Below are 57,671 nucleotides of genomic sequence, written 5' to 3' on the forward strand. Positions count from 1 at the left end.
TTGGAACACTTAGACGAAATATGGTCGAGTGTCTTAGCCCAAGTCGAGAAAAGAATCTCCAAACCCAGTTTTGAAACTTGGCTCAAATCAACGAAGCTCTTGTCTTATAAAGAAGATACTGTGACTATTTCAGCTCCCAATTCATTTGCGCGCGACTGGCTCGAAAACCATTACGTGCATTTGATTACCGGCATTTTGACAGATCTTACAGGAGACGAGGCGCTCATTAAATTTGTAGTGCCGAAAGATCAAGATATGGATGATTTTCAGCTTCCCGCTCCCCGTGTAAAACCCGGGCAGGCAGAGCAACAAGAGTTTTTGCCGGGCATGCTAAACCCGAAATACACCTTTGACACATTCGTCATCGGTTCCGGCAACCGCTTTGCGCACGCCGCATCGCTGGCTGTAGCTGAAGCGCCGGCAAAAGCTTATAATCCGCTTTTCATTTATGGAGGCGTAGGACTTGGCAAGACCCACCTTATGCATGCAATCGGACATTATGTAATCGAACACAACCCGGACGCCAAAGTCGTTTATTTGTCGTCCGAAAAATTCACCAACGAGTTCATCAACTCGATCCGTGACAACCAGACCGTCGATTTCCGCAATAAATACCGCAATGTCGATATCCTGCTCATTGACGATATTCAATTTTTAGCCGGAAAAGAACAAACTCAGGAAGAGTTCTTCCATACATTCAACACGCTGCACGAAGAATCCAAGCAGATCATCATTTCCAGCGACCGGCCGCCAAAAGAAATCCCGACGCTCGAAGATCGCTTGAGATCACGCTTTGAATGGGGTTTGATCACGGATATCACGCCGCCGGACTTGGAAACGCGCATCGCCATTTTGCGCAAAAAAGCCAAAGCGGACGGCCTGGACATCCCGAATGACGTGATGACCTACATCGCAAATTCGATCGATTCCAACATCCGCGAACTTGAAGGCGCATTGATCCGCGTCGTCGCTTATTCCTCCCTCATCAACCGGGACATGAGCGCAGAGCTGGCTGCTGAAGCATTAAAAGACATCATGCCGAACTCCAAGCCGAAAGTGATCACCATTTTGGATATCCAAAACGCAGTCGGCGAACAGTTCAATGTGAAATTAGACGATTTCAAAACAAAGCGCCGCACGAAGGATATTGCCTATCCTCGGCAGATCGCGATGTATTTGGCACGCGAAATGACCGATTTTTCATTGCCGAAAATCGGCGAGGAATTCGGTGGCCGCGATCATACGACGGTCATCCATGCACATGAAAAAATCAACACGCTGCTGAAAGAAAATCAGCAGCTCCAGCAAGACGTTAAAGAAATTCGATCCGCACTCGGCAAATAAGACTGTGGATAACCCCTGTTTTTCTTAAGCAGTTTATGCACAGTTTGTCTACATGTGGATAAGCTGCTTTTATTGCTCATTTCAGGCTTATCCACATATTCACAGCCCCTACTACTATTACTGTTTTTAAGTACTAATAACTAAAATATATATATAAGCGAGGTTCGAGAATGAAATTCGAGATAAAACGTGAGCGATTAGTCGATGGTTTAAACGATGTAATGAAAGCAGTCAGTTCAAAAACAACGATTCCGATTTTGACTGGAATCAAAATGGATGTATCTACAGAAGGAATGCGCTTAACAGGAAGTGACTCCGATATTACGATCCAAACTTTCATCCCAGCAGAAGAGGATGGACAACAGCTGATCGATGTCACTGAAGGAGGAAGCATCGTCCTTCAGGCAAAAGTATTCGGAGAGATCGTCCGTAAATTGCCGACCAACGAAGTCGAAATCGAAATCACAGGCAATTTCCAGACGCATATCCGTTCAGGGAAATCCGAATTCCATCTGATTGGACTCGAAGCAATGGATTATCCACAATTGCCCGATATCCAAGACGACCGCATCTTCACGATTCCAGCGGATCTGTTGAAAACAATCAATAGAGAAACTGTATTTGCTGTATCCAGTTCAGAAACACGGCCGGTATTGACTGGTGTGCACTGGGAAGTCAAAGACGGGGAGCTAGTTTGCGTCGCAACCGACAGCCACCGCCTGGCACGCCGCAAAACGAAACTTGAAACTTTGCCGGAAGGGGAGTATAGCGTCGTCATTCCAGGCAAAAGCTTGAACGAATTGAACAAAATCCTCGATGACACGTCAGATCCAGTCGAAATCGTCATGACCAATCAGCAAGTATTGTTCAAATCGAAGCACATTTTGTTCTTCTCCCGTCTATTGGAAGGGAACTACCCGGATACATCACGCCTAATCCCGTCTGAATACAAAACGACGGTCACAGTAAACGGCCGTTCATTGCTTCAAGCGATCGACCGTGCATCACTATTGGCTCGTGAAGAACGCAATAACGTCGTGCGCTTCTCCACAAACGAAGGCAGCGAAGTGGAAGTCTCCTCAAATTCCCCGGAAGTCGGGAAAGTCGAAGAGCAATTGCAGGCACAAAGCGTCGATGGTGAAGAGCTGAAGATTTCCTTCAGTGCGAAGTTCATGATGGATGCCTTGAAAGCAATCGACGGACAAGACGTCGTCATCCAATTCACAGGAGCGATGCGCCCGTTCATTTTAAAATCGGCTTTGGATGACTCAATTCTTCAACTGATTCTTCCTGTCCGGACATATTAATTGGAACCAAAACCTTCAGGATAGCCTTTAATGGCTATCCTTTTTACTTATAGGGGTAAATAGGGTAAAATAAAGGGATAGACTATGAATCGAAGGATGAGTGCATTTTGAAGGAAATCGGTATTGAGACAGAATTTATTACACTAGGGCAATTGCTGAAAATGACTGACACAATCAGTTCAGGCGGAATGGCCAAATGGTTTTTGAGTGAACATGAAGTATTAGTGAACGGAGAGGTAGAAGACCGCAGAGGGCGGAAGCTACGTCCTGAAGATACCGTGAACATACCGGGGACGGGGGAATTCCGTATCGTTGTCGCCGAAGGCATGAGCTTCGATGCGGATTGACAACCTCGAGTTAGTCAATTACCGCAACTATGAAACGCTGAAGCTGGACTTCTCGCCGGAGATCAACGTCTTCATCGGCGAAAATGCACAAGGCAAAACGAACATCATGGAGTCACTTTATGTTTTATCGATGGCCAAATCCCATCGGACGAGCAATGATAAAGAATTGATACGCTGGAATGCGGAATATGGTAAAATTAAAGCTGATGTGCTCCGGAAATATGGCAAACTGCCGCTTGAAATCGTCTTTTCCAAAAAAGGCAAAAAAGCGAAAGTGAACCACCTGGAGCAGAGGCGGCTGAGCGATTATATCGGACAATTGAATGTCGTCATGTTCGCTCCTGAGGACTTGCATTTAGTCAAAGGCAGCCCTCAAGTCAGGCGCCGCTTCATCGATATGGAAATCGGCCAGATTTCACCGGTCTATCTCCACGATCTTGTCAATTACCAAAAGCTGTTGAAACAGCGCAACCATATATTGAAGCAGCATTACGGCAAACAGGCGATCAATGACGTCATGTTCGAGGTTTATACAGAACAATTCATCGAAGCTGCTGTAAAAATTATACAAAAAAGGTTCCAATTCATGGAATTGCTGCAAAAATGGGCCGAACCGATTCATCACGGCATTTCCCGTGGGCTTGAAAAACTGGAAATCCGCTATCAGCCGATTAGTGGTTTGAAACCCGAATGGACGCCTGCTGAAATGGCGTCCTTTTTAGAGCAGAAGCTGCAGGAAGTGAAAAAACGGGAACTCGACCGCGGCGTAACACTGGTCGGCCCACACCGCGACGATCTGCAGTTCATGGTCAATGGCTATGATGTCCAGACTTACGGCTCTCAAGGGCAGCAGCGCACCACAGCCCTGTCTTTGAAACTCGCGGAAATCGAACTGATCAAGCAGGAAGTCGGCGAAGCGCCGGTTCTTTTGCTTGATGACGTGCTTTCCGAACTGGACGATTACCGCCAATCACATTTACTCAACACCATCCGCGGATCCGTGCAGACTTTTGTCACGACCACCAGTGTTGAAGGCATCCAGCACGAGACCATTCAAAGCGCCCGCCTTTTCGAAGTATCGAAAGGAACCGTCAAGGAGTGAGCATCCATGTATGTCCAGATCGGGGCCACCCAATTGATAGCCGTCACGGAAATCCTTGCGGTGGTCCATCATGAACACTATGGCCACTCAGCTTTTACGCGGCTTTTAGTACCGCCTGAAGCAGTGAAATCCTATGTCGTCACCGATGATTTCGTCTACGGGTCGCCTTATCGGCCCCAGGCACTTTTAAATAAAATTCAGCAAAACAGGTTATAACCGGTCAATGGAAATAATGAGTTGTCAAGAAAGAGCAGGTGAACGGAATGGCTATGGAAGATACGAATCTTGAGCAATCTTATGGCGCCAATCAGATTCAAGTATTGGAAGGCTTAGAAGCGGTCCGGAAACGGCCGGGTATGTATATCGGTTCTACGGGATCGAGAGGACTGCACCATTTAGTATGGGAAATCGTGGATAACAGCATCGATGAAGCCCTTGCCGGCTATTGCGATGAAATCCGCGTCACAATCGAAAAAGACAATTGGATCCGCGTGGAAGATAACGGCCGCGGGATTCCAGTCGATATGCAGGAAAAAATGGGCCGTCCGGCTGTTGAAGTCATCATGACGGTCCTTCACGCCGGCGGTAAATTCGGCGGCGGCGGCTATAAAGTGTCCGGTGGCCTCCACGGCGTCGGCGCATCTGTCGTCAACGCTTTATCCGAGACGACGGAAGTTTATGTACACCGGGACGGCAAGCGCCATTTCATTCAATTTGAGCGCGGCGCAGTCAAAAAAGAACTCGGCGTCATCGGCGAAGCCGACAAAACCGGAACGACCATCCGCTTTAAAGCGGACGGGGAAATCTTTAAAGAAACAACGGAATATGAATTTGATATTCTTGATCATCGCCTCCGAGAACTCGCTTATTTGAACCGCGGCTTGAAAATCGTGGTCGCTGATGAGCGTGAAGGCTTAGAGCAGGAAAAGAAATACCACTATGAAGGCGGTATCAAATCCTACGTCGAGCATTTGAACAAATCGAAAGACCCGCTTCACGAAGAAGCGATTTTCGTCGAGTCGGAGCGGGACGGTATCAATGTCGAAGTCGCCATGCAATACAACGGCGGATTTGCTGCGAATATTTTTTCATTCGCGAACAATATCAGCACCCATGAAGGCGGGACGCACGAATCCGGCTTCAAGACGGCATTGACGCGCGTCATTAACGATTACGGCCGCAAAAAAGGGATTTTGAAAGATGCCGAAGCCAATCTGACTGGTGAAGATGTGCGGGAAGGGCTGACGGCAATCATTTCCGTTAAGCACCCTGATCCCCAGTTTGAAGGGCAGACAAAGACGAAACTCGGTAATACCGAAGTTTCAACCATCGTCAATAATCTGTTCTCTGGCGGTTTCGAACGGTTCTTATTGGAAAATCCATCAACGGCTAAAAAAATCCTCGAAAAAGGCATCATGGCTTCCCATGCTCGATTAGCAGCGAAAAAAGCACGTGAATTTACACGCCGCAAATCGGTTCTTGAAGTATCAAGCTTGCCGGGGAAATTGGCCGATTGTTCTTCACGCGATCCGAAAGTCAGCGAAATCTATATTGTAGAGGGAGATTCAGCAGGTGGATCCGCAAAATCCGGACGCGACCGTCATTTCCAAGCAATCTTGCCGCTGCGCGGGAAAATCCTCAATGTAGAAAAAGCGCGGCTCGATAAAATTCTCGTCAATACGGAAATCCGCAACATCATTACAGCACTTGGTACAGGAATCGGTGAAGAGTTCAATTTGGACAAAGCCCGTTACCACAAAATCGTCATCATGACTGATGCCGACGTTGACGGCGCCCACATCCGGACTTTGTTATTGACGTTCCTGTTCCGTTACATGCGCCCGCTAATTGAAGCTGGCTATATCTACATTGCACAACCGCCATTGTTCCAGATCAAGCAAGGCAAGCATGTTGATTATGTGTATTCCGATGCTCAGCTGAAAAATGCGCTCGCCGAACTTCCAGCATCACCAAAGCCGCACGTCCAGCGCTATAAAGGGCTTGGCGAGATGAATGCTACACAATTGTGGGATACGACAATGGATCCGGATTTCCGGACATTGCTGCAAGTGACGCTTGAAGATGCGATGACAGCGGATGAAACTTTCCATATGCTAATGGGGGATGACGTCGAACCGCGCCGCAACTTTATCGAAGAAAATGCTAGTTATGTTAAGAATTTGGATGTTTAACGCACCAAGAGTTGAGAGGGGGCTGCGGATATGGCGGAACGGTCAGGCAGCGGAATAGAAGAAATCAATATCAGCACGGAGATGCGCACTTCATTTCTCGATTATGCAATGAGTGTCATCGTCTCACGTGCGTTACCGGATGTCCGGGACGGTCTGAAGCCGGTGCATCGGCGTATTTTATACGCAATGCACGACCTCGGCATTACAGCGGACAAAGGCTATAAAAAATCAGCGCGTATCGTCGGTGATGTAATCGGTAAATACCACCCGCATGGTGATAGCGCGGTTTATGAAACAATGGTACGGATGGCGCAGGATTTCAGCTATCGTTATATGCTTGTAGATGGACATGGGAACTTTGGGTCTGTCGATGGCGATGCAGCAGCAGCCATGCGTTATACAGAATCCAAGATGTCGAAAATTTCCATGGAAATTTTGCGTGATTTGAACAAGAACACTATTGATTACCAAGAAAACTACGACGGCCAAGAAAAAGAGCCAGTCGTTTTACCAAGTAGGTTCCCGAATTTGCTTGTCAATGGAACTTCCGGGATAGCGGTCGGTATGGCTACGAATATTCCTCCCCATAACCTTGGGGAAACAATTGATGCAGTAATGGCATTAGCAGACAATCCGGCCATTACGACAGAAGAATTGCTTGAATACATCCCTGGCCCCGATTTCCCGACCGGCGGCATCATCCTCGGGCGTAGCGGCATCCGTCGCGCCTACGAAACCGGCAAAGGTTCGGTGTTGATCCGTGCAGTCGTTGAAATCGAAACAAAACCGAACGGCAAAGAAGTAATCCTCATCCACGAACTTCCTTATCAAGTCAATAAAGCGCGTCTGATCGAGAAAATCGCAGAATTGGTGCGCGACAAAAAAATAGACGGCATCACCGATTTGCGCGACGAATCCGACCGCAACGGGATGCGCGTCGTGATTGAAGTGCGAAGAGACGCAAGTGCCAATGTCCTATTGAACAATTTGTACAAACAGACAGCGATGCAGACAAGCTTCGGCATCAATATGCTTGCGCTCGTCGATGGCCAGCCGAAAGTTCTTGGCTTGAAAGACGTCCTTTATCATTACCTGGAGCACCAGAAAGTCATTATCCGCCGCCGCACAGAATTTGATCTACAAAAAGCGGAAGACCGTGCGCATATCCTTGAAGGCTTGCGCATCGCACTAGATCATATTGATGCCATCATCGCTTTGATCCGTGGGTCTCAAACGACTGAAGAAGCCCGCAACGGTTTGATGAATGATTTCAATTTATCCGAACGCCAATCCCAAGCCATCTTGGACATGCGCCTTCAACGTTTGACCGGTCTCGAACGGGACAAGATCGAAGAGGAATACCAAGGGCTCATCGCACTCATCAATGAGCTGCGTGCAATTCTTGCGGATGAATCGAAGATCCTCGAGATCATCCGTGAAGAAATCCTTGAAATCAAAGAGCGATTCAATGATCCCCGCAGAACGGAGATCACTGTCGGCGGCTCTGAGATGATCGAAGATGAAGACCTCATCCCACGTGAAGCTTCAGTATTGACGCTCACGCACAACGGCTATATCAAACGTTTGCCTGCCAATACGTACCGCAGCCAGAAGCGTGGCGGACGCGGCGTACAAGGAATGGGAACCAACGATGACGATTTCGTTGAACATCTTCTATATACATCGACACATGACACAATCCTGTTCTTCACAAGCGAAGGAAAAGTTTACCGCAAGAAAGGCTATCAGGTTCCTGAGTACGGCCGGACTGCGAAAGGCTTGCCGCTCGTCAACTTGCTGGAGATCGGCAAGAACGAAAAAGTGACAGCAGTGATCCGTGTCGAAGAATTCAAAGAAGATGATTTCTTCTTCTTCACTACACGCGGCGGCCTGAGCAAGCGGACGCCTGTGAGCAACTATGCCAATATCCGGCAAAACGGGTTAATTGCCATCAATTTGCGTGAAGACGATGAATTGATCTCAGTCAAGATGACTGACGGCAACAAAGAAATTGTTATCGGAACCCGTGATGGTGCATTGATCCGATTCCCAGAGACGGATATCCGCAGTATGGGACGTGCAGCAAGCGGGGTACGGGGCATCCGTCTACGTGAAGGCGATCAAGTCGTCGGGATGGAGACATTAGAGACGGATGATAAGATCCTGGTCATCACGGAAAATGGTTATGGCAAGCGAACAAAAGAATCCGAATACCGCGTCCAATCTAGAGGCGGTATGGGAATCAAGACCTGCCACATTACAGAAAAGAACGGGCCGCTCGTAGCTGTCCGCGCCGTGAATGGAACAGAAGACATCATGCTGATTACACAACACGGCGTGCTGATCCGCATGGATGTAGAAGATATTTCAACGACTGGAAGAAACACGCAAGGAGTCCGATTGATCCGTCTTGGCGACGAAGAGATTGTGGCTACCGTCACCAAAGTGAAAAAAGATTTGGATGATGCAGAAGCAGCAGAAGTTGATGAAGAGACAGAACCAGTTTCAGAAGATAACGTAGAAGCACTCATCGAAGAAAGTGTAGAAGCAGATGTCTACACAGAGGATGAGGTTGTTGAAGATGAAACGGCGGATAGTATAGAAGAAGATCCAGAAGAAGAGTAATTTTGAAAGAGCTTGCCGAACCATCGGCAAGCTCTTTTCTTTCTATTAAGAAAGAAAATTTCAGAAAGGAAAAGTTTTTTCTTAAAACTGTTGACGTGAATAGTAAGGCGTGATATATTTATCAAGTCGCCAAAACAAGGCGCACAACATGAACCTTGAAAACTGAACAGCAAAACGTCAACGAAAGACGTCACGAGCGCTTTGGCGCGCGAACGGCTTTTGCGATGGTCGCCCTTGGGCGATCGGAGCAATCAGCCATTCCGAACTTTGGTGTTCGTGACTTACTTACTGATCAGCTTCGGCAGATCAAGCGAATCGCGCGTCTTTTAGACGGCGATACGCCAGCAGTATTGAGCAATCAACTACTCTATAATGGAGAGTTTGATCCTGGCTCAGGACGAACGCTGGCGGCGTGCCTAATACATGCAAGTCGAGCGGAGATGTTGGAGCTTGCTCCAACATCTTAGCGGCGGACGGGTGAGTAACACGTGGGCAACCTGCCCTGCAGATCGGGATAACTCCGGGAAACCGGTGCTAATACCGAATAGTTTGCGGCCTCTCATGAGGCCACACGGAAAGACGGTTTCGGCTGTCACTGCAGGATGGGCCCGCGGCGCATTAGCTAGTTGGTGAGGTAACGGCTCACCAAGGCCACGATGCGTAGCCGACCTGAGAGGGTGATCGGCCACACTGGGACTGAGACACGGCCCAGACTCCTACGGGAGGCAGCAGTAGGGAATCTTCCGCAATGGACGAAAGTCTGACGGAGCAACGCCGCGTGAGTGAAGAAGGTTTTCGGATCGTAAAACTCTGTTGTGAGGGAAGAACAAGTACCAACTAACTACTGGTACCTTGACGGTACCTCACCAGAAAGCCACGGCTAACTACGTGCCAGCAGCCGCGGTAATACGTAGGTGGCAAGCGTTGTCCGGAATTATTGGGCGTAAAGCGCGCGCAGGCGGTCCTTTAAGTCTGATGTGAAAGCCCACGGCTCAACCGTGGAGGGTCATTGGAAACTGGGGGACTTGAGTGCAGAAGAGGAAAGTGGAATTCCACGTGTAGCGGTGAAATGCGTAGAGATGTGGAGGAACACCAGTGGCGAAGGCGACTTTCTGGTCTGTAACTGACGCTGAGGCGCGAAAGCGTGGGGAGCAAACAGGATTAGATACCCTGGTAGTCCACGCCGTAAACGATGAGTGCTAAGTGTTAGGGGGTTTCCGCCCCTTAGTGCTGCAGCTAACGCATTAAGCACTCCGCCTGGGGAGTACGGCCGCAAGGCTGAAACTCAAAGGAATTGACGGGGGCCCGCACAAGCGGTGGAGCATGTGGTTTAATTCGAAGCAACGCGAAGAACCTTACCAGGTCTTGACATCCCGCTGACCGCCTAGGAGACTAGGCTTTCCCTTCGGGGACAGCGGTGACAGGTGGTGCATGGTTGTCGTCAGCTCGTGTCGTGAGATGTTGGGTTAAGTCCCGCAACGAGCGCAACCCTTGATCTTAGTTGCCAGCATTCAGTTGGGCACTCTAAGGTGACTGCCGGTGACAAACCGGAGGAAGGTGGGGATGACGTCAAATCATCATGCCCCTTATGACCTGGGCTACACACGTGCTACAATGGACGGTACAAAGGGCTGCAAACCCGCGAGGGGGAGCCAATCCCAGAAAACCGTTCTCAGTTCGGATTGCAGGCTGCAACTCGCCTGCATGAAGCCGGAATCGCTAGTAATCGCGGATCAGCATGCCGCGGTGAATACGTTCCCGGGCCTTGTACACACCGCCCGTCACACCACGAGAGTTTGTAACACCCGAAGTCGGTGGGGTAACCCTTACGGGAGCCAGCCGCCGAAGGTGGGACAGATGATTGGGGTGAAGTCGTAACAAGGTAGCCGTATCGGAAGGTGCGGCTGGATCACCTCCTTTCTAAGGATTATATCGGAACCGATTCTTATGGATCGGGTTGACGTTTTGCGTTCAGTTTTGAAGGTTCACTCCTTGCGGAGCACTTTCAAACTTGTTCTTTGAAAACTGGATAGATCGACATTGATTAAGAAACAAGCATCAAGTAGCGTGATCGCTTTGCGATCAACTTATTTTTTTGACCATTCAGTGGTTAAGTTAATAAGGGCGCACGGTGGATGCCTTGGCACTAGGAGCCGAAGAAGGACGGCACTAACACCGATATGCCTCGGGGAGCTGTAAGTGAGCTGTGATCCGGGGATTTCCGAATGGGGAAACCCACTGTTCGTAATGGAGCAGTATCCATGTGTGAATACATAGCACATGAGAAGGCAGACTCAGGGAACTGAAACATCTAAGTACCTGAAGGAAGAGAAAGCAAATGCGATTCCCCAAGTAGCGGCGAGCGAAACGGGATCAGCCCAAACCAGAAGGCTTGCCTTCTGGGGTTGTAGGACACTCTATACGGAGTTACAAAGGAACGGATTAAGCGAAGCGACCTGGAACGGTCCGCAAGACAGGGTAATAGCCCCGTAGCTGAAAGTTCGTTCCCTCCAGAGTGGATCCTGAGTACGGCGGAACACGAGAAATTCCGTCGGAATCCGGGAGGACCATCTCCCAAGGCTAAATACTCCCTAGTGACCGATAGTGAACCAGTACCGTGAGGGAAAGGTGAAAAGCACCCCGGAAGGGGAGTGAAATAGATCCTGAAACCGTGTGCCTACAAGTAGTTAGAGCCCGTTAATGGGTGATAGCGTGCCTTTTGTAGAATGAACCGGCGAGTTACGATTGCATGCAAGGTTAAGGTGAGAAGCCGGAGCCGCAGCGAAAGCGAGTCTGAATAGGGCGAATGAGTATGCAGTTGTAGACCCGAAACCAGGTGATCTACCCATGTCCAGGGTGAAGGTAAGGTAACACTTACTGGAGGCCCGAACCCACGCACGTTGAAAAGTGCGGGGATGAGGTGTGGGTAGCGGAGAAATTCCAATCGAACCTGGAGATAGCTGGTTCTCTCCGAAATAGCTTTAGGGCTAGCCTCAAGAAGAGAATCCTGGAGGTAGAGCACTGTTTGGACTAGGGGCCCATCCCGGGTTACCGAATTCAGACAAACTCCGAATGCCAGTGATTTATGCTTGGGAGTCAGACTGCGAGTGATAAGATCCGTAGTCAAGAGGGAAACAGCCCAGACCACCAGCTAAGGTCCCCAAATATCCGTTAAGTGGAAAAGGATGTGGCGTTGCTTAGACAACCAGGATGTTGGCTTAGAAGCAGCCATCATTTAAAGAGTGCGTAATAGCTCACTGGTCGAGTGACACTGCGCCGAAAATGTACCGGGGCTAAACGGATTACCGAAGCTGTGGATGGACATCGTAGATGTCCGTGGTAGGAGAGCGTTCTAAGGGCGTTGAAGTCAGACCGGAAGGACTGGTGGAGCGCTTAGAAGTGAGAATGCCGGTATGAGTAACGAAAGACGGGTGAGAATCCCGTCCACCGAATGCCTAAGGTTTCCTGAGGAAGGCTCGTCCGCTCAGGGTTAGTCGGGACCTAAGTCGAGGCCGATAGGCGTAGACGATGGACAACAGGTTGATATTCCTGTACCACCTCCCCGCCGTTTGAGTAATGGGGGGACGCAGAAGGATAGGGTGAGCGTGCCGTTGGTTGTGCACGTCCAAGTTGTGAGATGAGAAACGAGGCAAATCCCGTTTCTATGTACATCAAGCAGTGATGGCAAGAGGTTTAACCTCAGAGTCCCTGATTTCACACTGCCAAGAAAAGCCTCTAGCGAGGCGGGAGGTGCCCGTACCGCAAACCGACACAGGTAGGCGAGAAGAGAATTCTAAGGTGAGCGAGTGAACTCTCGTTAAGGAACTCGGCAAAATGACCCCGTAACTTCGGGAGAAGGGGTGCTCTGGTAGGGTGTTACAGCCCGAGAGAGCCGCAGTGAATAGGCCCAGGCGACTGTTTAGCAAAAACACAGGTCTCTGCAAAACCGTAAGGTGACGTATAGGGGCTGACGCCTGCCCGGTGCTGGAAGGTTAAGGGGAGTGCTTAGCGCAAGCGAAGGTGCGAACCGAAGCCCCAGTAAACGGCGGCCGTAACTATAACGGTCCTAAGGTAGCGAAATTCCTTGTCGGGTAAGTTCCGACCCGCACGAAAGGCGTAACGATCTGGGCACTGTCTCAACGAGAGACTCGGTGAAATTATAGTACCTGTGAAGATGCAGGTTACCCGCGACAGGACGGAAAGACCCCGTGGAGCTTTACTGTAGCCTGATATTGAATTTTGGTGCAACTTGTACAGGATAGGTAGGAGCCAGAGAACCCGGAGCGCCAGCTTCGGGGGAGGCGTCGGTGGGATACTACCCTGGTTGTATTGAACTTCTAACCCACAAGCCTTAGCGGCTTGGGAGACAGTGTCAGGCGGGCAGTTTGACTGGGGCGGTCGCCTCCTAAAGAGTAACGGAGGCGCTCAAAGGTTCCCTCAGAATGGTTGGAAATCATTCGCAGAGTGTAAAGGCACAAGGGAGCTTGACTGCGAGACGGACAGGTCGAGCAGGGTCGAAAGACGGACTTAGTGATCCGGTGGTTCCGCATGGAAGGGCCATCGCTCAACGGATAAAAGCTACCCCGGGGATAACAGGCTTATCTCCCCCAAGAGTCCACATCGACGGGGAGGTTTGGCACCTCGATGTCGGCTCATCGCATCCTGGGGCTGTAGTCGGTCCCAAGGGTTGGGCTGTTCGCCCATTAAAGCGGTACGCGAGCTGGGTTCAGAACGTCGTGAGACAGTTCGGTCCCTATCCGTCGCGGGCGCAGGAAATTTGAGAGGAGCTGTCCTTAGTACGAGAGGACCGGGATGGACACACCGCTGGTGTACCAGTTGTTCTGCCAAGAGCATCGCTGGGTAGCTATGTGTGGCCGGGATAAGTGCTGAAAGCATCTAAGCACGAAGCCCCCCTCAAGATGAGATTTCCCATTGCGCAAGCAAGTAAGATCCCTCAAAGACGATGAGGTAGATAGGTTCGGGGTGGAAGCGTGGCGACACGTGCAGCTGACGAATACTAATCGATCGAGGACTTAACCAACAAACTGAAACGTGAGTTTCCCACAATGTCGATTTATCCAGTTTTGAGCGAACAAGCTCAAAGAGTCCAGTGATGATGGCAAAGAGGCCACACCCGTTCCCATCCCGAACACGGAAGTTAAGCTCTTTTGCGCCGATGGTAGTTGGGGGTTTCCCCCTGTGAGAGTAGGACGTCGCTGGGCAAGTAGAAAGGCCGTTACCGGTTCATTCCGGTAGCGGTCTTTTTTGTATGAAAATTTTTCTTATTTCTTGTGAAGATAGTTTTTCAAAGGTAGGCTAAAGATAAGGAGAGGTGGAATGAAGATGAGTAATTTATATACTTATGAAGTAAAGCAAGCGGATGGCAACATGGAACAGCTAGAAAATTTTAAAGGAAAACCATTGGTTATTGTCAACACAGCAAGCAAATGTGGGTTAACTCCGCAATTTGAGGGTTTACAGCGTCTGTATGAAAAATATAAAGATCAAGGCTTAGAAATTCTCGGGTTCCCTAGCGGCCAATTCAACGATCAGGAATTCCACACACAAAAGGAAACACTGGAATTTTGCCGTAAGAATTATGGAGTTAGCTTTCCGATTTTTTCTAAAATAGATGTAAATGGTGAACTCGCTGATCCACTCTTTAAGTATTTGACTTCGTGGGGCAAAAGCGACGTAAGCGGAGAGATTAAATGGAACTTTACTAAGTTTCTCATTGATCGCCAAGGAAATATTGTTCAACGTTACGAACCACAGGTTGAACCGGAGCAAATGGAGAAAGATATACAGAAAATTTTATGATCCATTAGTCGGAATAGTTTTACTTTTATCAGTTTCTTGACACCCCCTGAAACCGCTGATAACCTTACAATAATATTTAAAAGGAAGCAGGAGGCGTGTCAATTATGTGGGAATCGAAATTTCTTAAAGAAGGGTTAACCTTCGATGATGTATTGCTAGTGCCAGCTCATTCAGAAGTGTTGCCGAAAGATATTGATTTGTCAGTGGAGCTAACGCCGAAAATCAAGTTGAACATTCCAATTATTAGCGCGGGAATGGACACTGTGACGGAAGCAAAAATGGCTATTTCAATGGCACGACAAGGCGGCCTAGGAGTCATTCATAAAAATATGAGCATCGAAGAGCAGGCTGAACAAGTAGTGACTGTTAAACGTTCGGAAAATGGCGTTATTACAGATCCTTTCTACCTGACTCCTCAGCACCAGGTTTACGATGCTGAACATTTGATGGGAAAATACCGTATTTCGGGTGTGCCTATTGTTCAAAGTGAAGAAGATCTTACTTTGGTGGGCATTATCACCAACCGCGACCTCCGCTTTATCCAGGACTATTCTTTAGAGATTAAAGATGTCATGACGAAAGAGAAGTTGGTGACGGCCCCGGTCGGCACGACGCTAGAAGATGCTGAAAAAATTCTTCAGCAATACAAAATCGAGAAGTTGCCAATTGTGGATCAGAACGGCATGCTAAAAGGCCTTATTACTATCAAGGACATCGAGAAAGTAATCGAGTTCCCAATTGCTGCAAAAGACGAGCAGGGACGTTTGCTTGCCGGTGCTGCTGTCGGCGTTACATCGGATACGATGAAACGCGTCGAACAATTGGTGAAAGCTCATGTCGATGTTGTGGTCATCGATACAGCCCACGGTCATTCAGCAGGCGTATTGAACATGGTCAGCCAGATTCGAGACACCTATCCTGAATTGACGATCGTTGCTGGAAATGTCGCTACTGCAAGTGGAACGAAAGCTTTGATTGAAGCGGGTGCTGATATCGTTAAAGTGGGTATCGGACCAGGCTCAATTTGTACAACACGCGTTGTTGCCGGTGTAGGAGTTCCACAAATTACAGCGGTTTACGATTGTGCTACTGAAGCCCGCAAACATGGCAAAGCGATTATCGCAGATGGCGGCATTAAGTTCTCAGGCGATATCATTAAAGCACTGGCAGCAGGCGGACATGTTGTTATGCTGGGCAGCTTGCTCGCAGGAACAACAGAAAGCCCAGGGGATACTGAAATCTTCCAGGGACGCCGCTTCAAGACTTATCGCGGCATGGGTTCAATCGCTTCTATGGAAAAAGGTTCGAAAGACCGCTATTTCCAAGATGAAGCGAAAAAGTTGGTACCGGAAGGAATTGAAGGGCGCTTGCCTTATAAAGGCCCTCTAACTGATACGATTCACCAATTGCTTGGAGGCATTCGTGCTGGCATGGGCTATTGTGGAACAAAAGATTTGCGGTCACTTCGTGAAGACGCACAGTTTATCCGCATGACCGGTGCTGGGTTGATCGAGAGCCATCCGCATGACGTACAAATTACAAAAGAATCACCGAATTACTCTATGTAAGATGAGACACCTCCCTAGGGATTCCTAGGGAGGTGTTTTTTCGTTTTGCTTCCAGAGAATATGATAAAATAGCAAAAGGAATGAAATGATGGAGGACAAGCGAGTGAAAAGTTTAGTGAAATGGGTTCATGTATTGATGATAATAGCTGTGGCTCTCATGATCGTGATGCCGAATCGCGTACAGGCGGAAGAAACTGTTCCTGTATTGGCAGATGCGGCGATTGTTGTAGATGCAGAGACCGGACAGATTTTATACGGGCAAAATGATGAAGCCGTACTTGGTATCGCTTCTATGAGTAAAATGATGAGTGAATACCTTTTATTTGAAGCGATCGAGGAAGGTATCGTCAGTTGGGACGATGAATATGAAGTGACGGATTATAGCCACCGGATTTCGCAAGATTTGCGCTTGAGCAATGTTCCACTGCGCCGGGATGGTTCCTATACGATGAAGGAGTTATATGAAGCAATGGCGATTTATTCGGCGAATGCGGCAACCATTGGCATTGCAGAAACGATTGCGGGTACTGAGAAAGCGTTTGTCCAGATGATGAACGACAAGGCGAAGGAAATGGGCATTGAAGACGCGCACTTCGTCAATTCTACAGGGCTTAATAATTCATTTCTATTGGGTATGCATCCTGAGGGGACGGGAGAAGACGAAGAAAATACGATGTCCGCCCGTTCAGTTGCTATACTGACTAAAGCCTTGCTAGATGATTATCCGGAAATTCTTGATACTGCTAAAATTCCGGAATTGATGTTCCGCGAAGGTACGCCTGACCAAATCCGCATGGTCAATTGGAATACGATGCTTCCGGGCATGGACCACGAATATGAAGGAATGGATGGATTGAAGACCGGTACGACGGATTTTGCTGGCCATTCTTTTGCAGGGACTGCCAAACGTGACGGGGTCCGGTTGATTGCGGTAGTCATGAAAGCGGTCGATGCGAAAGGGGAAGGTTCCTATCAGGCTCGTTTTGACGCAACGCGTGCATTATTGGATCACGGCTTTGAATTTCAAGAAACGGAAATCATGAAAGCTGGCCAACAATTTATGGGGCAGGAATCCCTTCCTGTCGCAAAAGGTGAAAAAGAGCAAGTAGCGATAGCGGTTAACGAACCGGTCCGCTTGATGGTCCCGTCTGCTCAGCAAGAGGCGTACCGCACCGAGCTTGAATTGACAGAAGGAGCCCCGATTGAGGCAGCTGTAGAGGAAGGGCAACTTGTAGGTAAGGTAAGGGTTTTGGATTCTGAAGGCAATGAAGTAGAATATCTGAAAGATGAAAAGCCTGCTGCGGACGTAGAAGCGATAGAAACAGTCGAGCGCGCCAATTGGTTTGCGCTGTCCATGAAAGGCGCAGTGGATTTCATTAAAGGTTTATTTTAAGAAAAACCAGCTCATCCCTTAGGGAGTGAGCTGGTTTTTTGTATGCTCCAGCATTTCATCAATTGGCCGATGCCCTGCTGGATTTCGCTTTCATCTAAACCTCCAAAACCGAGGACGATTTTTGGTGAAGTTGATTTTTGCTTAAGCAGGTCGTAATTCTGCATCGCGAATACACGGATTCCTACATCACTTGCCAAGGAAACTAAGTTTTGTTCCGTGCGTTCGGTATCGATGGTCAAAACGACGTGCATGCCTGCTTGCTCACCGGAAACAGTCACTATTGGTTGGTAAGGGACAAGTGCTTGCGTCAGGCATTCGAGCTTTTTCCGGTATAGTTTGCGCATGCGGTTTAAATGCCTTGAAAAATGGCCTTTTTGCATGAATGTCGCGACGATTTGTTGGTCGATGCGTGGCACGGTGGACGTGTAATGCAAAAAGGTCTTGCGGTAGGCGTTCAACAGCCTTGGCGGCAACACGAGATAGGCGATGCGCAACGAAGGCATGATGGATTTCGAAAAGGTACTGATATAGATGACCCGCCCTCCGACGTCCATGCTTTGCAGGGCAGGAATCGGCTGGCTCGTGTAGCGGAATTCGCTGTCGTAATCGTCTTCGATGATATAGCGTTCAGGACTTGCGGCCGCCCAGTTCAATAGCTGTGCACGGCGTGTGGCGCTTAAAATTGAGCCAGTCGGGAACTGGTGGGACGGGGTGACGTAGGCGATGTCGACGCCGGTTTTGTCGAGTTCCTGCACATCGATGCCGTCTTCATCGACGGCAATCGGGAAGGCCTGTCTGTCATCGTGTTCGAAAATGCTATGGGTTAAGGCGTATCCCGGATTTTCAAAGCCGAAGCTCAAGTTTTTATCGAAGAGACGGATCAACAGCGGCATCAATTGTTCGGTCCCAGAGCCAACGATGATTTGTTCGGATTCGCATACGACACCGCGGGATTGGTATAAATAACGGGCGATTTCAGCGCGCAGCGACTCGTCTCCCTGTGGGTGGCCAGCGAGCAGGAGTTCATGGTTTTCTTCATCGATCACTTCGCGTGCCGTTTTGCGCCATGTCGGGAACGGAAATGAACGGGTATCGATGCGCGCTGGGTTAAAGTCATATACATAAGTGGGTTTTGGCACGTCGCGGATAGACGTTTCTTCTTGAGGCAGATCCAAATAAGCCAGTTCTTCCACCGGCATCGTGAAAAAGCCTTTACGGGGGCGTGGTTCAATAAAGCCTTCTGCGACTAATTGGGAATAGGCCAGTTCGACGGTGGTCTGACTGATCTGCAGATAATCCGCCAGTTTGCGCTTGCTCGGAAGCTTGGTGTCGACCGCAATTTTACCCGCCGTGATGGCGGTGCGTATTTCTCGATAAAGCTGCTTATATAGTGGGATGGTTGATTGTTTTTGCAATTGGAACATGAGCATATCCATCGGGGTTCCTCCAACTGACCTTTTAATTTAACGTAAACTGAGTCTTTTTATATGGTCACAGCTTATTATACTGGAAACAACCAACAAAAGGGAGGAATTTTCAGATGAGTGAAAAAGGCACAGATCGAGTGAAGCGCGGTATGGCAGAAATGCAAAAAGGCGGCGTCATTATGGACGTAGTTAATGCAGAACAGGCGAAAATTGCAGAAGCGGCAGGGGCGACGGCTGTCATGGCGCTAGAGCGCGTCCCATCCGATATCCGCAAAGAAGGCGGCGTTGCCCGTATGGCGGACCCGCGCATCACGGAAGAAGTGATGAATGCGGTGTCGATTCCGGTCATGGCGAAAGCGCGTATCGGCCATATTACAGAAGCGCGCGTGCTAGAAGCGATGGGCGTCGACTATATCGACGAAAGCGAAGTACTGACACCAGCGGATGAGGAATTTCACTTGCTGAAAAATGATTATACGGTGCCGTTCGTCTGTGGCTGCCGCAATATCGGGGAAGCGGCACGGCGCATCGGAGAAGGGGCGTCAATGCTGCGCACTAAAGGCGAGCCTGGCACAGGGAATATCGTCGAAGCGGTGCGCCATTTGCGCCAAGTGAATGCCGAAGTGCGCAATATCGTTGCGATGGGCGAAGACGAATTGATGACAGCTGCGAGAGACTTAGGTGCATCTTATGAGTTTTTGAAAGAAGTGAAATTGCTCGGCCGTTTGCCGGTCGTCAACTTTGCAGCAGGGGGCATCGCGACACCAGCGGATGCGGCGCTCATGATGGAACTTGGGGCGGATGGCGTTTTTGTCGGATCCGGCATCTTTAAGTCCGACCAGCCAGAGCGTTTTGCGCGTGCCATCGTCGAAGCGACGGCTCATTATCAGGATTATGCGTTGATTGCGAAACTGTCGAAAGATCTTGGGCCGGCAATGAAAGGCTTGGAAATGGCGACAATCGGTGCGGCGGACCGCATGCAGGAAAGAAGCTGGTAACGATGAAAATCGGTGTATTGGCACTGCAAGGAGCGGTGCGTGAACATGTACAGGCGATTCAGGCATGCGGCGCGGAAGCTGTCGTGGTGAAGAAAGCAGCCGAGCTGGCAGACCTTGATGGGTTGGTGCTGCCAGGAGGCGAAAGCACGGCGATGCGCCGCTTGATCGACCGTGCGGAGTTGCTGGAGCCATTGAAACAATTTGCTCAGGCCGATAAGCCGATGTTCGGCACTTGTGCAGGGCTCGTGCTGCTAGCAAAAGAAATTGACGGGCAGGAAGCTGCGCATCTCGGTGTCATGGACATGACCGTTGCGCGCAATTCCTTCGGCAGGCAAGTGGACAGCTTTGAAGCGGATCTGGACATTGTGGGAATTGAAGCACCGTTCCCGGCAGTATTTATCCGTGCGCCGCATATCGTACGTGCTGGTGAGGGTGTGGAAGTTTTGTGCGAATACGAGGGGCGCATTGTGTTGGCGCGGAGCGGGCCGTTTCTTAGCTGTTCATTCCATCCGGAACTGACCGGCGATCACCGCTTGATGCAGCTGTTTTTGGACATGATCGAAAACAGGGAACTCTTGCCAACCGAAGCGCACTATAGTAAAATATGAATAATTTCAAAGAAGAAACGTTGATGGGAATAGTAAAACGCAGTTTTTCTGTAAGAGAGCCGGTGGTTGGTGCAAACCGGCGTGAAACGCGTTTGAATCCACCCCGGAGTTGCATGGCGATGAGCCAGTGCCGGTTTTAATGCCGTTATGTGATGAAGAGGATTGGCCTTTTTGCCGATCAATCAGGGTGGCAACGCGGGTAGCTCTCGTCCCTTTACCAGGGGACGGGGGCTATTTTTGCGTTGTTTTTCTTATTTGACGAATACTTAAGGAGGAATTTCTATGTTGGATATCCGTTTTGTACGGGAAAATTTTGAACAAGTGAAAACAAAGCTCGGAAAGCGCGGGGAAGACATTTCCGTACTTGATGATTTTCAAGGGCTTGACCAAAAGCGCCGGGAACTTATTGTTCAGACCGAGAAATTGAAAGCGGAGCGTAACGAAGCGTCCCAGCAGATCGCTGTCATGAAGCGCAACAAGGAAAATGCCGACGAGGCGATCGCGAAAACACGTGAAGTCGGCGATCAGATCAAAGCGATTGACGATGAGCTGCGCGAAGTGGAAGAAAAACTCGACTACATCATGATGCGCGTGCCGAACATTCCGCACGACAGCGTGCCGTTCGGCGATTCTGAAGACGATAATGAAGAAATTCGTACATGGGGCGAAAAGCCAGAGTTTGGCTTTGAAGCGAAGCCGCATTGGGACATCGCGACCGATTTGAACATCGTCGATTTCGAGCGAGCCGCGAAAGTGACGGGCAGCCGTTTCGTGTTCTACCGCGGGCTTGGCGCACGCCTTGAGCGTGCACTCATCAATTTCATGATGGACCTTCACCAGGAGGAGCATGGCTACGAGGAAATGCTGCCGCCATATATGGTCAACCGCGAAAGCTTGACGGGCACCGGGCAATTGCCGAAGTTCGAGGAAGATGCGTTCTTGATCGAGAAGGAAGATTATTTCCTCATCCCGACGTCTGAAGTGCCGGTGACGAATTTCTACCGTGATGACATTTTAACAGCGGATATGCTGCCGCAAGCCTTCGCATCTTATAGCATGAATTTCCGCTCTGAAGCAGGTTCTGCAGGACGCGATACGCGCGGGTTGATCCGTCAGCACCAATTCAATAAAGTCGAACTGGTGCGCTTTGTGAAACCGGAAGATTCTTATGACGAACTTGAGAAACTGACGGGACATGCGGAGAAAGTGTTACAGCTGTTGGGGCTTCCTTACCGCGTCTTGAAGATGTGTACGGCGGACCTTGGCTTTACTGCAGCGAAGAAATACGATATTGAAGTATGGATTCCGACGCAAGAGACGTACCGTGAAATTTCTTCTTGCTCAAACTTCGAAGATTTCCAGGCGCGCCGCGCGAATATCAAGTTCCGCCGCGAAGCGAAAGGCAAGCCGGAGTTTGTCCATACGCTGAACGGCAGCGGACTCGCTGTCGGACGCACAGTGGCAGCATTGCTTGAGAACTACCAGCAGGAAGATGGTTCTGTTGCCATCCCTGAAGTGTTGCAGCCTTATATGGGCGGCAAAACGACGATCCGCTAAACGAGAAGACCCGAATGCATTTCGGGTCTTTTTTTCGCGGGAAAGGGTAGACAACTAGAAACAAGGAAAGGAGCGGTTGATATGCAAGATGTGGATTTTTGCTTTATCGAAACGAATGACATTCGCCTTCACACAGCAGTAGCCGGGCCGGAAGATGGGGACCTCGTTGTTTTATTGCATGGCTTCCCGGAATTTTCATATGGAGTCCACCACCAGATGGAGGCACTTGCTGCGCGGGGCTATCGCGTTGTGGCACCGGACCAGCGGGGATATAATTTGAGTGATAAGCCAGGAAAAATTGAAGACTATACCATTGACAAACTGCGCGATGATATTGGCGGCTTGATTGGAGCGTTTGGTGAAACATCGGCATATGTCATTGGCCACGACTGGGGAGGGGCGGTGGCATGGCATCTGGCAGCGACCAAACCACAGTATGTCAAAAAGCTCGTCGTCATTAATATGCCGCATCCGGCCGCAATGCCACGTGTCATGATGAAAAATCCGCTGCAATGGGTGAAAAGTTCGTACATGGCCTTTTTCCAGCTGGCGGAAGTACCGGAGAAACTGATGGCTACGAGTGATTACAGAATGATGCAACAGGCGATGGAAACGACTGCAGAACCAGATGCTTTTTCGCGGGAAGAGCTGGAAGCCTATCGGGAAGCTTGGCGTCAGCCAGGAGCGTTGACAGGCATGCTCAATTGGTACCGCGCCATTCGCAAAGGTAGTTTCCAGCAAATTCCGGACAAAGAAATCGAAATTCCCGTACGCATTTTGTGGGGCATGGGAGATCAATTTCTATCACCCATGCTTGCCAAAGAAAGCCTGAAATTTTGTGCGCAGGGAGAACTTGTATGGATCGGGGAGGCGACGCATTGGGTGCATCACGAGCAACCAACTATCGTCAATCACTTGATTGAGGAATTTCTCGCATGAAAAAACGGAAAACCCTAGGACTGGGTTTTCCGTTTCTCTTTGTTCCGTTTTCGCAAATCGCGGAAAAACTGAGTGAGCAAGCCGCCGCACTCATCCGCCATGACGTTTTCCGTCACTTCGCATTGGTGGTTGAAGCGCTCGTCGTTCAGCAGTCTATACAGCGAATCGACGCAGCCAGCCTTGCTATCGCGAGCGCCGTAGACGATATGCGGGATGCGCGACTGCAAAATGGCGCCGGCGCACATCGGGCAAGGCTCTAACGTTACGTAAAGCTTTGTGTCTTCAAGGCGCCAATTGTCGAGTGCTTCACAGGCTTGCTGGATTGCGAGCAATTCGGCGTGTGTCACCGCATTGCGCGTCGTTTCACGCAAATTATGGGCACGCGCGATGACGCGGTCGCCTTGAATGATAACGGCGCCGATCGGTACCTCGCCTTTTTGGGCTGCTTTTTGGGCTTCTTCAATCGCCAGCCCCATAAAATAATGGTCTTTTTCTATTCCGTTCATGATTCATCGCTCCTCGACTTTCAGTGTATCATCTTTTCATCCTGACAAAGCACTACAAAGCCGTGCACAATTTGGAACGCCATTTGGCTCTACTTTTACCTTTAGGGATATGGTAAAATAAATGGCATTGCATTTTACTTGAATCGAAGAAGGGGGACTTCTTGTGCCGGTGCCATTTATCACCGTAGAAGGTCCGATCGGAGTGGGGAAAACCTCACTGACGAAAGCACTTTCGGAGCAACATCAGTTTCAATTGCTGAAGGAAATCGTGGATGAAAATCCGTTTTTGAATAAATTTTACGAAGATATCGAGGAATGGAGCTTCCAGACGGAAATGTTCTTCCTATGCAATCGTTATAAGCAATTGAGCGATATCCAAAAGAAATTCATCTCCAATCAGGAGCCGGTCGTGGCGGATTATCATATTTTCAAAAACTTGATCTTCGCCAAACGGACGCTGCCTGAAGAAGAATACGCGAAATACGAAGCGATCTATAAAATCCTGACGGCCGATATGCCGAAACCGAACATGGTCATTTATTTGCACGCGAGCCTCGATACCTTGATGAAGCGCATTAAATTGCGCGGCCGTGAATTCGAACAGATGATCACCCCGGATTACATGGAGCAATTGTCTGCAGACTACCATGAATTCATCGAACGTTTCGAGCGCGAGCATCCAGAAATCCCCGTGCTGCGCTTTAACGGAGACGAACTTGATTTTGTGCAAAACCGTTCCGACCTCGAAGTGATTCTCACTCATGTGGAAGGCACGCTTGAAAAAAGGAGCTTATCAATATGAATGAAAATTTACGAGACAAGTACGGCATCCCAAAAGATGCCGTCATCACCATCGCCGGAACGGTCGGCGTTGGCAAATCGACAATGACCAAAGCACTTGCAGATTCACTGCAATTCCGCACATCTTTTGAAAACGTGGATGGCAACCCGTATCTTGATTTGTTTTACGATGATTTCGAGAAGTGGAGTTTCCACTTGCAGATCTATTTCCTTGCAGAGCGCTTCAAGGAGCAAAAGCGCATGTTCGAATACGGCGGCGGCTTTATCCAAGACCGCTCGATTTATGAAGACACTGGCATTTTCGCGAAAATGCACCAGGAAAAAGGCACGATGAATGCAGTAGATTACGAGACCTATACCAACCTATTCGATGCGATGGTCATGACGCCCTATTTCCCGCATCCGGATCTGTTGATTTATCTCGAAGGATCGATTGAAGACATCCTCGGGCGCATTCAAGAACGCGGCCGTGCGATGGAACAGCAGACCCCCGTTGAATACTGGCTGGAAATGCACGAACGCTACGAGCGCTGGATCGATTCGTTCAACGCGTGCCCCGTGCTGCGCCTCAACATCAATGACTACGATTTGATGAACGACCCCGATTGCTCGGAGCAAATCGTGGAACGTATCGGAAAGTTCATGCAGCAGACCGCTGTGTTGAAACGCTAGAAAAGCGGAGACAATTGTCTCCGCTTGTTTTATTTCCCGGGAAATAAGCCAATAAAAAACCCACAGGAAGGATCCTGTGGGCTATATCGTAATATTCGGACATATTGATGGGAAGAAAAATTCGTTGCTTACACAACGAATCAACCTCATATCTACATGCGCGTAGTTATTCAAAAAATGGAGGAGGAAGAGGGATTCGAACCCCCGCGGGATTTGACTCCCCTGTCGGTTTTCAAGACCGATCCCTTCAGCCAAACTTGGGTATTCCTCCGTGTTGGACAAGATATAATTTATCACGGATTTAAAAACCCGTCAACAGTTTTGAAAGAAAAAATTATGTTTTTTACAGAAAGCAATGGAAAGGCCGGTTCATGGAGATAATCGCCGCCTGTTTTACGCGCTATTAACTTTATGTTTGATTTTTCCTCCAGCACTCCGTATACTAGTAAATGCCGTGCTAGGTGGGAAGGTAGCGGTGTCCTGTAACCTGCAATCCGCTCTAGCAGGACTGAATTCCTTTCTGAGGCTGTTTGTATGCAAGGTCTGCCTCATGCACGTAGTGTTGACATCTGGGTCCTGCGCAATGGAAACCCATGAACCATGTCAGGTCCGGAAGGAAGCAGCATTAAGTGGTACTTTCTATGTGCCGCGGGGTTGCCTAGATCGAGCCAACGACATGAGTAACGCTTGTGTACAGCAGTCGAAGAAAGGTGCACGGCTTAACCTAAATGATCCAAACCTGTCCGCAGCTTGCGGGCAGGTTTTTTTCTGTCCGGAATGTGTGGCGCCCGGTGAAATGATTCGGGAACACGCCCTCTTTATGGTATAATAAAAGGACGGAACAAAGACTTTTTAAAAGGGGAGAACAAGGTGGCGTATCAAGCTTTTTACCGTGTGTACAGACCGCGGACTTTCTCGGAAATGACCGGCCAGACACATGTCAAACAAACCCTTCAGAATGCTCTCCTTTATGATAAAACGACCCACGCGTATTTATTCTCAGGACCTCGGGGTACCGGGAAGACGAGTGCGGCGAAGATTTTCGCCAAAGCATTGAACTGTGAACAAGCCCCGGCAGCGGAACCGTGCAATGAATGCTCTTCTTGCCGGAGCATCGACGAAGGTTCGAATACAGATGTCATCGAATTCGATGCGGCTTCCAATTCACGGGTCGAGGAAATGCGGGAAATTATCGAGAAAGTGCGTTTTTCTCCAGCTAACTCCCGTTTCAAAGTATATATCATTGATGAAGTGCATATGTTATCGAACAGCGCATTCAATGCGTTATTGAAAACTTTGGAAGAACCGCCGGAACATGTCGTCTTCATTTTGGCGACAACAGAGCCGCATAAATTGCCGCTGACGATTATTTCGCGCTGCCAGCGGTTTGATTTTAAATCGCATACGCAAGTGGACATCGTCGCGCGGATGATCACAGTCTTGGAAGATGCCAAGATTCCTTATAATGAACAAGTACTGAAGATCATTGCCCAGGCAGCAGCGGGCGGCATGCGCGATGCGCTCAGCCTGCTCGACCAAGTGGTATCGTTCAGTGGAGATGAAATGACCATTGAAGATGCGCTTCTGGTTACGGGCTCCATCAGCCAGGATATGTTTTACGGCATTGCCGAAGCGCTGCTGAAGAAAGACGTCGGCCAAGCGTTGACCTTGCTTGAGCAATTGGCGCGCGACGGCAAAGACCCGGTGCGCTTAGTGGAGGACTTCATTACCTTCTTCCGCGACCTATTGCTGATCCAAACAGCGCCGGGGCTGCGCGATATGCTGGAGCTTGCCGCTTTCGAACCGCGTTTCGAAGAGCTGGCGGAACAGTTTGAAGCGTCGACGCTCTATAACTGGATTGATATTTTAACAAAGACCCAGCAAGAGATGCGCTTCTCGAATCATACGAAAATCTATATGGAAACGGCCCTCTTGAAGATGGTGCAGGCAGACGCACCCGTCCAAACCATAGGTGCAGGGGCGCCGTCTCCTGAACTCGAAGCAAAAGTCACGAGCCTCGAACAATTGGTGCGCGAATTGCAGCAGCAATTGAAAGATGGCGGTGGAGCAGCCAATGCGGCGCCTCAAGCCGAGCAGAAAAAGCGTCAGCGTTCGCAAAGTGCCTTTAAAATTCCAACTGGCCGCATTCAGGAAGTGCTGAAGAATGCAACGAAACCAGATATCCAGGCGATCAAAACCAATTGGGCGACCGTGATGGGGCAACTGCAGCGCTCGCATTCGGCATTGCTCAACGATGCCGAGCCGGTAGCGGCATCCCCAGATGCTTTTGTGTTAAAATTCAAGTATGATATTCATTGCCAGATGGCTTCTGAAAATCAGACTTTTGCCGCAGCGTTCAGCCAGTTGCTTGAGCAGTATACGGGCAAGGCCTACACGCCGGTTTACGTGCCGGATGCCAATTGGCTGAAAATCCGTGAAGAGTTTATCCGCAACGGCGGCTTGAAAAATGAAGGCGACGCGCAGGAACCGGAAGGGCAGGAAGAGAATCCGTTTTCCGGGGACGGCGCAAGCCTTGAAGAAGATCCATTCGTCTCTGAGGCGGAGCGGCTCTTCGGCAAAGATTTTGTCGAAGTCCATGATGATTAACGAATACAAAATTTGAGGAGGAACCAATTATGCGTGGTGGAGGAAATATGCAAGGCATGATGAAACAAATGCAGAAAATGCAAAAACAAATGGCGGAAGCTCAAGAAGAGCTCGGTACATTGAAATTTGAAGGAACAGCAGGCGGTGGAATGGTTAAAGTAACAGTTTCTGGCCATAAGGAAGTTCTTGATATCGCATTGGACCCAGCAGTTGTGGATCCGGAAGATGTTGAGATGCTGCAAGATACATTGATCGTTGCAACAAACGAAGCGTTTAAAAAAGCGGACGAGCATGCGAATTCCACAATGGGGAAATTCACGAAAGGTATGAATATCCCCGGCATGTTCTAGGAGGTAAGCGATAATGCACTACCCAGAACCTATTTCCAAACTGATGGAAAGCTTCATGAAGTTGCCAGGAATCGGGCCGAAAACAGCGGCCCGGCTGGCATTTTTTGTGCTCGGAATGAAAGAAGACACCGTGCTTGATTTCGCGAAAGCATTGGTCGATGCCAAACGTAATTTGAGCTTTTGCTCAGTTTGTGGCCATATTACCGATGTTGACCCATGTCAGATTTGCCAAGACACAAGCCGCGACCGGTCGATGATCTGCGTGGTCCAAGATCCAAAAGATGTCATTGCGATGGAGAAGATGCGTGATTACACAGGTCTTTATCACGTATTACAAGGTGCTATCTCACCAATGGATGGCATCGGGCCGGAAGACATCAATGTTCCATCGCTGTTGACCCGTCTTCAAGATGAAGAAGTGAAAGAGCTGATTTTGGCAACTAACCCGACGATTGAAGGGGAAGCGACCGCGATGTATATTTCCAGGCTAGTGCGTCCCTCTGGTATCCGGACGACGCGCATTGCCCATGGACTTCCTGTCGGAGGCGACTTAGAGTATGCGGATGAAGTCACACTTTCGAAAGCACTTGAAGGTCGGCGTGAACTTTCCTAAGCTTCGAATAAATGGAAAATATTCTGACAAATAATGATTCTTGTATAGTTATTCTTTTTGATTTAAATGAAGCTTATATAGAAGAAAGTCATTTATCCCCTTTGTTTAAATAGGGATGAATGGCTTCTTTTTCTTTAAGGAATAGTGGAGGAAATAAAGAAAGGTTTTTAAATATAATTTAATTTACCAAAAGTGTTGACTTTCTAAAGGCTGTGCTTTAGTATATTAAGAGTCGTCAGGAACGACAGCAAACATGAACCTTGAAAACTGAACAGCAAAACGTCAATAATACAGCCGCGAGTGATCGCGGCAAACGTACTGATCAGCGTATGCAGATCAAAGCGAATCGCGCGTCTTTTAGACGGCGATACGCCAGCAGTATTGAGCAATCAACTACTCTATAATGGAGAGTTTGATCCTGGCTCAGGACGAACGCTGGCGGCGTGCCTAATACATGCAAGTCGAGCGGAGATGTTGGAGCTTGCTCCAACATTTTAGCGGCGGACGGGTGAGTAACACGTGGGCAACCTGCCCTGCAGATCGGGATAACTCCGGGAAACCGGTGCTAATACCGAATAGTTTGCGGCCTCTCATGAGGCCACACGGAAAGACGGTTTCGGCTGTCACTGCAGGATGGGCCCGCGGCGCATTAGCTAGTTGGTGGGGTAACGGCTCACCAAGGCCACGATGCGTAGCCGACCTGAGAGGGTGATCGGCCACACTGGGACTGAGACACGGCCCAGACTCCTACGGGAGGCAGCAGTAGGGAATCTTCCGCAATGGACGAAAGTCTGACGGAGCAACGCCGCGTGAGTGAAGAAGGTTTTCGGATCGTAAAACTCTGTTGTGAGAGAAGAACAAGTACCAACTAACTACTGGTACCTTGACGGTACCTCACCAGAAAGCCACGGCTAACTACGTGCCAGCAGCCGCGGTAATACGTAGGTGGCAAGCGTTGTCCGGAATTATTGGGCGTAAAGCGCGCGCAGGCGGTCCTTTAAGTCTGATGTGAAAGCCCACGGCTCAACCGTGGAGGGTCATTGGAAACTGGGGGACTTGAGTGCAGAAGAGGAAAGTGGAATTCCACGTGTAGCGGTGAAATGCGTAGAGATGTGGAGGAACACCAGTGGCGAAGGCGACTTTCTGGTCTGTAACTGACGCTGAGGCGCGAAAGCGTGGGGAGCAAACAGGATTAGATACCCTGGTAGTCCACGCCGTAAACGATGAGTGCTAAGTGTTAGGGGGTTTCCGCCCCTTAGTGCTGCAGCTAACGCATTAAGCACTCCGCCTGGGGAGTACGGCCGCAAGGCTGAAACTCAAAGGAATTGACGGGGGCCCGCACAAGCGGTGGAGCATGTGGTTTAATTCGAAGCAACGCGAAGAACCTTACCAGGTCTTGACATCCCGCTGACCGCCTAGGAGACTAGGCTTTCCCTTCGGGGACAGCGGTGACAGGTGGTGCATGGTTGTCGTCAGCTCGTGTCGTGAGATGTTGGGTTAAGTCCCGCAACGAGCGCAACCCTTGATCTTAGTTGCCAGCATTCAGTTGGGCACTCTAAGGTGACTGCCGGTGACAAACCGGAGGAAGGTGGGGATGACGTCAAATCATCATGCCCCTTATGACCTGGGCTACACACGTGCTACAATGGACGGTACAAAGGGCTGCAAACCCGCGAGGGGGAGCCAATCCCAGAAAACCGTTCTCAGTTCGGATTGCAGGCTGCAACTCGCCTGCATGAAGCCGGAATCGCTAGTAATCGCGGATCAGCATGCCGCGGTGAATACGTTCCCGGGCCTTGTACACACCGCCCGTCACACCACGAGAGTTTGTAACACCCGAAGTCGGTGGGGTAACCCTTACGGGAGCCAGCCGCCGAAGGTGGGACAGATGATTGGGGTGAAGTCGTAACAAGGTAGCCGTATCGGAAGGTGCGGCTGGATCACCTCCTTTCTAAGGATTATATCGGAACCGATTCTTAACGGATCGGGTTGACGTTTTGCGTTCAGTTTTGAAGGTTCACTCCTTGCGGAGCACTTTCAAACTTGTTCTTTGAAAACTGGATAGATCGACATTGATTAAGAAACAAGCATCAAGTAGCGTGATCGCTTTGCGATCAACTTATTTTTTTTGACCATTCAGTGGTTAAGTTAATAAGGGCGCACGGTGGATGCCTTGGCACTAGGAGCCGAAGAAGGACGGCACTAACACCGATATGCCTCGGGGAGCTGTAAGTGAGCTGTGATCCGGGGATTTCCGAATGGGGAAACCCACTGTTCGTAATGGAGCAGTATCCATGTGTGAATACATAGCACATGAGAAGGCAGACTCAGGGAACTGAAACATCTAAGTACCTGAAGGAAGAGAAAGCAAATGCGATTCCCCAAGTAGCGGCGAGCGAAACGGGATCAGCCCAAACCAGAAGGCTTGCCTTCTGGGGTTGTAGGACACTCTATACGGAGTTACAAAGGAATGGATTAAGCGAAGCGACCTGGAACGGTCCGCAAGACAGGGTAATAGCCCCGTAGCTGAAAGTTCATTCCCTCCAGAGTGGATCCTGAGTACGGCGGAACACGAGAAATTCCGTCGGAATCCGGGAGGACCATCTCCCAAGGCTAAATACTCCCTAGTGACCGATAGTGAACCAGTACCGTGAGGGAAAGGTGAAAAGCACCCCGGAAGGGGAGTGAAATAGATCCTGAAACCGTGTGCCTACAAGTAGTTAGAGCCCGTTAATGGGTGATAGCGTGCCTTTTGTAGAATGAACCGGCGAGTTACGATTGCATGCAAGGTTAAGGTGAGAAGCCGGAGCCGCAGCGAAAGCGAGTCTGAATAGGGCGAATGAGTATGCAGTTGTAGACCCGAAACCAGGTGATCTACCCATGTCCAGGGTGAAGGTAAGGTAACACTTACTGGAGGCCCGAACCCACGCACGTTGAAAAGTGCGGGGATGAGGTGTGGGTAGCGGAGAAATTCCAATCGAACCTGGAGATAGCTGGTTCTCTCCGAAATAGCTTTAGGGCTAGCCTCAAGAAGAGAATCCTGGAGGTAGAGCACTGTTTGGACTAGGGGCCCATCCCGGGTTACCGAATTCAGACAAACTCCGAATGCCAGTGATTTATGCTTGGGAGTCAGACTGCGAGTGATAAGATCCGTAGTCAAGAGGGAAACAGCCCAGACCACCAGCTAAGGTCCCCAAATATCCGTTAAGTGGAAAAGGATGTGGCGTTGCTTAGACAACCAGGATGTTGGCTTAGAAGCAGCCATCATTTAAAGAGTGCGTAATAGCTCACTGGTCGAGTGACACTGCGCCGAAAATGTACCGGGGCTAAACGGATTACCGAAGCTGTGGATGGACATCGTAGATGTCCGTGGTAGGAGAGCGTTCTAAGGGCGTTGAAGTCAGACCGGAAGGACTGGTGGAGCGCTTAGAAGTGAGAATGCCGGTATGAGTAACGAAAGACGGGTGAGAATCCCGTCCACCGAATGCCTAAGGTTTCCTGAGGAAGGCTCGTCCGCTCAGGGTTAGTCGGGACCTAAGTCGAGGCCGATAGGCGTAGACGATGGACAACAGGTTGATATTCCTGTACCACCTCCCCGCCGTTTGAGTAATGGGGGGACGCAGAAGGATAGGGTGAGCGTGCCGTTGGTTGTGCACGTCCAAGTTGTGAGATGAGAAACGAGGCAAATCCCGTTTCTATGTACATCAAGCAGTGATGGCAAGAGGTTTACCTCAGAGTCCCTGATTTCACACTGCCAAGAAAAGCCTCTAGCGAGGCGGGAGGTGCCCGTACCGCAAACCGACACAGGTAGGCGAGAAGAGAATTCTAAGGTGAGCGAGTGAACTCTCGTTAAGGAACTCGGCAAAATGACCCCGTAACTTCGGGAGAAGGGGTGCTCTGGTAGGGTGTTACAGCCCGAGAGAGCCGCAGTGAATAGGCCCAGGCGACTGTTTAGCAAAAACACAGGTCTCTGCAAAACCGTAAGGTGACGTATAGGGGCTGACGCCTGCCCGGTGCTGGAAGGTTAAGGGGAGTGCTTAGCGCAAGCGAAGGTGCGAACCGAAGCCCCAGTAAACGGCGGCCGTAACTATAACGGTCCTAAGGTAGCGAAATTCCTTGTCGGGTAAGTTCCGACCCGCACGAAAGGCGTAACGATCTGGGCACTGTCTCAACGAGAGACTCGGTGAAATTATAGTACCTGTGAAGATGCAGGTTACCCGCGACAGGACGGAAAGACCCCGTGGAGCTTTACTGTAGCCTGATATTGAATTTTGGTGCAACTTGTACAGGATAGGTAGGAGCCAGAGAACCCGGAGCGCCAGCTTCGGGGGAGGCGTCGGTGGGATACTACCCTGGTTGTATTGAACTTCTAACCCACAAGCCTTAGCGGCTTGGGAGACAGTGTCAGGCGGGCAGTTTGACTGGGGCGGTCGCCTCCTAAAGAGTAACGGAGGCGCTCAAAGGTTCCCTCAGAATGGTTGGAAATCATTCGCAGAGTGTAAAGGCACAAGGGAGCTTGACTGCGAGACGGACAGGTCGAGCAGGGTCGAAAGACGGACTTAGTGATCCGGTGGTTCCGCATGGAAGGGCCATCGCTCAACGGATAAAAGCTACCCCGGGGATAACAGGCTTATCTCCCCCAAGAGTCCACATCGACGGGGAGGTTTGGCACCTCGATGTCGGCTCATCGCATCCTGGGGCTGTAGTCGGTCCCAAGGGTTGGGCTGTTCGCCCATTAAAGCGGTACGCGAGCTGGGTTCAGAACGTCGTGAGACAGTTCGGTCCCTATCCGTCGCGGGCGCAGGAAATTTGAGAGGAGCTGTCCTTAGTACGAGAGGACCGGGATGGACACACCGCTGGTGTACCAGTTGTTCTGCCAAGAGCATCGCTGGGTAGCTATGTGTGGCCGGGATAAGTGCTGAAAGCATCTAAGCACGAAGCCCCCCTCAAGATGAGATTTCCCATTGCGCAAGCAAGTAAGATCCCTCAAAGACGATGAGGTAGATAGGTTCGGGGTGGAAGCGTGGCGACACGTGCAGCTGACGAATACTAATCGATCGAGGACTTAACCAACAAACTGAAACGTGAGTTTCCCCCAATGTCGATTTATCCAGTTTTGAGCGAACAAGCTCAACAGAGTCCAGTGATGATGGCAAAGAGGCCACACCCGTTCCCATCCCGAACACGGAAGTTAAGCTCTTTTGCGCCGATGGTAGTTGGGGGTTTCCCCCTGTGAGAGTAGGACGTCGCTGGGCAAGTAGAAAGGCCGTTACCGGTTCATTCCGGTAGCGGTCTTTTTTGTATTGTTTTTGTAAAAACACAGCCCGGCTTTTCGAAAAGATGTGGCGTCCGGTATAATGGAATAAACTATGAATGAAAACGTGAGGATGCAAAGATTATGACTCAAAGACGTCCAGTGGTGGATGCATTATTGGAATTTCAGAGAAGACGGCCGATTTCATTTCATGTTCCTGGCCATAAAAACGGCCTGCTATCGGGTTTGCCGAAAGAATTAAAAGCGGCACTTGCCTATGATATGACAGAGTTGGAGGGCCTTGACGATTTACACGCCCCCAATGCGGCAATCAAGGAAGCAGAAGATTTACTGGCAGATGCGTATGGTTCGAAAAAAAGCTACTTTCTGGTGAACGGTTCAACTGCAGGAAACCTTGCGATGATTCATGCGGTCTGCGGAGAAGGCGATCCAGTAATTGTGCAGCGCAATTCGCATAAATCGATTTTCCATGCGCTTGAACTGGCCCATGTAAAACCAGTTTACGTAGCGCCTGAATGGGATGAGTCATCCAAAAGCGCTGCAGCTGTCGCCCTTTCTTCAATAGTGGCTGCCATAGATGAATATCCGGAAGCGAAAGCGGTCGTTTTGACATATCCAAGTTATTACGGTGTAGCTTCTGCTGAGCTAGAGGCAATTATTGAATTTTGCCATGAACGTAGGGTCCCCGTGCTGGTCGATGAAGCGCATGGGGCGCATTTAGCAGCGGGCGAGCCATTCCCGGTGAGTGCATTGGCTTATGGAGCCGATGTGGTGGTTCAGTCTGCACATAAAACTTTGCCAGCTATGACGATGGGTTCGTATCTTCATATAGCAGGAGAATTGGTGGAGGAAAGAATGATCAGGAAGTATTTGCGGATTTTTCAATCGAGCAGTCCTTCCTATCCCATTATGGCGTCTCTTGACGATGCGAGGGCATATATCCAAAATTATTCTGTTCATGATAAGCGCGATTTTCTCGAAAAACGCCTTTATTTTATTTCCAGTATCAGACGGATACCTTCTCTTGAAGTAGTGGAGACGGACGACCCGCTGAAATTATTGCTGCGGGTCGAAAATAGAGGGGGCTTTCAGCTGAAAGAGGCCTTGGAACAGACGGGTGTTTATGTGGAATTGGCGGACCTTTTTCAGGTGCTGTTAATCTTGCCGCTGTCAAAACCTTGGCATGCTTATCCGTATGCCGAAATACGCAGCCGCATCAAAGAAGCTGTGCAAAGTATGCGGTTATTGGAGAAACGTGCTCCAGGCTTTCGCCCTGGCTATCCAAAAGCTGTGACAACTCCTGAGCTGTCGTTTGAGGAAGTGGATTTATCGGTGCAGGAATGGGTGCCTTATACGAGGGCAATCGGCCGTATCTCGTCGGCTATGGTGACGCCTTATCCACCTGGCATTCCGCTGGTAACGGCAGGGGAGAAGTGGACTGTCGAAAAAGTGGAGGAGCTTTCGGATTATCTAGCGGCTGGTGCGGAGATACAAGGGGAACATCGTTTGTCGGAAAAGCTGGTTTCAGTTATCCCGTGGTGAGTAGAACGAACGCTTGGGTGGTATACAATAGCATATGCGAAAGCGAATGTGGGGGTAATAGTATGGAACAGGAAAAGTACGCAATCATCGATATTGGCTCGAATACCATCCGATTGGTTATTTATACGCGGGATAAGAGCGGGCGTTTTTCAGAAAGTGAGAACGTTAAGGCGGTTGCCCGTCTGCGCAATTATTTAACGGATGATAATACGCTCTCAGAAGAAGGCATACAAGTATTGATCGATACCTTGAAGAGCTTCCAGGAAGTGACTCGCCACCATCAGCTCGAAGCGATTAAATGCGTTGCGACGGCTGCTGTGCGGCAGGCCAAGAACCAGGAAGCCATTATACAGCGCGTTGGCGAGGAGACGGATTTTACGATGCGCATCCTATCGGAATACGAAGAAGCGCATTATGGTTATTTGGCCGTGGTCAATTCGATGTCGTATAAAAGCGGCATTACGGTCGATATCGGCGGTGGCAGTACGGAACTGACTTTATTCGAAGGCCGTGAACTCATTCATTTCCACAGTTTTCCGTTTGGTGCCTTATCGCTGAAGAAGCAGTTTATCGAAGGGGACACCCCAAAAAACAGTGAACTGAAAGCATTGCGGGAGTTTCTCGAAACTCAGTTTTTGACACTCGACTGGATTGAAGCGAAGAAATTGCCGTTGATCGGAATTGGAGGCAGTGCGCGGAACTTGGCACAGATTCACCAAGAGAAAATCGACTATCCACTCTCCGGTGTCCATCAATACACTATGAAGCGGAAAGAAGTAGAAGAGATAAATAAATGGCTGGGATCGATGAAATTTGACGATTTGCAGCGAGTGGAAGGATTGTCGAGTGACCGGGCAGATATCATCCTTCCGGCGGTGGAAGTGTTCAATTGCCTGATGGAATTGATCGGTTCTGAGCTTTTTGCCTTGAGCCGAAAAGGGTTGCGGGATGGCGTATTTTATGAGGAAATGACCAAAGATTTCGAGATGCCGGTGTTTCCGAACGTCATTGAGGAAAGTTTCTACGATTTGGCGATCGACTACGACATTAATTTGACGCATGCCATCCATGTGACCAATAGCTCGCTGATGATTGTACGGGAATTGGAAGAGCAGGGGCTTCTCGAATTGACGGAGAAGGATCATCAATGGGTTCGCCTCGGCAGTTCGATGTACAATCTTGGTTCGTACATCGACTCTGAATCGAGCAACCAGCATACCTTCTACCTGCTGGCGAACCGGACCATCGATGGTCTTTTGCATAAAGAACGCATCATTGTCGCCTTGCTTGCTTCCTATAAAAACAAGAACCTATTCAAACGCAATGCAGCTCTCTATGAAGACTGGTTTACGGAAGATGAGTTGGATAAATTCAATATCATTGGAGCAGTCATTAAATTCGCTTATAGTTTGAATGCGACGAAACGCGATATTGTCGAAGACATCCAGTTGGAATCGAAAAAAGAAGAGCTCATTTTCTCTATCCAATGCCGTGAAGACTGGAAACCGGAGCAATACCAGGTCGAGAAGCAGAAAAAGCATTTGGAGAAGCTGTTAAAGAAAACGATCACTGTCCACTTTCATGAATGAATGAAACCTGAGGGGGAGTTTTGCCGTGGGAAAGAAAAAGGAAGACATGATCCAATTGAACAATCCTTCTTATTACAATAACCGCGAACTGAGTTGGCTGGCATTCAATGAACGGGTGTTGCAAGAAGCGCTTGACCCGCGCAATCCGCTGCTCGAAAAGCTTAAGTTTCTGGCGATTTTCAGTTCCAATTTGGATGAGTTTTTTATGGTCCGTGTGGCGGGATTACAGGATCAAGTAAAGGTGGGCTTTAATAAGCCTGAGAACAAAGCCGGGATGACGCCAAAGCAGCAATTGCATAAGATTGCCTTGAAGAATCATCAATTGGTGAATTTGCAATACGACACCTTGCGTAAAATATTATATCCCAAGCTTCAGAAAGAACATGTCCATTTCCTGAAAGTAAGGGAATTGAACGATTCGCAGCGAGAGGCTTTAGAGGTTTATTTCGATGAGCATATTTTTCCTGTATTGACCCCGATGGCGATTGATGCGTACCGCCCATTTCCAATGCTATTGAATAAAAGCATCAATTTGGCGGTAGTATTGGAAGACACGGCAAAAGAAGTGGATTCTGAACAACGGACTCGAACAGCTATTGTGCAATTGCCTGCAATGCTTGAGCGGTTTGTTCAATTGCCGGAAAACGGCGGATTGCGCAAGTTATTGCTGCTCGAAGACGTCATCGGTTTCTTTATCGGCAAGTTGTTTCATGGCTATGAAGTCAAATCGACGACTGCCTTCCGCATCACCAGAAATGCGGATATGACGATACACGAAGAAGGCGCGCGCGATTTGCTCAAAGAAATTGAAGAAGAGTTGAGAAAGCGCAAATGGGGGGCTGCCGTTCGTCTTGAAGTGCAAAAAGACGGATTGGATCCCGTTATTTTGGACTATTTGATGGATGAGTTGGAAGTGCATCCGAAAGACGTCTATGAAATTGATGGATTTCTGGACTTGACGGTATTTTTCGGTTTTTACAAAAAGATGGCCCCGATATGGGAGCATTTGGTCTATGAAGGGAAGATTTCGCAATTGCCGGTAGGGATGGAGAACGGCAAGGCGATTTTTGCAAAAATCGCCGACGAAGATGTTTTTTTGCATCATCCTTATGAATCGTTCGAGCCGGTAGTTGAGTTTATTTCGGAAGCGGCGGATGACCCTGATGTGCTCGCAATCAAACAGACTTTATACCGTGTCAGCGGGGATTCGCCGGTGATCAATGCCTTGAAGCGGGCAGCGGAAAACGGCAAGCAAGTGACCGTGCTTGTCGAATTGAAGGCGCGTTTCGATGAGGAAAATAATGTGCACTGGGCGAAAGAACTGGAAAAAGCGGGCTGTCACGTCATTTATGGGATGACCCATTTAAAGACCCATAGCAAAATCACTCTTGTGGTACGCAAAAAACAAGGGCGTATCGAGCGTTTTGTCCACCTTGGGACCGGCAATTACAACGATCAGACGGCAAAAATCTATACCGATATGAGCCTGTTCACCTCGAAAAAGGAAATCGGCATCGATGCGACGAATTTCTTCAATTATTTGAGCGGGTACACGGAGAAGCCAGAATTCCATTATCTATCGGTGGCGCCATTTTCGATCAGGAAAGACATTCTTCATTTGATCGATTCCGAAATCCGTTACGAGAAGAAGTACGGCAATGGCCATATTGTGGCTAAAATGAACTCGTTGACCGATAAAAGTATCATCATGAAGCTGTATGAAGCGTCGCGTGCCGGGGTCAAGATCGATTTGATCGTCCGGGGGATTTGCTGCTTGCGACCGGGGATTCCGGGAGTGAGCGACAATATTCGCGTGCGCAGCATTGTCGGGCGCCTGCTTGAACATAGCCGCGTTTATTATTTTCATCAGAACGGCAAAGAAAAAACCTTTTTGTCCTCTGCGGACATGATGACGAGAAATTTGAACAACCGCATTGAAATCCTTTTTCCGATTCTCGATAAGCGGGTGAAAGGGCAAGTGTGGGACATTCTCGAGCTCGGGCTGAGGGACAATGTCAAAGCCCGTCAACAGGACGAGGAAGGCAATTATGGCTATGTCCGGCGAATCGAAGGGCAAGCGGTGATTGATAGCCAAATGGAACTGTTCGAGCGCGCATACCAAGTGGCGGAAGACGAGGAATAAGGTCAAAAGGAAGTTGTGAAACAGCTTGTTTTTGCGTTATAGTGGGTAAGGTTTTAGTTAAAAGACAAGGGAACAGGTGAAAATATGAGTTATTTTATTACGCTAGAAGGCGGCGAAGGATCGGGCAAGACAACGGCGCTGGCGAAGCTGGCAGAACGCTTGACGGTTGATGGATTTGAAGTGGTGACAACGCGTGAACCGGGGGGCATTGAAATTGCGGAGAAAATACGCGAAGTCATCCTGGACCGGACGCATACGGCGATGGATGCCCGGACAGAAGCGCTATTATACGCAGCAGCAAGGCGCCAGCATTTGGTGGAACGTGTGCTGCCGGCGCTTCAGGCAGGGAAAATCGTGTTATGCGACCGTTTTGTCGATAGTAGCCTCGCTTACCAGGGCCATGCACGCGGGCTTGGCCTGGACGATGTACTGGCGATCAATGAATTCGCTATCGAAGGGCATATGCCTGAATTGACTCTATATTTCGATGTCAATCCGAAAACGGGGCTTGCGCGCATCGACCTCGATCAAGGACGTGAATTCAATCGCCTGGACGAGGAGTCACTGGCGTTTCATTACAAAGTGAGGGAAGGCTATTTGCTATTGCTCGGCCGTTACCCGGAACGCATGCAGCTGATCAATGCGGAAAATGAGTTAGATGAAGTGGTGGCGGATGCGTATGAAGCATTGCAGCGCTTCTTGGCTGAAAAACAATAATGGATTGCCGGCAGCCCTGTTCGTTAAGGGCTTTTTTTTCATGGACGGAATCAACGGCTTTGTGCATATAGTCATGAATTTTTCGCATTGCCTAAAGGAAAGATGTGACGGCACGTTCGCCGTTCGTGTTATACTAATACATAGAGAAGCAACCAAAAAAGGAGTGAGTGCTGATGAAACTCGTCGTTGCAGTGGTACAGGATCAAGACAGTAACCGCTTATCCAATGCGTTGACGAAAAATGATTTCCGGGCTACCAAGCTTGCCAGTACGGGAGGGTTCTTGCGCTCAGGAAATACCACCTTTTTGATCGGGGTCGACGATAGCCGCGTCCCGAAATTGATGGATTTGATCCGCGACAATTGCCGTGCGCGCGAACAGATGGTGGCGCCGGTTTCCCCGATGGGCGGAAATGCGGATTCCTATATACCGTATCCGGTCGAAGTGGAAGTGGGCGGGGCAACGATTTTCGTCTTGCCGATCGAACAGTTCCAGCAATTTTAAGCAGCAGCAGCTGTGTCGTCCGCACTACCCGTGATCCATCTGGAACACGGGATTTTTTACAAAGTTTGAAGGTGGAATCATGCACAAAACCATAGAAGAATTGCAGGACATGCAGCCGGTCGTAGTGAAACGGCTGCAAGGGGCGTATGCCAATGACCGTCTGGCCCATGCGTATCTACTCGAAGGGCCATCGGGTTCCGGGAAAAAGGAACTGACACATTTTTTTGTCAAATTATTATTATGTGAAACACCGATTGATAATGTTCCATGTGAAACATGCCGCAGCTGCAAATTGTATGAAAGCGGCAATCATCCGAATATTTTATTCATAGAACCGGATGGGCAGAACATCAAAATCGATCAGATCCGTGACTTGATTTATACGATGAACAAGACAGCGCTCAACAGCGGGCGTAAAATCTATGTCATCGAACAGGCAGATCGGATGAATAACTCATCTGCCAATGCCTTGCTGAAGTTTTTGGAAGAACCGGAAGCGAATGTGACCGCGCTATTATTGACGGAGCGCTTGAATGCCATCATGAGCACAATCCGTTCCCGCTGCCAACTGTTGTCATTCCAGCCACTGTCCCGGCCGAAATTGATGGAACGCTTGATGGCAAATGGTATGACAGGATCGATGGCTGCGACAGTGAGCATGTTGACGCAAAGCGAACAGGAAGCGAAGCGGCTGAGCGAAGAAGAGCAATTTGCCGACGAGCGGAAACTAGTGTTGAAGCTAGTTGAGACAGTAGGAGGCAATGTCCACGAGGCATTACTTTTGATTCAATCTGATTGGTTGCCGTTGTTCAAGGAAAAAGAAGATGCCGAAAGAGGGCTCGACATGTTATTATTTGCATATCGGGACATCGCGACAGTGAAAGCGGGTCTTGAGACTGCACGCACATATCCGGACATGGAAGAAACTTGGAAGCAGATGGCGCTTCAACGTTCGTTCGATGTATTGTCCAGGCAGTTGCAGGCAGTGTTACAAGCCAAACAGCAATTGCCGCGCAATATGAACCGGACACTGTTGATGGAGCAATTAATGCTGAATCTGCAGGAGGGGTAGACAATTGTATAAAGTAATAGGAGTCCGCTTCAAGAAAGCGGGTAAAATATATTATTTCGATCCAGGCGAAGCACTGATCGAAAAAGACGATTATGTCATTGTGGAAACAGCGCGGGGCATCGAGTATGGCAAAGTGGTCGTCCCAGTAAAAGAAGTCGGCGAAAACGATGTCGTTCTGCCGCTGAAGCAAGTGGTTCGCGCCGCCACTGAACGCGACCGCTTGCAAGTGGAAGAAAACCGTTCGGAAGCGGAGCGCGCGTTTGAAGTCGGAACGGAAAAAATCGAGTCCCACCGTTTGGATATGAAGTTGGTCGATGTGGAATACACATTCGACCGCAATAAAGTCATTTTCTATTTCACCGCAGAAGGCCGCGTCGATTTCCGTAACCTGGTGAAAGACTTGGCATCGATTTTCCGTACGCGCATTGAACTGCGCCAGATCGGCGTGCGCGATGAGGCGAAAATGCTCGGCGGTATCGGGCCATGCGGGCGCATGCTATGTTGTTCGACTTTCCTCGGCGATTTTGAGCCAGTGTCGATCAAGATGGCGAAAGACCAGAACTTGTCGCTGAATCCGTCAAAAATCTCAGGGCTTTGCGGGCGTTTGATGTGCTGCTTGAAATATGAGAACGACGAATACGAACAAGCGAAAAAGGAAATGCCGGATATTGGTGCGCGTGTCGAAACACCAGATGGCACTGGCCGCGTCGTCAGCTTGAACTTGCTTGAGAGAGTATTGAAAATCCGCCTGGCAGAACAAGACCAGACGCTGGAATATACATTGGATGAAATCATGAACCAAGGGACGAGAGCGTGAGGTGGTGGTATCAGTGAAAGAAAAGAACTTTTTGGATACAGTCATGGATTTTGAACAGCAATTGGAATCGATGCAAGAGCAGTTCCGTGATTTGAAAACAGTGGTAGCGCGGACGATGGAAGAGCATCATGCGCTGCAATTGGAAAATCATCATTTGCGTGCCCGCCTCGATGAACTGAACGAAAAAGTGCCGGAACCGGAAAAAGTCGACCCGGTCAAATTGAAGAAAGCCGTGATGGATATCGGGGAAGGCTACGACAACTTGGCACGCCTGTACCATGAAGGCTACCACGTCTGCAACGTCCATTTCGGCAGCTCCAGAAAAGGCGACGACTGCCTGTTTTGTTTATCTTTCCTAAATAAGCAAAACTAACAAAGAAAAGCGAGGCCGCCTGCTCAGGTCCGACAGGCATAAGACAAGTTCCCGAAGCGGCGCTTTTTGCCGCACAGGGAAATGGGCTTATGACCCGAGGAGCTAGGCGTTCGAGCTGGACCACAAGAAAAGCGTAGGCAGCCGAATGGAAGCTAAGCTAAGAGCGCGACGTCCTGTCGCAACGCTTAGCTGTCCCACATCCTGTGGCCCTCCGACAAGCACAAGATGGTTTGCTGAAGCGGCGTACTTTGCCGCATAAGCAAACTGGCTTGTGACCTCGAGGGTCTGGCTGTCGAAGCCTAGACATAAAGGAGAAAAGCCGAAACGGCCGTTCTGGCAGGGCAGGCACAATCATGAACTAGAACCAACAGGCTTCCGACACTTCGTGTGGCGGCAGCCTTTTATTATGGCAGGAGTGAACGATATGTTAACAGATGACGAACGGCTGGATTATTTGCTGGCGGAAAACTTGCGCATTATCCAGAGCCCTTCGGTATTTTCCTTTTCCTTGGACGCGGTGCTATTGGCGCGTTTTGCCTATGTGCCGAAAAAGCGAGGCCGAATTGTCGATTTGTGTACGGGCAATGGGGCGATTCCGTTATTTTTGAGCGCCCGCACCGAATCGACGATCACGGGCGTCGAATTGCAGCCGCGGCTGGCTGGGATGGCGCGGCGCAGCATTGAATTCAATGGCCTCGACGGACAGATCGACATTATCGAAGGCGACGTGAAAGAAATCCCTGCGCAGCTCGGCTACGAGAAATTTGATACGGTAACATGTAATCCGCCGTATTTCCCGGCGCATGATATGAGCGATAAAAACTTAAGCGAACACATGGCGATTGCGCGCCACGAACTGCACCTGACATTGGACGAAGCGGTGCGGTCTGCGAGCCAGCTGTTGAAGCAAGGCGGCAAGGCGGCGTTTGTCCACCGCGCAGGCCGCTTGATCGACATCATGGCGGCGATGCGCAACAACCGGTTGGAGCCAAAACGAATCCGTCTTGTCTACCCGAAAGCGGGAAAAGAAGCGAATACTTTATTGATTGAAGGCATCAAAGACGGCAAGCCGGATTTGAAAGTATTGCCACCTTTGATCGTTTACGGAGACGACGGCGAATACACGGAAGAAGTGCGAGGTTTGCTGTATGGAAGTGAACAATGAGCATTATTTCTACGTGCTTGAATGCGGAGATGGGTCGTATTATGCGGGATATACAAATGATTTAGAGAAACGCTTGGCCAAGCATGAAAGCGGGAAAGGCGCGAAATATACGCGGTCCCGCGGCCCGTTGACGCTCCTTTACCACGAGTCATTCGAAACAAAGCCGGAAGCGATGAAAGCGGAATACGCCTTCAAACAATTGAGCAAGGCGGAAAAAATCGCCTATATTCAGGACGGAAAGGCGGAACGGACATGAAATCACAGAAAAGTTTCAGTGGCGAACAAACGACGCTTTATTTAGTGGCGACGCCGATCGGCAATTTGGAAGACATGACGGTGCGTGCGCTGCGGCTGTTAAAAGAAGTGGACGTCATTGCGGCGGAAGATACGCGCAACACCAAGAAGCTTTGCAATTATTTTTCCATCGACACGCCGTTAGTCAGCTATCATGAACACAATCAGGACAGCGGGGGAGAGAAAATCCTGCGCTATTTGGCAGAAGGCAAATCGGTGGCCTTGGTCAGCGATGCCGGCATGCCGTGCATTTCCGATCCTGGGGAAGACATTGTGAAAAAAGCGGTCGATGCGGGTTATCCGGTCGTTCCGGTACCGGGTGCGAATGCGGCACTCAGCTCATTGATCGCTTCTGGCCTCACGCCGCAGCCGTTTTTATTTTACGGGTTCCTATCGCGCAATAAGAAAGCGCGTCAGGCGGAACTTGAGAAATTGAGCCAAAAAGAAGAAACACTGTTGTTTTACGAGGCGCCGCATCGCTTGAAAGATAGCTTGAAAAGCCTGACGATGGTGTTTGGCGGCGATCGTCGGATTGTGTTGGCCAGGGAAGTGACCAAAAAATTCGAGGAGTTTTTGCGCGGAAGTTTAGAAGAAGCAGTCACTTGGTCGGAATCAAATGAAATCCGCGGCGAATTCTGCTTGGTGGTTGAAGGCAACTCGGAGCCTGATGTGCTGGAAGTGGATGAGTGGTGGAAAGAACTGACATACGAACAACATGTCACTCAGTTGATGGAACAAAAACAAATTTCTTCAAAAGAAGCGATTAAGGAAGCGGCAAAAGCGCGCGGCCTGCCGAAGCGGGACGTGTACGAAGCATTCCATAAAGATTGAAACGAACCCATAAAAAAAAGCCGGTGTGCATAGGCACGCCGGTTTTTTATTTCTTCAAATTGCTTTGGATTTCTTTGACAAGCTGTTCCGCGCCTTCTGGGCTGAGGATCAATTTGCCGCCAACCAATTGCATGTTCTCATCGGAAACTTCACCAGTTACCGCACATGTCATATTTGGCATATATTTTTTCAAGATAATTTTGTCGTCGTCGACATAAATCTCCAACGCGTCTTTCTCTGCAATTCCAAGCGTACGACGCAATTCAATCGGAATAACTACGCGGCCCAGTTCATCCACTTTACGTACAATACCAGTCGATTTCATAATCATTAGCCCCTTTCAATTTTAGCGGCAGAATTCGTCAAAATTCGACATTTACCACTTCTTGTCATAAATCATACCAAGTAATGTCAATTAGGTCAATAAAAAACTATGGATTTCATAATAAATTTTGGGTTATTGAGGCAAATACCCGTTATTTCGTTATTTTTTTGCCATTTATTTTCCTGCCACCCTATTTTGGGAGGAAGCTCCAATTCTGGAACTCGGCTTTTCCTTGCGGGAGGAAACATTGTACAAAATTCGTGACTTCGTTAAAATAAAGGATATACAAAAAAACTGGAGGAATTTTTCGTGACTGCCAAGAACAAGACATTTTACCTGACGACTCCCATTTACTATCCGAGCGGAAAATTCCATATCGGGACGGCTTACACGACCGTTGCATCCGACGCCATGGCCCGTTATAAACGCCTGCGCGGCTTCGATGTCCGTTTTTTGACGGGCATGGATGAGCACGGCCAAAAAATCGAAGAAAAAGCCCGAGAAGCCGGCAAAGAACCGCAAGTCTTTGTCGATGACATGGCTGAGGCGGCGAAAAAAGTATGGGAAGTCATGGACATTAGCTATGACGACTTTATCCGTACGACAGAAGCCCGCCACAAGGAAGGGGTAGAGAAAATCTTCCAAACTTTCCTCGACAATGGTGACATCTACAAGGGGGAATACGAAGGCTGGTATTGCACGCCTTGCGAATCCTTCTTCACTGAATCGCAGCTTGAAGATGGCAATTGCCCGGATTGCGGCCGCCCAGTGCACAAAGTGAAAGAAGAATCGTATTTCTTCAATATGAAAAAGTACGCAGATCGCTTGCTTGATTATTACGACAAGCACGTCGAGTTCATCGAGCCGGAATCGCGCAAAAATGAAATGGTCAATAATTTCATTAAGCCCGGCCTTGAAGATTTGTCTGTTTCCCGGACTTCATTCGACTGGGGCATCCCGGTTCCTGGAGATCCGAAGCATGTCATCTATGTATGGGTCGATGCGTTGTCGAATTACATCACGTCACTCGGCTATGGCTCGAATGACGAAACTGATTTCAATAAATACTGGCCAGCGGATGTGCATGTGGTCGGGAAAGATATCGTGCGTTTCCATACGATCTATTGGCCGATCTTCCTCATGGCGCTTGACTTGCCGTTGCCGAAGAAAGTATTCGCACACGGCTTCATCATGATGAAAGACGGCAAAATGTCGAAATCGAAAGGCAATGTCGTTTATCCGGAAATGCTCGTGGAGCGCTACGGGCTGGATGCGGCGCGTTATTTCCTTTTGCGTGAACTGCCATTCGGATCCGACGGCGTGTTCTCTCCGGAATCCTTCGTCGAGCGCACCAATTACGACTTGGCGAATGACCTTGGGAACTTGTTGAACCGCACCGTTTCGATGATCAATAAATATTTCGACGGTGAAGTGCCGCAAGTCGAGGGCTTCAAGACCGATTTCGATGAGACTTTGCAGACGATCGCGAAAAACACAGTCGCTGTTTACGAAGAACATATGGAAAAAATGCAGTTCAGCTTGGTGTTAAGCGAAGTGTGGACATTGATTTCGCGCACCAATAAATATATCGATGAAACGCAGCCATGGGTATTGGCGAAAGATGATGGCGACCGCACACAACTCGCGTCGGTCATGGCGCATCTCGCCGAGAGCTTGCGCATGACGGCCGTTATGCTGCAGCCATTCTTGCCGAATGCACCGAAGCAGATCATCGAGCAGCTCGGCCTTACGCCGGAGTTCCTCGAATGGCAGACATTAGAATCATTCGGCGCGATTCCTGCAGGTACGACCGTCGTGAAAAAAGGCACGCCGATTTTCCCGCGTCTTGAAGTAGAACCGGAAGTGGCGTATATCCGCGATCAAATGCGGGGAGGGGCCGCTCCGAAAGAAGAGCCGGCCCAAACCGTTCCTGAAAAGCCGGACGTCCCTGAAATTACGATTGAGGATTTCATGAAAGTGGATTTGCGCGTGGCCACGGTTACGGCATGCGAACCGGTGAAGAAGACCGATAAGCTATTGAAGCTTCAAGTGGACATGGGCTATGAAACACGCCAAGTCGTTTCCGGCATCGCAGAGCATTATAAGCCGGATGAACTCGTCGGCCAAAAAGTCATCATTGTCGCCAACTTGAAACCAGTTAAGCTGCGCGGTGAATTATCGCAAGGCATGATTCTTGCCGGGCAGCAAAACGGTTACTTGACGATCGCTTCTGTAGACCAAAAGTTACCGAACGGCACACAAGTTAAGTAAATATTCATGTGACAGCCTACTCAGTTGAGTAGGCTGTTTTTTTGTGTTAAAGGACTTAATAACCATGAAAAAAGCTAAAAACAATGGAATGTCTTTAAAACATCATGTTTTGTAATCCAAATGTAATATGGCTGTGAAGAAAGAAATGGCCTCAACCCGTACAATGTAACCTATGTAAAGGAGACTGATGAAGATGTTTATCGATACCCATGTCCATTTAAACGCCGATCAATACGACGAAGATTTGAAGGAAGTCATCGATCGCGCGCTAAACAGCAAGGTGGAGAAAATGGTCGTCATCGGTTTTGACCGGAAAACGATCAAACGCGCCATTGAATTGGCCGAGCAATATGACTTTATCTATGCCGTTGTCGGCTGGCATCCTGTTGATGCGATCGATTGCACAGATGAAGACCTCGAATGGATCGAACAATTGGCCGCTCACGAAAAAGTAGTCGGCATCGGCGAAACGGGCCTTGATTACCATTGGGATAAATCCCCGAGAGATATCCAACAACAAGTATTCCGCAAGCAGATCCAGCTCGCGAAACGCGTCAATTTGCCGATTATCATTCATAATCGCGAAGCCACGGAAGACGTGCTCACGATCTTGCGCGAAGAAGACGCACAACAAGTCGGAGGCGTCATGCATTGCTTCGGCGGCAGCGTGGAAACGGCACAAGAGAGCATCAAGATGAATTTCATGATTTCACTCGGCGGGCCGGTAACGTTCAAAAACGCCAAAAAGCCGAAAGAAGTAGCAGCTGAAATCCCGCTGGAGTATTTGATGATCGAGACCGACGCCCCTTATCTTGCACCACATCCTTACCGCGGCAAACGCAACGAACCTTCCTACGTGCCGCTAGTGGCGGAAGAGATTGCCCGCTTGAAAGAGTTGCCGGTCGAAACGGTCGCTGAAGCAACAACGGAAAATGCAAAACGATTCTATAAATTGTCATAAATGCTGGTTAATTGAAAAAACATATGCGTTGACATGCAAGTGGGGCGCACCTATAATCACTCAGGTGTATAAAGGAGGAGTTATTTTTGACAAAAGAGGCAAATAATACCAACAATAATAAATCATTTAAAAGGAAGTCGGTAGCGGTCAGCATCGCGACGATTCTCTTGTTCGCAGCAGTATTGGCTTTCGCGATTTTCGAAGGCACTAAAAATACGGTGACGATTACAGCGAACGGGGAAACAGAAGAAATTCGCACACATGCTGAAACAGTGGGCGATATATTGAACGAGCAGGCGATTGAAGTCGGGAAAGACGATTTCCTCAGCCACTCAGCCGATACGAAGATCGAAGGCGACGCCGCGATCGAATGGGATGAAGCAGAACAATACGCAGTAACCGTTGACGGAGAAACCCGTTCAGCGTGGACGACTGAGAACACCGTCTCCGCTATTTTGGAAAAAGCGGAAATTGAAGTGACAAAGCATGACAAAGTAAGCCCTGCACTCGATGAAACCGTCGATGAAGAAACAGTGATCGACGTAGAGAAAGCGTATGAAGTCACCATCGTGGATGGCGGAAAAGACAAAAAAGTCTGGTCCACTTCGACTACGGTCGCTGACTTTTTAAAACAGCATAGTATTGAGCTAAGCAAACTAGACCGCGTAGAACAAGACATGGAAGAACTCGTTCTTCCAAACTCGGAAGTTGAGGTCGTGCGTGTAGAAAAAGTCACCGATGTAGTGGAAGACGCTGTGAAGTATGCAGTGGAAACGAGAAAAGATTCTTCTCTCTTGAAAGGCAGCGAAAAGCTCGTCCAAAAAGGGCAGAATGGGTTGGTTGAGAAAACTTACGAAATCGTGAAAGAAAACGGCAAAGAAGTAAAACGTGAATTGAAAAAAGAAAAAGTCGTCAAAGAACCGAAACAGCAGATCTTGGCTGTGGGGACGAAAACAGTCGTAGCCAGCGTTTCGCGCGGCACAGCGAAAAAAGAAGCAGCCGCGCCTAAACAGGCATCGGTGAAAAAAGCGGCAGCGCCAGTGAAAAAAGAAGCAACACCAGTGAAACAAGCTTCGGTGAAAGCCGAGAAAGCTGCAGCTCCAAAAGCGGTGGCAAAAGCTCCTGAAAAGGCTCCTGAAAAAGCGAAAGCTGCACCACAGCCAGCGAAAAAAGAAGCCGCTTCTGAACCTGCAGGCGGCAAGGAATTCTACGTATCTGCCACAGCTTACACGGCTAGCTGCACAGGCTGCTCTGGCATCACGGCAACGGGCATCAACTTGAAAGCGAACCCGGGCCTTAAAGTGATTGCAGTTGACCCAAGCGTCATTCCACTCGGTTCAAAAGTATGGGTGGAAGGTTACGGCAATGCTATCGCAGGCGATACAGGCGGAGCAATCAAAGGCAACAAGATCGATTTGTTCATGCCGAACCGTTCCGATGCCATTGCATTCGGGCGCAAGCAAGTGAAAGTTAAAATCCTTAACTAATCGAATACAGTATTATAGAAGGAAAAGCTTTCCCGGAGTGTCGGGAAAGCTTTTTCAGGCTTTCAAAAAAGATTTAGAATACCGTGTTTTACGAAGCTTATCGCTCGCTTTCCGTGGGGCGGGAATCGAGCCTCCTCGTCACTAAAACCGTTGCTCCCACATCTGCTCGGCAGATGCGTCGCAAATGAATGTGCTCAGCACAGCTTCGCTTATTCATTGCCTGTGGGGTCTCTCAAACCCGCTGATCCCACAGGAAAGATAAGGTCGAACTACGTGAGAACTTATCTTTGCGAAGTAATGCGCAGCACTATTGAGCAGAAGGGGGTACGAGCGAACGCTTCTTCAAACACTGAAAAAGTCCGCTTTGTATTAAATACATGAAAGTATCTATTTCTCGAAAATAGAGAAGGCTATCAACTAATTCAACACTCTAAAAAGCTTTTTACATGTTTGCCGGAAGCGCGGTAAAATGGATGAGATCTGCAGAAACGAGGAATAGACCATGAAGATACAAGAAGTGATTGTAGTCGAAGGAAAAGACGATACAGTGGCGATTAAGCGGGCTGTGGGCGCCGATACGATCGAAACGAACGGTTCCGCCATCTCAAACGAGACTTTGCGGCGCATTATGCATGCCGAGGAGAAGCGGGGCGTCATTGTCTTCACCGATCCCGATTATCCGGGCAGGCGGATTCGTGCTATTATTGAAGAACACGTGCCGCATGCCAAGCACGCCTTTTTAGCGAAAGAAAAGACCATCGCCAAAAATGGCAAAGGGCTTGGCATTGAACATGCCAGTGATGAAGACATCCGTCAAGCGCTCGAAGCGGTCTATACGCCGCTGACAGCAGAGCGGCCGGTGGAAATCACCTTAGAGGATTTGATCGACGCCCGGCTCATCGCCCATCCATCAGCGAAAGCCCGCAGGACCGAGCTCGGGGAAGCGCTCAACATCGGCTATACGAACGGCAAGCAGCTGCACAAGCGCCTGCATGTGTTCGGCATCACCAAACAGCAGTTTATCGACGCAGTGCAAGCGTTAACCCAGGAGGACAGAACATGACCAAAGATATAGCAACACCGATCCGTACGCAAGAGATCATGGCCAAACACGGCCTGACGTTCAAGAAAAGCCTCGGCCAGAACTTTTTGATCGACCCGAATATTTTACGCAAAATCGTCTCCCAGGCAGGCCTTACAAAAGCTTCGGCCGCCATTGAAATCGGCCCCGGTATCGGTGCATTAACCGAGCATTTGGCGAGAGACGCCGGAAAAGTATTGGCGTTTGAAATCGACCAGCGGCTATTGCCGGTATTAGCGGACACCTTGTCGCCTTACGACAACGTCCAAGTGATCCATTCCGATATTTTGAAAGCGGACGTCGAAAGAGCGATACAAGAAGAACTGGCCGGCTTTGACGACATCATGGTCGTCGCCAACTTGCCTTACTACGTGACGACACCGATTATCCTGAAATTATTGCTTGAGAAGCTGCCGATCCGCGGCATGGTCGTCATGCTGCAAAAAGAAGTAGCGGAGCGCATCACGGCAAAACCCGGCACGAAAGCATATGGTTCCCTGTCGATCGCGATCCAGTATTATACGGAAGCTGACTATGCCATGACCGTGCCGAAGTCAGTGTTCATGCCGCAGCCGAATGTCGACTCCGCAGTCATCCGCATGATCAAACGTCCGGAACCGATCGTCAATGTTATCGACGAAGACTTTTTCTTTTTGGTGACACGCGGGTCATTCGTCCAGCGCCGTAAGACGATTCTCAACAATCTGCAAAGCGCCATGCCGAACGGGAAAGCGAAAAAGGACCTCATTTTGCAGGCGCTTGAAGAAGCCGGCATCGATCCGACGCGGCGCGGTGAAACGCTCAGCATCAAGGAATTTGGCCTGCTTTCTGATAAATTATATCCGCATTTCCGTGAAACCGTAAAACCGTAACAGTTTTGGCACAGTTTTTTTCGGAAGTAGAATATTTCGGATAAATAAGTGTTGCAATTCCTGAAGAGCATTGGTAAAATTAAAAATTTATTTGACTCCGCGGTCATTTTATGCTAGACTTTAGACTATAGTGAGGTGTAGACAAAATGCCCAAAACTTTGGCGGAGATTAAAAAGTCATTAGACCTGCATTTAGGGAAAAGGTTGCTGTTAAAAGCAAACGGAGGTCGCAAAAAGACGGTAGAACGTGCCGGAATTCTGCGTGAAACCTATCACTCCGTGTTCGTGATTGAATTGGATCAAGATGAACATGCATTTGAACGTGTATCTTATAGCTACGCGGACATCTTAACTGAAGCGGTGGAAATCACTGTCTTTGAAGGAACAGAAGACGCACTTGTCGTTAAATAATTGAACTCTATTTTATACTTACTTTACAACCCGCTTCGGTGATTTCGCCGGAAGCGGGTTTTTTTCTATTGTTCCGGTTCTTCGGAAGCCATGCGTCTGTGTTAAAATAGTTTTCATCAGAACAGAAAAGGAGGCAGTGGAATGCTCTATATAAAAGCGCCTGCCAAAATCAATTTGACGCTGGATGTCTTGTACAAGCGTCCGGATAACTACCACGAAATCGAAATGATCATGACCACCGTCGACTTGGCGGACCGGATCGGCCTGCAAGGAACAGCGAAAGGCATACATATCCAGTCAGCGGACCGTTTTGTGCCGAATGACTCGCGCAATCTGGCGTACCAGGCTGCGCAATTGATCAAAGATACATTCAATATTAAGACAGGCGTTATTATCTCGCTCGATAAGCAAATTCCGGTAGCTGCGGGACTTGCCGGCGGCAGCAGCGATGCAGCAGCCACCTTGAAAGGGCTCAACCAGCTATGGCAATTGAATCTGTCACTCGATGAACTAGCGGAGCTGGGTGCGAAAATCGGTTCGGACGTGTCGTTTTGCGTATACGGCGGGACGGCGCTCGCGACAGGGCGTGGCGAGGTTATTGAAGAACTGCCGGCGCCTCCGCATTGCTGGGTCATTCTCGCCAAACCATCGCTCGGCGTCTCGACAGCGGATGTTTACGGGGCATTCAATCCGGACAAAGCGGATCATCCAGATACGCAAGCGATGATCGCGGCGCTGCGTGAAGGCGACTATGAAGCGATGTGCGCTAATCTCGGCAATGCGCTTGAGAGCGTGACGATGAATCTGCATCCTGAAGTCGGGCAGATCAAAGAGCAAATGATCAAATTCGGTGCCGATGCGGTGCTCATGAGCGGCAGCGGCCCGACCGTCTTTGGCTTGGTTAACCAGGAAGCGCGCATCCCGCGCATCTACAACGGCTTGCGCGGCTTCTGTTCCGAAGTGTACGCGGTACGCTTGCTCGGCGACCGGGAGCCTCTTGCTTAAATACGTATATTTATGGTAAGTTTTCATTAGAATATTCGTGTTTAGGAGAGGGTAGTAGTGAAATGGAAGCGCAGTGAACGCTTGGTCGACATGACGCATTATCTATTGGAACATCCGCATCAATTGATTCCGTTGACATATTTCTCGGATTTGTATCAGTCAGCGAAATCGTCGATCAGCGAGGACCTAGGCATCGTCAAGGAAACCTTTGAAGAAAAAGGCATCGGCCTGTTGATGACCGTGCCGGGGGCTTCGGGCGGCGTCAAATATGTACCGAAGATGAAAGATGCCGAGATTCGCCAAGTCATGGACGGATTGATTACGGAATTGAGCCAATCGGACCGGCTATTGCCGGGCGGTTATTTGTATATGACCGATGTGCTCGGCAACCCCCAAATGATGAACCGCGTCGGCAAAGTGTTTGCCAGCGCGTTTGCAGGCGAGAAAATCGATGCCATCATGACGGTCGCGACAAAAGGCATCCCGATTGCCCAGGCGATCGCGCGCCACTTGAATGTGCCGGTCGTCATCGTCCGCCGCGACAGCAAAGTGACGGAAGGCTCCACGGTCAGCATCAATTACGTCTCGGGCTCTACGCGCCGTATCCAGACGATGGTGCTGTCGAAACGCAGCATGAAGAGCGGACAGCGCGTGCTCATTACCGATGATTTTATGAAAGTCGGGGGCACGATGAACGGCATGAAGAACTTGCTGGAAGAATTCGAGTGTACATTAGCTGGCGTTGCAGTGCTCGTGGAAGCGGAGCATGCAGACGAACGCCTCGTGGAAAAATATCTCTCCCTCGTCAAATTGGACGAAGTCAGCGAAAAAGACCGGACCATTACATTGAGAGCCGGAAATTATTTTGAAGGAGCGGATTAATATGAAATACGTAGCGACAGACAAAGCAGCAGCGGCAATCGGGCCGTATTCCCAAGGCGTCATTTCAGGGAATATGTTCTATAGCTCGGGGCAGATTCCATTAAAAGCGGATGGAGAGCTCGCACAAGGCGGCATAGCGGAACAAACGCATCAAGTGTTCGGCAATCTTCAGGCTGTGTTGGAAGAAGCGGGATCGTCGCTTCAGCAGGTCATTAAGACGACGGTCTTCATCAAAGACATGAACGATTTTGCAGAACTGAACGCTGTTTATGCTTCTTATTTCGGGGATCACAAGCCAGCACGGTCCACAGTTGAAGTGGCACGCCTGCCAAAAGATGTGAAAGTAGAAATTGAAGTCATTGCGAAAGTTGCACAATAAAACCACCTTTTGGGTGGTTTTTGTTTTATTTTCATTTATTAAGTAAATTTTCTAATAAATTCTGTAATTTTTGAAGGAATTTAGTCCTCGTTCCCGAATACAATCAAAAGCGCCAAAAAATTACAGCAAGAGAAGGGGAGATTTGAGAATGGAAGTAACTGATGTAAGATTGCGCCGTGTCCAGACTGATGGACGCATGCGGGCAATCGCTTCAATCACGCTCGACAATGAATTCGTGGTGCACGACATCCGTGTCATCGATGGCAACGATGGATTATTTGTCGCCATGCCGAGTAAGCGGACACCGGACGGGGAGTTCCGCGATATTGCACATCCGATTAATTCCGGCACGCGCAATAAACTGCAAGAAGCCGTGCTCGAAGCATATGGACAAAGTGAAGAACAGGCAGTACTTGAGAATGCCGGCATCTGACACGCTGAAGAACCTTCCACTTCTAGAGAAGGTTCTTTTTTATGGGCAAATTTCAATTGGCAAGAGGATCATTTCTTAGCATCGCTATCCAGAAGGTGGAAAAGCGCGCAATTGCGCTCGCTTCGGGCTTTGTAATGGGATTGTCATGTCCTGTAACCTTGAAAATCAAGGGTTTTTCAGCTATAGTCAATAAGGAAACGTGAAAGTGGCATTTTTTTGCCTAGAACGGGCAGCCCTTTCGCCAGACAATTATTTTTCAGTTAATCAGTTTAAATACATGAAACGGAGGGATTCGACCGATGGATAATACATATGCGGTAATTTTGGCGGCCGGACAAGGCACGCGCATGAAATCGAAATTGTATAAAGTACTTCACCCGGTGTGCGGCATGCCGATGGTAGAGCATGTAACGGGGAATATCCACCAGCTTGGCGTCGAGAAAATCGTCACGATCGTCGGGCACGGAGCGGAGAAAGTAAAAGACCAGTTGGGAGACATGAGCGAATATGCACTCCAGGAAGAGCAGCTTGGCACAGCCCACGCCGTGCAGCAAGCAGCACCGCTAATCGAAGGGAAAGCAGGGACGACGATCGTCGTGTGCGGCGATACACCATTGATCCGTGCAGAAACGATGCAGGCACTCATCGACCATCACAAAGAAAACAGTGCTAAAGCGACCATCCTGACGGCTATTGCTGAAGACCCAGCAGGTTACGGCCGTATCATCCGGGGTGCTGCGGGAAGCGTCGAGAAGATCGTCGAGCAAAAAGACGCATCGACTGAAGAGCAAGCCGTAAAAGAAATCAATACCGGAACCTATTGTTTTGATAATGAAGCTTTGTTTGAAGCTTTGAAAAACGTATCCAACGATAATGTTCAAGGCGAATATTATTTGCCGGACGTCATCGAGATCCTGCAGAAACAAGGCGAAATCGTTGCGGCACACGCGACCGATAGCTTCGAAGAGACGCTCGGCGTCAATGACCGCGTCGCGCTGAGCCAAGCGGAAACGTTCCTTCGCCGCCGCATCGCTGAACAGCATATGCGCGCTGGCGTATCAATCATCGACCCGGCAACAGCGTATATCAGTGCGCAGGCGAAAATCGGGGCTGATACAATTATCCATCCGAATGTCACCATCGAAGGCGATACAGTCATCGGGGAAGATTGCATCATCACGTCGAATACGCGCATCGTCAGCAGCACCATCGGCGACCGCACGGAAATCCGCAGCTCCGAAGTATATGACAGCACGATCGGAAATGACACGGCTGTCGGGCCATTCGCTCATATCCGTCCGCAATCCGCGCTCGGAAATGAAGTGAAGATCGGCAATTTCGTGGAAGTGAAAAAAGCTGAGCTTGGTACAGGCAGCAAAGTGTCTCATTTGAGCTATATTGGAGATGCTCTTGTAGGCAGCGGGGTCAATATCGGCTGCGGCACGATCACGGTCAATTACGACGGCAAGAACAAGCACCTCACGACCATTGAAGATGATTCATTCATTGGCTGCAACTCGAATTTGATTGCACCGGTGACTATCGGCAAAGGTTCTTATGTCGCGGCAGGGTCGACCATCTCGAAAGATGTGCCTAATGAGGCCATGGCAATCGGCCGGGCGCGCCAGGAAAATAAAGAAGGCTACGCAAGTAAACTAAACCGCAAATAATAGGAGGGTTTCCCCTAATGGGCATTCAAAATACTAACTCGAAGTTGAAAATCTTTTCGTTGAACTCGAACAAAGAACTGGCTGAGCAAATTGCTGAGCAAGTGGGCTTGCCGCTTGGCAAAAGCTCGGTCACACATTTTAGCGACGGAGAAATCCAGATTAACATCGAAGAAAGCATCCGTGGCTGCGACGTGTTTATCGTCCAATCAACTTCACAGCCAGTCAACGAAAACTTGATGGAGCTATTGATCATGATCGATGCCGTCAAGCGTGCATCTGCGCGTACCGTAAACGTAGTCATCCCATACTACGGTTATGCACGCCAGGACCGTAAAGCACGTTCACGTGAGCCGATTACGGCCAAGCTCGTTGCCAACCTGCTCGAGACAGCCGGCGCGACGCGTGTTGTGGTCTTGGATCTTCACGCTCCGCAAATCCAAGGGTTCTTTGATATTTTGATTGACCATCTGGTAGCTGTGCCACTCCTATCCGATCATTTCCTGAACGATCCGAACATCGATCTCGAGAACGCGATCATCGTGTCGCCGGACCACGGCGGGGTTACGCGTGCCCGTAAAATGGCGGACCGCCTGAAAGCGCCGATTGCCATCATCGATAAGCGCCGCCCGCGCCCGAACGTTGCCGAAGTGATGAACATCGTCGGGAACGTCGAAGGCAAAACAGCAATTATCATCGACGACATCATCGATACGGCTGGAACGATTTCGATTGCAGCTAGCGCATTGATCGAAAGCGGAGCGAAAGAAGTATACGCTTGCTGTACGCATCCAGTGCTTT

Annotated in this window: 46 protein-coding genes, 1 tRNA gene, 6 rRNA genes, 1 other RNA gene and 1 other annotated feature (1 of these 55 running past the window's edge); of the genes, 50 read left to right on the forward strand and 4 right to left on the reverse strand. The window is 49.3% G+C overall.

Annotation, left to right across the window (positions count from 1 at the left end; translation table 11 throughout):
- From dnaA to G3255_RS00065, 13 genes are all read left to right on the forward strand, one after another.
- A complete protein-coding gene (gene dnaA / locus G3255_RS00005) occupies nucleotides 1-1,344 on the forward strand; it encodes a chromosomal replication initiator protein DnaA (protein WP_211652780.1) in 1,344 nt (447 codons plus the stop codon).
- A gap of 170 nt (nucleotides 1,345-1,514) precedes the next feature.
- On the forward strand, nucleotides 1,515-2,651 hold the full coding sequence (gene dnaN / locus G3255_RS00010; protein WP_211652781.1) for a DNA polymerase III subunit beta: 1,137 nt from the start codon (nucleotides 1,515-1,517) through the stop codon (nucleotides 2,649-2,651).
- A gap of 107 nt (nucleotides 2,652-2,758) precedes the next feature.
- Nucleotides 2,759-2,998, forward strand: coding sequence for a S4 domain-containing protein YaaA (gene yaaA / locus G3255_RS00015; RefSeq protein WP_283092909.1), 240 nt, complete (start codon nucleotides 2,759-2,761; stop codon nucleotides 2,996-2,998).
- A complete protein-coding gene (gene recF / locus G3255_RS00020; protein ID WP_211652782.1) occupies nucleotides 2,988-4,100 on the forward strand; it encodes a DNA replication/repair protein RecF in 1,113 nt (370 codons plus the stop codon). The genes yaaA and recF overlap by 11 nt, the downstream gene beginning before the upstream one ends.
- A 6-nt stretch (nucleotides 4,101-4,106) precedes the next feature.
- Nucleotides 4,107-4,316 (forward strand): hypothetical protein, encoded by a 210-nt coding sequence (locus G3255_RS00025; RefSeq protein ID WP_211652783.1) that lies wholly within the window; start codon nucleotides 4,107-4,109, stop codon nucleotides 4,314-4,316.
- A 47-nt stretch (nucleotides 4,317-4,363) separates the two neighbouring features.
- Nucleotides 4,364-6,292, forward strand: a complete 1,929-nt coding sequence (gene gyrB, locus G3255_RS00030; RefSeq protein WP_211652784.1) for a DNA topoisomerase (ATP-hydrolyzing) subunit B — start codon at nucleotides 4,364-4,366, stop codon at nucleotides 6,290-6,292.
- A gap of 30 nt (nucleotides 6,293-6,322) precedes the next feature.
- Nucleotides 6,323-8,917: a DNA gyrase subunit A gene (gene gyrA / locus G3255_RS00035; protein ID WP_211652785.1), complete on the forward strand. Its 2,595-nt coding sequence runs from the start codon at nucleotides 6,323-6,325 to the stop codon at nucleotides 8,915-8,917.
- Between the two features lie 369 nt (nucleotides 8,918-9,286).
- Nucleotides 9,287-10,837: ribosomal RNA gene (locus G3255_RS00040) — 16S ribosomal RNA — on the forward strand.
- 188 nt (nucleotides 10,838-11,025) lie between these two features.
- A 23S ribosomal RNA gene (locus G3255_RS00045) occupies nucleotides 11,026-13,958 on the forward strand.
- A 65-nt stretch (nucleotides 13,959-14,023) separates the two neighbouring features.
- A 5S ribosomal RNA gene (gene rrf, locus G3255_RS00050) occupies nucleotides 14,024-14,139 on the forward strand.
- The 16S, 23S and 5S rRNA genes sit together here, the layout of an rRNA operon.
- A 121-nt stretch (nucleotides 14,140-14,260) precedes the next feature.
- Nucleotides 14,261-14,737 carry a glutathione peroxidase gene (locus tag G3255_RS00055; RefSeq protein WP_211652786.1) on the forward strand — a complete coding sequence of 159 codons (477 nt, stop codon included), beginning with the start codon at nucleotides 14,261-14,263 and terminating at the stop codon, nucleotides 14,735-14,737.
- Nucleotides 14,738-14,841: 104 nt separating this feature from the next.
- Complete coding sequence (gene guaB, locus G3255_RS00060; RefSeq protein ID WP_211652787.1) at nucleotides 14,842-16,305, forward strand: IMP dehydrogenase; 1,464 nt, start codon at nucleotides 14,842-14,844, stop codon at nucleotides 16,303-16,305.
- A gap of 103 nt (nucleotides 16,306-16,408) precedes the next feature.
- Nucleotides 16,409-17,698, forward strand: a complete 1,290-nt coding sequence (locus G3255_RS00065; protein WP_349291390.1) for a D-alanyl-D-alanine carboxypeptidase family protein — start codon at nucleotides 16,409-16,411, stop codon at nucleotides 17,696-17,698.
- Between the two features lie 11 nt (nucleotides 17,699-17,709).
- On the opposite strand, the gene pdxR is transcribed toward G3255_RS00065, so the two are convergent.
- Nucleotides 17,710-19,134 carry a MocR-like pyridoxine biosynthesis transcription factor PdxR gene (gene pdxR, locus G3255_RS00070; protein WP_211652789.1) on the reverse strand — a complete coding sequence of 475 codons (1,425 nt, stop codon included), beginning with the start codon at nucleotides 19,132-19,134 and terminating at the stop codon, nucleotides 17,710-17,712.
- Between the two features lie 104 nt (nucleotides 19,135-19,238).
- On the opposite strand from pdxR, the gene pdxS reads away from it, so the two are divergent.
- The 4 genes from pdxS (at nucleotide 19,239) to G3255_RS00090 (ending at nucleotide 23,227) form a co-directional block, all read left to right on the forward strand.
- Nucleotides 19,239-20,123, forward strand: coding sequence for a pyridoxal 5'-phosphate synthase lyase subunit PdxS (gene pdxS, locus G3255_RS00075; protein WP_058382257.1), 885 nt, complete (start codon nucleotides 19,239-19,241; stop codon nucleotides 20,121-20,123).
- Between the two features lie 2 nt (nucleotides 20,124-20,125).
- Complete coding sequence (gene pdxT, locus G3255_RS00080; protein ID WP_211652790.1) at nucleotides 20,126-20,731, forward strand: pyridoxal 5'-phosphate synthase glutaminase subunit PdxT; 606 nt, start codon at nucleotides 20,126-20,128, stop codon at nucleotides 20,729-20,731.
- Nucleotides 20,732-20,742: 11 nt separating this feature from the next.
- Nucleotides 20,743-20,948: a binding site (T-box leader), on the forward strand.
- A 65-nt stretch (nucleotides 20,949-21,013) separates the two neighbouring features.
- Nucleotides 21,014-22,288 (forward strand): serine--tRNA ligase, encoded by a 1,275-nt coding sequence (gene serS / locus G3255_RS00085; protein WP_211652791.1) that lies wholly within the window; start codon nucleotides 21,014-21,016, stop codon nucleotides 22,286-22,288.
- An 81-nt stretch (nucleotides 22,289-22,369) separates the two neighbouring features.
- On the forward strand, nucleotides 22,370-23,227 hold the full coding sequence (locus G3255_RS00090; protein ID WP_211652792.1) for an alpha/beta fold hydrolase: 858 nt from the start codon (nucleotides 22,370-22,372) through the stop codon (nucleotides 23,225-23,227).
- Between the two features lie 14 nt (nucleotides 23,228-23,241).
- Here G3255_RS00090 and tadA read toward each other — a convergent pair whose 3' ends face one another.
- A complete protein-coding gene (gene tadA / locus G3255_RS00095; protein ID WP_211652793.1) occupies nucleotides 23,242-23,733 on the reverse strand; it encodes a tRNA adenosine(34) deaminase TadA in 492 nt (163 codons plus the stop codon).
- Nucleotides 23,734-23,896: 163 nt separating this feature from the next.
- On the opposite strand from tadA, the gene G3255_RS00100 reads away from it, so the two are divergent.
- Both G3255_RS00100 and G3255_RS00105 read left to right on the forward strand, forming a co-directional pair.
- On the forward strand, nucleotides 23,897-24,535 hold the full coding sequence (locus tag G3255_RS00100) for a deoxynucleoside kinase (protein ID WP_058382253.1): 639 nt from the start codon (nucleotides 23,897-23,899) through the stop codon (nucleotides 24,533-24,535).
- Entirely contained in the window at nucleotides 24,532-25,206 is a 675-nt protein-coding gene (locus G3255_RS00105) for a deoxynucleoside kinase (protein WP_058382252.1), read from the forward strand. Before G3255_RS00100 ends, G3255_RS00105 begins: the two co-directional genes overlap by 4 nt.
- Nucleotides 25,207-25,384: 178 nt before the next feature.
- Here the strand turns inward: G3255_RS00105 and G3255_RS00110 are convergent.
- A tRNA-Ser gene (locus G3255_RS00110) sits at nucleotides 25,385-25,477 on the reverse strand.
- Nucleotides 25,478-25,658: 181 nt separating this feature from the next.
- Here G3255_RS00110 and ffs point away from each other — a divergent pair.
- The 18 genes from ffs (at nucleotide 25,659) to rsmI (ending at nucleotide 45,097) form a co-directional block, all read left to right on the forward strand.
- Nucleotides 25,659-25,924: signal recognition particle sRNA large type (gene ffs, locus G3255_RS00115), an RNA gene on the forward strand.
- Nucleotides 25,925-26,076: 152 nt separating this feature from the next.
- On the forward strand, nucleotides 26,077-27,813 hold the full coding sequence (dnaX, locus tag G3255_RS00120) for a DNA polymerase III subunit gamma/tau (protein WP_211652794.1): 1,737 nt from the start codon (nucleotides 26,077-26,079) through the stop codon (nucleotides 27,811-27,813).
- Nucleotides 27,814-27,842: 29 nt separating this feature from the next.
- Nucleotides 27,843-28,163 carry a YbaB/EbfC family nucleoid-associated protein gene (locus G3255_RS00125; RefSeq protein ID WP_211652795.1) on the forward strand — a complete coding sequence of 107 codons (321 nt, stop codon included), beginning with the start codon at nucleotides 27,843-27,845 and terminating at the stop codon, nucleotides 28,161-28,163.
- A gap of 13 nt (nucleotides 28,164-28,176) precedes the next feature.
- The gene (gene recR, locus G3255_RS00130; RefSeq protein WP_068459528.1) at nucleotides 28,177-28,776 is read left to right on the forward strand and encodes a recombination mediator RecR; all 600 of its coding nucleotides are present in this window, start codon (nucleotides 28,177-28,179) and stop codon (nucleotides 28,774-28,776) included.
- Between the two features lie 400 nt (nucleotides 28,777-29,176).
- Nucleotides 29,177-30,727: ribosomal RNA gene (locus G3255_RS00135) — 16S ribosomal RNA — on the forward strand.
- A 190-nt stretch (nucleotides 30,728-30,917) separates the two neighbouring features.
- Nucleotides 30,918-33,849 (forward strand): 23S ribosomal RNA (locus G3255_RS00140).
- A 66-nt stretch (nucleotides 33,850-33,915) separates the two neighbouring features.
- Nucleotides 33,916-34,031 (forward strand): 5S ribosomal RNA (gene rrf / locus G3255_RS00145).
- Between the two features lie 143 nt (nucleotides 34,032-34,174).
- Nucleotides 34,175-35,593 carry an aminotransferase class I/II-fold pyridoxal phosphate-dependent enzyme gene (locus tag G3255_RS00150; RefSeq protein WP_211652796.1) on the forward strand — a complete coding sequence of 473 codons (1,419 nt, stop codon included), beginning with the start codon at nucleotides 34,175-34,177 and terminating at the stop codon, nucleotides 35,591-35,593.
- 62 nt (nucleotides 35,594-35,655) lie between these two features.
- Nucleotides 35,656-37,182 (forward strand): exopolyphosphatase, encoded by a 1,527-nt coding sequence (ppx, locus tag G3255_RS00155; RefSeq protein WP_211652797.1) that lies wholly within the window; start codon nucleotides 35,656-35,658, stop codon nucleotides 37,180-37,182.
- A 25-nt stretch (nucleotides 37,183-37,207) separates the two neighbouring features.
- On the forward strand, nucleotides 37,208-39,325 hold the full coding sequence (locus G3255_RS00160) for an RNA degradosome polyphosphate kinase (RefSeq protein WP_349291391.1): 2,118 nt from the start codon (nucleotides 37,208-37,210) through the stop codon (nucleotides 39,323-39,325).
- Between the two features lie 84 nt (nucleotides 39,326-39,409).
- A complete protein-coding gene (gene tmk / locus G3255_RS00165) occupies nucleotides 39,410-40,042 on the forward strand; it encodes a dTMP kinase (protein WP_211652798.1) in 633 nt (210 codons plus the stop codon).
- Between the two features lie 173 nt (nucleotides 40,043-40,215).
- Nucleotides 40,216-40,545, forward strand: a complete 330-nt coding sequence (gene darA, locus G3255_RS00170; RefSeq protein ID WP_058382245.1) for a cyclic di-AMP receptor DarA — start codon at nucleotides 40,216-40,218, stop codon at nucleotides 40,543-40,545.
- Nucleotides 40,546-40,624: 79 nt separating this feature from the next.
- Nucleotides 40,625-41,617 (forward strand): DNA polymerase III subunit delta', encoded by a 993-nt coding sequence (gene holB, locus G3255_RS00175; RefSeq protein WP_211652799.1) that lies wholly within the window; start codon nucleotides 40,625-40,627, stop codon nucleotides 41,615-41,617.
- 4 nt (nucleotides 41,618-41,621) lie between these two features.
- Nucleotides 41,622-42,434, forward strand: a complete 813-nt coding sequence (locus G3255_RS00180) for a PSP1 domain-containing protein (protein WP_211652800.1) — start codon at nucleotides 41,622-41,624, stop codon at nucleotides 42,432-42,434.
- A 13-nt stretch (nucleotides 42,435-42,447) separates the two neighbouring features.
- The gene (gene yabA / locus G3255_RS00185) at nucleotides 42,448-42,807 is read left to right on the forward strand and encodes a DNA replication initiation control protein YabA (protein WP_058382242.1); all 360 of its coding nucleotides are present in this window, start codon (nucleotides 42,448-42,450) and stop codon (nucleotides 42,805-42,807) included.
- Between the two features lie 424 nt (nucleotides 42,808-43,231).
- On the forward strand, nucleotides 43,232-43,972 hold the full coding sequence (locus tag G3255_RS00190) for a tRNA1(Val) (adenine(37)-N6)-methyltransferase (RefSeq protein ID WP_058382241.1): 741 nt from the start codon (nucleotides 43,232-43,234) through the stop codon (nucleotides 43,970-43,972).
- Nucleotides 43,956-44,228, forward strand: a complete 273-nt coding sequence (locus G3255_RS00195) for a GIY-YIG nuclease family protein (RefSeq protein WP_211652801.1) — start codon at nucleotides 43,956-43,958, stop codon at nucleotides 44,226-44,228. Before G3255_RS00190 ends, G3255_RS00195 begins: the two co-directional genes overlap by 17 nt.
- On the forward strand, nucleotides 44,225-45,097 hold the full coding sequence (gene rsmI, locus G3255_RS00200) for a 16S rRNA (cytidine(1402)-2'-O)-methyltransferase (RefSeq protein WP_211652802.1): 873 nt from the start codon (nucleotides 44,225-44,227) through the stop codon (nucleotides 45,095-45,097). The genes G3255_RS00195 and rsmI overlap by 4 nt, the downstream gene beginning before the upstream one ends.
- A gap of 46 nt (nucleotides 45,098-45,143) precedes the next feature.
- Here rsmI and abrB read toward each other — a convergent pair whose 3' ends face one another.
- Nucleotides 45,144-45,422 (reverse strand): transition state genes transcriptional regulator AbrB, encoded by a 279-nt coding sequence (gene abrB, locus G3255_RS00205; protein ID WP_058382238.1) that lies wholly within the window; start codon nucleotides 45,420-45,422, stop codon nucleotides 45,144-45,146.
- 309 nt (nucleotides 45,423-45,731) lie between these two features.
- Between abrB and metG the strand changes: the two genes are divergently transcribed.
- The 13 genes from metG to G3255_RS00270 form a co-directional block, all read left to right on the forward strand.
- On the forward strand, nucleotides 45,732-47,693 hold the full coding sequence (gene metG, locus G3255_RS00210; protein WP_211652803.1) for a methionine--tRNA ligase: 1,962 nt from the start codon (nucleotides 45,732-45,734) through the stop codon (nucleotides 47,691-47,693).
- 193 nt (nucleotides 47,694-47,886) lie between these two features.
- Complete coding sequence (locus G3255_RS00215) at nucleotides 47,887-48,654, forward strand: TatD family hydrolase (protein ID WP_211652804.1); 768 nt, start codon at nucleotides 47,887-47,889, stop codon at nucleotides 48,652-48,654.
- A gap of 86 nt (nucleotides 48,655-48,740) precedes the next feature.
- Nucleotides 48,741-50,141, forward strand: a complete 1,401-nt coding sequence (locus G3255_RS00220) for a G5 and 3D domain-containing protein (protein ID WP_211652805.1) — start codon at nucleotides 48,741-48,743, stop codon at nucleotides 50,139-50,141.
- Between the two features lie 502 nt (nucleotides 50,142-50,643).
- On the forward strand, nucleotides 50,644-51,204 hold the full coding sequence (gene rnmV / locus G3255_RS00225) for a ribonuclease M5 (RefSeq protein WP_211652806.1): 561 nt from the start codon (nucleotides 50,644-50,646) through the stop codon (nucleotides 51,202-51,204).
- Complete coding sequence (gene rsmA, locus G3255_RS00230; protein WP_211652807.1) at nucleotides 51,201-52,094, forward strand: 16S rRNA (adenine(1518)-N(6)/adenine(1519)-N(6))-dimethyltransferase RsmA; 894 nt, start codon at nucleotides 51,201-51,203, stop codon at nucleotides 52,092-52,094. The genes rnmV and rsmA overlap by 4 nt, the downstream gene beginning before the upstream one ends.
- Nucleotides 52,095-52,240: 146 nt before the next feature.
- Nucleotides 52,241-52,504 carry a biofilm formation stimulator Veg gene (veg, locus tag G3255_RS00235; protein ID WP_058382232.1) on the forward strand — a complete coding sequence of 88 codons (264 nt, stop codon included), beginning with the start codon at nucleotides 52,241-52,243 and terminating at the stop codon, nucleotides 52,502-52,504.
- Nucleotides 52,505-52,645: 141 nt separating this feature from the next.
- Nucleotides 52,646-53,509 (forward strand): 4-(cytidine 5'-diphospho)-2-C-methyl-D-erythritol kinase, encoded by an 864-nt coding sequence (gene ispE / locus G3255_RS00240; RefSeq protein WP_058382231.1) that lies wholly within the window; start codon nucleotides 52,646-52,648, stop codon nucleotides 53,507-53,509.
- Between the two features lie 57 nt (nucleotides 53,510-53,566).
- Nucleotides 53,567-54,391: a pur operon repressor gene (gene purR / locus G3255_RS00245; RefSeq protein WP_211652808.1), complete on the forward strand. Its 825-nt coding sequence runs from the start codon at nucleotides 53,567-53,569 to the stop codon at nucleotides 54,389-54,391.
- A 1-nt stretch (nucleotide 54,392) separates the two neighbouring features.
- Nucleotides 54,393-54,770, forward strand: coding sequence for a RidA family protein (locus tag G3255_RS00250; protein WP_211652809.1), 378 nt, complete (start codon nucleotides 54,393-54,395; stop codon nucleotides 54,768-54,770).
- Nucleotides 54,771-54,918: 148 nt separating this feature from the next.
- Nucleotides 54,919-55,203: a septation regulator SpoVG gene (spoVG, locus tag G3255_RS00255; protein WP_211652810.1), complete on the forward strand. Its 285-nt coding sequence runs from the start codon at nucleotides 54,919-54,921 to the stop codon at nucleotides 55,201-55,203.
- Between the two features lie 41 nt (nucleotides 55,204-55,244).
- Nucleotides 55,245-55,406, forward strand: coding sequence for a hypothetical protein (locus G3255_RS00260; protein WP_211652811.1), 162 nt, complete (start codon nucleotides 55,245-55,247; stop codon nucleotides 55,404-55,406).
- A gap of 96 nt (nucleotides 55,407-55,502) precedes the next feature.
- Entirely contained in the window at nucleotides 55,503-56,873 is a 1,371-nt protein-coding gene (glmU, locus tag G3255_RS00265; RefSeq protein WP_211652812.1) for a bifunctional UDP-N-acetylglucosamine diphosphorylase/glucosamine-1-phosphate N-acetyltransferase GlmU, read from the forward strand.
- 17 nt (nucleotides 56,874-56,890) lie between these two features.
- On the forward strand, nucleotides 56,891-57,671 hold the 5' portion of the coding sequence (locus G3255_RS00270; RefSeq protein ID WP_058382226.1) for a ribose-phosphate diphosphokinase. 182 nt of this gene lie beyond the right edge of the window; the window shows 781 of its 963 coding nt (coding positions 1-781); the start codon lies at nucleotides 56,891-56,893; the stop codon falls past the right edge of the window.

Source organism: Planococcus sp. MSAK28401 (assembly GCF_018283455.1).
In the GTDB taxonomy this organism is placed as follows: Bacteria; Bacillota; Bacilli; order Bacillales_A; family Planococcaceae; genus Planococcus; species Planococcus alpniumensis.

Excerpts from the sequence above, each read along its gene's own strand:
- dnaN (WP_211652781.1), top strand. The coding sequence starts at position 1,515 with ATGAAATTCGAGATAAAACGTGAGCGATTAGTCGATGGTTTAAACGAT.
- recF (WP_211652782.1), top strand. The coding sequence starts at position 2,988 with ATGCGGATTGACAACCTCGAGTTAGTCAATTACCGCAACTATGAAACG.
- G3255_RS00025 (WP_211652783.1), top strand. The coding sequence starts at position 4,107 with ATGTATGTCCAGATCGGGGCCACCCAATTGATAGCCGTCACGGAAATC.
- gyrB (WP_211652784.1), top strand. The coding sequence starts at position 4,364 with ATGGCTATGGAAGATACGAATCTTGAGCAATCTTATGGCGCCAATCAG.
- gyrA (WP_211652785.1), top strand. The coding sequence starts at position 6,323 with ATGGCGGAACGGTCAGGCAGCGGAATAGAAGAAATCAATATCAGCACG.
- G3255_RS00055 (WP_211652786.1), top strand. The coding sequence starts at position 14,261 with ATGAGTAATTTATATACTTATGAAGTAAAGCAAGCGGATGGCAACATG.
- guaB (WP_211652787.1), top strand. The coding sequence starts at position 14,842 with ATGTGGGAATCGAAATTTCTTAAAGAAGGGTTAACCTTCGATGATGTA.
- pdxR (WP_211652789.1), bottom strand. The coding sequence starts at position 19,134 with ATGGATATGCTCATGTTCCAATTGCAAAAACAATCAACCATCCCACTA.
- pdxS (WP_058382257.1), top strand. The coding sequence starts at position 19,239 with ATGAGTGAAAAAGGCACAGATCGAGTGAAGCGCGGTATGGCAGAAATG.
- pdxT (WP_211652790.1), top strand. The coding sequence starts at position 20,126 with ATGAAAATCGGTGTATTGGCACTGCAAGGAGCGGTGCGTGAACATGTA.
- serS (WP_211652791.1), top strand. The coding sequence starts at position 21,014 with ATGTTGGATATCCGTTTTGTACGGGAAAATTTTGAACAAGTGAAAACA.
- G3255_RS00090 (WP_211652792.1), top strand. The coding sequence starts at position 22,370 with ATGCAAGATGTGGATTTTTGCTTTATCGAAACGAATGACATTCGCCTT.
- tadA (WP_211652793.1), bottom strand. The coding sequence starts at position 23,733 with ATGAACGGAATAGAAAAAGACCATTATTTTATGGGGCTGGCGATTGAA.
- G3255_RS00105 (WP_058382252.1), top strand. The coding sequence starts at position 24,532 with ATGAATGAAAATTTACGAGACAAGTACGGCATCCCAAAAGATGCCGTC.
- G3255_RS00125 (WP_211652795.1), top strand. The coding sequence starts at position 27,843 with ATGCGTGGTGGAGGAAATATGCAAGGCATGATGAAACAAATGCAGAAA.
- recR (WP_068459528.1), top strand. The coding sequence starts at position 28,177 with ATGCACTACCCAGAACCTATTTCCAAACTGATGGAAAGCTTCATGAAG.
- G3255_RS00150 (WP_211652796.1), top strand. The coding sequence starts at position 34,175 with ATGACTCAAAGACGTCCAGTGGTGGATGCATTATTGGAATTTCAGAGA.
- ppx (WP_211652797.1), top strand. The coding sequence starts at position 35,656 with ATGGAACAGGAAAAGTACGCAATCATCGATATTGGCTCGAATACCATC.
- tmk (WP_211652798.1), top strand. The coding sequence starts at position 39,410 with ATGAGTTATTTTATTACGCTAGAAGGCGGCGAAGGATCGGGCAAGACA.
- darA (WP_058382245.1), top strand. The coding sequence starts at position 40,216 with ATGAAACTCGTCGTTGCAGTGGTACAGGATCAAGACAGTAACCGCTTA.
- holB (WP_211652799.1), top strand. The coding sequence starts at position 40,625 with ATGCACAAAACCATAGAAGAATTGCAGGACATGCAGCCGGTCGTAGTG.
- G3255_RS00190 (WP_058382241.1), top strand. The coding sequence starts at position 43,232 with ATGTTAACAGATGACGAACGGCTGGATTATTTGCTGGCGGAAAACTTG.
- G3255_RS00195 (WP_211652801.1), top strand. The coding sequence starts at position 43,956 with ATGGAAGTGAACAATGAGCATTATTTCTACGTGCTTGAATGCGGAGAT.
- rsmI (WP_211652802.1), top strand. The coding sequence starts at position 44,225 with ATGAAATCACAGAAAAGTTTCAGTGGCGAACAAACGACGCTTTATTTA.
- abrB (WP_058382238.1), bottom strand. The coding sequence starts at position 45,422 with ATGAAATCGACTGGTATTGTACGTAAAGTGGATGAACTGGGCCGCGTA.
- G3255_RS00215 (WP_211652804.1), top strand. The coding sequence starts at position 47,887 with ATGTTTATCGATACCCATGTCCATTTAAACGCCGATCAATACGACGAA.
- rnmV (WP_211652806.1), top strand. The coding sequence starts at position 50,644 with ATGAAGATACAAGAAGTGATTGTAGTCGAAGGAAAAGACGATACAGTG.
- rsmA (WP_211652807.1), top strand. The coding sequence starts at position 51,201 with ATGACCAAAGATATAGCAACACCGATCCGTACGCAAGAGATCATGGCC.
- veg (WP_058382232.1), top strand. The coding sequence starts at position 52,241 with ATGCCCAAAACTTTGGCGGAGATTAAAAAGTCATTAGACCTGCATTTA.
- ispE (WP_058382231.1), top strand. The coding sequence starts at position 52,646 with ATGCTCTATATAAAAGCGCCTGCCAAAATCAATTTGACGCTGGATGTC.
- G3255_RS00250 (WP_211652809.1), top strand. The coding sequence starts at position 54,393 with ATGAAATACGTAGCGACAGACAAAGCAGCAGCGGCAATCGGGCCGTAT.
- spoVG (WP_211652810.1), top strand. The coding sequence starts at position 54,919 with ATGGAAGTAACTGATGTAAGATTGCGCCGTGTCCAGACTGATGGACGC.
- G3255_RS00260 (WP_211652811.1), top strand. The coding sequence starts at position 55,245 with ATGGGCAAATTTCAATTGGCAAGAGGATCATTTCTTAGCATCGCTATC.
- glmU (WP_211652812.1), top strand. The coding sequence starts at position 55,503 with ATGGATAATACATATGCGGTAATTTTGGCGGCCGGACAAGGCACGCGC.